The organism is Enterococcus sp. LJL128 (assembly GCF_056924295.1).
Window position 1 is genome coordinate 56,967 of the sequence record NZ_JBXPBP010000009.1, and the last position, 57,671, is coordinate 114,637.

Here is a 57,671-nt window from a genome sequence, read left to right on the forward strand (position 1 = left end):
TATTTGCCGCCAGCATCATGGAAAGACGTTAATGAAGTTTTTCTATATGAAGGAAAAGGAACGGAACCCGGATACACTGGAAGAAGATTTCCGTTATCCTGGTCCAAAGCCTCAGACGAGAGAGGCTGGTATTGTGAACATCGCTGATACTTGTGAAGCAGCAGTGCGGGCAATGAGCAATCCGACGAATGAAAAAATCAAAGAGTTTGTACATTCTGTTATTCAAGAACGTATTGCTGACGGGCAACTGGATGAATGCGGTCTGACAATGAAAGAAATTCGAATGGTTGAAAAATCTTTAGTAAATGGTCTGTGCAGTACCTTCCACTCAAGGATTAAATATCCAAAAATGAAGGACGAAGCAGAGAGAATGAAAGATGAACAAGAAAAGAGAGATGTTTAATGGACATTACGTTTATTGATGAAACTGAAAAAGTCTCTTCTGATCATTTGAGGGAAGTAGAAAATCTGCTGCAGTTTGCAGCAGATTTTCTGAATATTCCCGAGGATGCGGAGCTGTCTGTCACCTTCATGGATAACGAAGGTATTCGTGTAATCAATAGAGATTACCGGGGCAAAGATATGGCGACGGATGTTATTAGCTTTGCGATGGAAGAGGAAGGCGACGGAGAAATTCCAATCATTTTTGAAGATGAGGAAATGGAGCTGCCGCGCAATTTGGGCGATTTGATGATTTCGATTGAACGTACAGCTGAGCAGGCGGAAGAGTATGGACACACGTTTGAACGTGAGCTTGGTTTTCTAGCGGTTCATGGCTTTCTTCATTTAAATGGCTATGATCATATGACGGATGAAGATGAAAGAGAGATGTTCGGCTTACAGAAAGAGATATTGGATGCTTATGGCCTTAAAAGATAAACAAATCGAAAAAAATAAACATTTTATCAGTTCACTGGAATTTGCTGTTCAGGGAATTCGTACAGTGTTCAAAGAAGAACGGAATATGCGCACCCATGTAGTGATGGGAGGAGTAGCAGTGATTGCCGGCTTTGTTTTCCAGTTAAAAGCGATGGAATGGCTTTTTTTGCTATTAACAATTTTTCTGGTATTGCTTGTTGAAATTATCAATACTGCATTTGAAAATGTCGTTGATATGTGTACGGACTATCATTTTCATCCCATTGGAAAAAAAATCAAAGACATGGCGGCAGGTGCGGTTCTATTAACAGCGTGTTTCTCTTTACTTGTAGGAGCAATCATTTTTCTGCCAAAGCTATGGCAGCTGCTTATCCATTTTTTATAATCACTGACACTGAACAGATAGAAGGAGAGAACGAATGACTGAAACACACAAATCTGGCTTTGTAGCAATCGTAGGTCGCCCTAATGTTGGGAAATCTACCTTGCTTAATCGAATTGTCGGACAAAAAATTGCTATTATGAGTGATAAGGCTCAAACAACTAGAAATAAGATTCAGGGAGTATACACCACACCAGAGGCTCAATTGATTTTCATTGATACCCCGGGGATTCACAAACCGAAGCATCGATTAGGCGATTTCATGGTGGAAACTGCGTATAGCGCATTAAGAGAAGTAGATGCTGTTCTCTTTATGATTAGTGCCGATCAAAAGCGGGGAAAAGGCGACGATTTTATTATCGATCGTCTGAAGCAACAAAATACGCCTGTTTTTCTGGTGATTAATAAGATTGACAAGGTTCATCCTAATGATTTGTTGGCAATTATTGAAGATTATTCTAGCCAGATGGAATTTGCCGAGGTCGTTCCTATTTCTGCAACAGAAGGAAATAATACGGAACGTCTGATGGAAATTCTGGTTGAACGGATGCCGAAAGGACCGCAGTATTTCCCAGATGATCAAATCACGGATCACCCGGAATACTTCATTGTTTCTGAGCTGGTTCGTGAGAAGGTTCTTCTTCTTACAAGAGACGAGATTCCTCATTCCGTAGCTGTTGTTGTGGATTCAATGAAACGGGATGAAAATGATAAGGTTCATATTCAAGCAACAATCATCGTTGAACGGGATAGCCAAAAAGGGATCATCATCGGTAAAGGTGGAAAGATGCTGAAACAGATTGGGACAAAGGCGCGCCGTGACATAGAACATTTACTTGATGATAAGGTGTACTTAGAGCTTTGGGTAAAGGTTCAGAAAGACTGGCGGGATAAAAAAATCTATCTTCAGGACTTCGGTTATCGGGAAGAGGATTATTAAAGCCGGCTGTTGAGCTTCACTAGAGGATAGTAAGTATACAACAAAAGTATATGTAAAATAAAGCAGCAGCTGTAGGAGCCAAAAAGGCGTACGGCTGCTGCTTTATTCGCTGACTGATTCAGTTAGCTTGTTTAATTAGTTTACATTTAGACGGAACCAGTTTTTTAATGAAAAAATCATAGTTCCTATAAGAAGAAGCAATCCTACTACACTGAAAACAGGAGTAATCAGGCTGCCTAAAAAGACTGTTACAATAGAGATAAAGAAAAGCAGTAGTGCTGTGGGATTGGTAACAATTTCTACTGTCTGACCAGCTTGAACAGTGACGGGTGTACTGCCTAAATACCATTGATTTGCAGTTAACTGAACGGGCTCCTCGTTGTTTTCGATTTGATATTGTTGATTATTCTTTAAATGTGTAACTAATTTTCCGTTGGATTTCAAGGTAATCTTAGTTCCCATTCCAACAATCCCTGTATTTCTTTGTATATTTATTTTCATTTAAACAGCTCCTTAATGATTTATCGTCTATTCAGTTTGCTCTGTGTAGAGACATGATGGATAGAGCGACTAATAAAGTATACGGGGTTCTGAAATGAATGTAAATGCGTAACTGTTCTTTTATAGTAGTTTTTGCTAAAATGTATATGAATTTAGTTAGTGATAGAGGCTTAAAAAAAATAATTTTGTCTTCATCATGAAAAAAGGGCTATTTAGCATATAGGATTTCTAAATAAAATAGATAAAGTGAGGAGGCAGATGAGAAAATGGCTTTAGGTGAAAGCAAAGGACTGGTTTTATTTGCCAGAGATTATAAAGAAAAGGATAAGCTGGTAAAGATTTTTACAGAATCCTTTGGCAAGCAAATGTTTTTTATCAAAGGGGCTCATCGTAAAAATAATCCTTTAACTCCTGCAATTATGCCGTTTACTCAAGCTGTTTACATCGGTGATTTTAGAGAAGAAGGACTATCTTTTATCAACAGCAGTAAAGAAGTGACACCGTTTCTGGCGATTCAGCAGGATATTTTCCTCAATGCTTATGCAACCTATATTCTTAATCTTGCAGACACAGCAATTGAAGACCGCATCTATGATCCTAGCTTATACTCTTTTACGCTACAGGCACTACAGCTGATTAATGAAGGGAAAGATCCGGAAATCATTACAAATATATATGAAATTCAGCTGTTTCATCGATTTGGTATTTCCATTGACTGGATGAGCTGCCGGGTGTGCGGTCAGACAAAAGGCAAGTTTGACTATTCCTCTAAATACAATGGTGTACTATGTGAAGCTCATTGGCACATGGATGCCCATCGTTATCATGGGGATTCAAGAGCCATTCACTTTATTCGTCTCTTTTCAGCTGTTTCCTATGATAAATTGAATAAAATAGAGGTTAAGCCGGAAATAAAGCTAGAAATCAGAAAGATTATTGATGAGCTTTATGACGAGTATGTGGGAATCCATTTGAAAAGTAAAAAATTTATTGATCAGATGAAAAGCTGGGAGAACACCTTGAAGGAGCAGCGAAATGGAGACTAGCAATTATCTAAAAAAAGTTGTTTATAAAAAGCCAAAGCAACAAGACTTTCCCTTCAATCTATCAGCGCTCAACGATTTGAATGACCTTGTTTTTGACCAGCCGCTGACTTTTTTCGTAGGGGAAAATGGGACAGGGAAATCCACCGTGATTGAGATGATAGCCAGTTTGATGGGGATGAATATGGAGGGCGGATCACGGAATCAGCTCTTCTCCACTTATGAAGAAAACTACTCGCTGGCTGATGCTTGTCGTCCAGTACGGTATCCCAGCTACCCTAAGGATTTCTATTTCTACCGGGCAGAATCTTTTTATAATTTAATGACTGAAATAGAGGAAACGGATGCTTTTGGACCGTCTGTTTTTGAACGGGATCTTCATAGCTATTCGAGAGGAGAATCGTTTGTAGAGCTTTTAACAAACCGCTTTTTCGGCAAAGGCTTTTACCTGCTTGATGAACCTGAGACAGGTCTTTCGCTGAGTACCCAGCTGCAGGCTATGGTACTGCTGAAGGATTTGATTGATGCCGATTCTCAATTTATTATTGCCACGCATTCCCCTGTACTGCTGTTTTTTCCTAATGCTAAAATATATGAGTTTTCAGTCGACAGTATTCAGGAGAAGAAATTGAAGGAAACGAGAATTTATCAGGATTGGTCGATGATTTTTGAAAGAGAGCAGTATTTTTTCGAAAAACTTCTATCCGAATGAAAAATAATTTGACATCTGAAATTGAACGGCTTATTATGAATAGTAACGAATATGTACAATGAGAAAGAAGAGTAGAAAGATTTTCAGACAAGAAGCGATTTCGGGAGAGTGAAAGCCGGAAGCTGAACCTTTCGAAGGGCGCTTTTGAGTACAGTAAATGAAGCTGCTGATTTTTAATCAGAAGTAGGGTGGAACCGCGAATGACTTTTCGTCCCTATGTCTCTTTAGAGGCATAGGGACTTTTTTTATTTGTGCCACCTATACTCTGAAGGGGAGAAAGACAGTCAATAGGAGGAGAAAAAATGAAACAGAAATTAACTGTGCAAGACATGATTCTGACATTGCAGAAATTTTGGTCATCAAACGGTTGTATGCTGATGCAGGCATATGATACAGAGAAGGGTGCCGGAACAATGAGTCCGTATACATTTCTTCGTGCAATCGGTCCAGAGCCTTGGAACGCTGCCTATGTAGAACCTTCAAGACGGCCGGCTGACGGACGATATGGGGAGAACCCCAACCGCCTGTATCAGCATCATCAGTTCCAAGTGGTTATGAAGCCATCTCCGGAAAACATTCAGGAGCTGTACTTGGATAGTCTGCGTTTATTAGGAATTGAACCATTAGAGCATGATATCCGGTTTGTAGAGGATAACTGGGAAAATCCATCAATGGGCTGTGCTGGTCTGGGATGGGAAGTTTGGTTAAATGGTATGGAAATTACACAGTTCACGTATTTTCAACAGGTAGGCGGGCTGCCGTGTAAGCCAGTAACAGCGGAAATCACTTATGGTTTAGAACGATTGGCTTCTTATATTCAGGAGGTTGAAAGTGTTTATGATTTACAATGGACACAAGATGTAAAGTACGGTGAGATTTTTAAGCAGCCGGAATATGAGCATTCAAAATATTCTTTTGAAATTAGCGACCAGGAAATGCTTTTAGCTAATTTTGACAAATTTGAAAAAGAAGCGAAACGATGTATTGATGAGGATTTGGTTCACCCAGCTTATGATTATATCTTAAAATGCAGTCATACCTTCAATTTACTGGATGCCCGCGGTGCAGTATCAGTTACAGAACGCGCCGGCTATCTGGCACGGATTCGGAATATGGCCCGCTCAGTAGCCAAAATCTTTGTAGCAGAAAGAAAGAAACTGGGTTATCCTCTGCTTAATAAAACAGCTGCTGAGAAAGGAGCGGAATAATTATGGCGAATAATTTATTATTGGAAATTGGCTTAGAAGAAATGCCGGCTCATGTGGTGACACCAAGCCGGAAACAGCTGGAAGAGAAAGTAGTAAACTTTTTAGATGAACATAATTTAGGTTATGAATCTGTTCAGACTTTTTCTACGCCTAGACGTTTAGCCATCTATGTGACGGCGATTCCTGAAAGACAAGAAGACACGCAAGAAGAAGTCAAAGGACCTGCAAAGAAAATTGCTCAGGACGCTGAAGGCAACTGGTCCAAAGCGGCCGAGGGCTTTGTTCGAGGTCAAGGGCTGACAACAGATGCGATTACCTTTAGAGAATTAAATGGTGTTGAGTATGTCTACGTAACAAAATATGTTCATGGGCAAGCATCGAAAGAAGTCTTGAAAGGCCTAAAGGATGTTATTTTGAGCTTAACTTTCCCTGTGACAATGCACTGGGCGGATCATGAGTTTGAATACATTCGTCCAATTCATTGGATTGTCGCTCTTTTAGATGAAGAGGTCATTCCATTTACGATTCTTGATGTAGCAACAGATAGAAAATCAAGAGGGCATCGCTTCCTTGGGGATGAAGCAACATTTGCTCACGCAGATGAATATGAACAAAAGCTTTTAGAGCAATTTGTTATCGCTGATCCTGTTAAGAGAGAAGCGATGATTGTTGAGCAGGCAGAAGCTATTGCTGAAAAGAATCAGTGGACTGTAGCTTTGGCTGGTGATTTATTAGAAGAAGTGAATAATTTAGTGGAATATCCTACAGTATTTGTTGGCGGATTTGACGAAAAATATCTTTCTGTTCCTGATGAAGTTTTAGTCACATCGATGAAGGAACATCAGCGCTATTTTGATGTCCGCAATGAAAAAGGATTACTGCTGCCTCATTTTATCGCAGTTCGAAACGGCAACAATGTTCATCTGGAAAATGTTGTTAAGGGGAATGAGAAGGTTTTGATTGCCCGTCTGGAAGATGCAGAGTTCTTCTATAATGAAGATAAAAAATTATCGATTGATACATGTGTAAATAAACTAAAAAATGTAACCTTCCATGAAAAAATTGGCTCTATCTATGAAAAAATGCAGCGTACAGCAGCGATAGCCAAAATCATTGGAGAAAAAATTGGCTTAAACGATGAGGAGCTGACAGATTTAAATCGGGCAGCGCAAATCTATAAGTTTGATTTAGTTACAAATATGGTTGGAGAATTTCCTGAGCTACAGGGAATTATGGGTGAAAAATATGCCCTGCTGCAAGGTGAAAAAGCAGCAGTTGCACAGGCCATTCGCGAACATTATCTGCCGATTTCCAGTGAGGGTGAACTGCCAGAGTCGGCAATTGGTTCAGTTTTGGCGATTGCTGATAAACTGGACAGCGTCCTTACATTCTTTACAGTAGGAATGGTTCCTAGCGGTTCGAACGATCCGTATGCTCTGCGTCGTCAGACTTATGGCATTATTCGAATTATTGAGAACAAGGGCTGGCAGTTTCCGCTGGTTGAGCTTCAGGAAGAAATTGATCAGGAAATCAATGCAGATCAAGAACGTTTTGGAATTCAGCTAACAAGCGGTCAAAAGGAAGTTGTTGATTTTGTCAAAGCACGATTACGCCAGCTGCTTCTAACTAAAAATATTCGTCATGATATCATCGACGCGGTGATTTCAGCGAAACAAAAAGACATGATGAAGCTGTTTGCTTCAGCAATGATTATTCGTGAACATCTTAAGGATGAGGATTTCCGTCCTTCTATTGAAGCGTTGACTCGTGTATTGAATTTAGCTAAGAAGAGTCAGGAACTCGGTCAGAAAGATGTAAAAATCAATAAAGCGTTATTTGAAAATGAGACAGAGAAAGCTCTTCACCAAGCTGTCAATGAAGTAGAGGAAAACTTCAAAGGCAATACAATGGCGGAAAACTATCAAGCTTTGGTGAGCTTGAAACCGTTGATTGAAGCTTACTTTGATCAGACGATGGTCATGGTAGAGGATGAAGACATCAAAGCAAACCGAATTGCCGAATTAAACCGGATTGCTGAAATGGTGCTTTCCCTGGCAAGTCTTGATTTATTAAATGTTAAATAATCTATAAAACAGGGTAATAGGAATCTGGAAAAACGTTCTAAAGCAGTGGAAAAAACTGTTTTAGGGCGTTTTCTATTTTTTCACTAGTGTTGCAAAGAAAATAAGATAGTTTATCATGCTTCAGACAAATAGAATAGGCAGTGAAGCCGGAAGCAAGTCGGTAGAAAATTATGGCCATTCCTAAATGAAGTCAAGCAAGCGCCAGCCTGTTTCAGCTAAAGCGCTCCTTTCTGAGCCAAGAGAAAATTGGTTGGAGAGAAACAGGCCTGATGGCTAAACGTTTTAAGTGAAGAATATCGTACTTGGTTATTAGTTGAATAATTCGTACAAATTCTGGAAAAGAGTCATCCATTGCTGAAGCATTCGATTTTTTCACTTGTCAACTGATTAATATTTCCAGATTATTCTGACTATATCTTTGAAACACTAATATTATTTAAAAAAAGCAACAAAATAATCAGCTTAACGACTGATAATATGCTATGATAAACCTATCTTTTTTTTAGATTTTATCGGAAATTGAGGGGGAATAGCATGATACGTTTTGCAGGAGTAGAGGACGGTCCGGTATTATTAAAAATTTACGCCCAATATATTGAGACAGCAGTGACCTTTGAATGTGCTCTTCCCAAAGAGACGGAATTTTCACAGCGGATTGAGGAAATTAGTCAAGACTATCCCTATTTAGTTTGGGAAGAGGATGGCCGTATTATTGGGTACGCGTATGCACATCGTTATAAAGAAAGAGAAGCTTATCAATGGACTGCCGAGCTGTCAGTTTATGTTGACCAGAAATCTGCAGTAAAAGGAGTGGGACGTCGATTTTATCAAATGCTTCTGGCAATCTTGAAACGCCAAGGGGTTAGGACAGTCTATGGCATTGTTACAGTTCCTAATGAAAAAAGTGAAAAACTACATAAAGTATTTGGCTTTCAACGAATAGGTGTTTATCACAGTATCGGATACAAGTGCGGCCGCTGGCATGATGTTGCCTTGTTTGAAAAGAAGCTTTTGACTGGTGATTCTGAACCAGAACCTTTTTTACCTATTCATCTATTGTCACATGAAGAACTGTCAGCAGTATTACTAGAACAGATGTAGAGCAGAATTATTAATGAACAAATATTTTTTAGTTTATCAGAGAGAGTTGAGGTAGAGTAGATGCAATTTAGAAATTATATCGCTGAGAAGGATCGGGAGTGGCTTATTCAATTATGTGGCCGTTTTGCTGATTTTCCTCTTCCTCAGCGCATTGAGCATGCAGGATTTAGAAAGCAGCAGATGGATTGGATGGTTTTAGATTTAGAAAAAGCGGAACAGGTTCATCTTTTGATTGCTGTTTTAAATGGACAGCGTGCAGGCTTTATTGAGATGAAGGCAGAAGAAGACTGGCTAACTGGCGAGAAACAAGCTTATGTTTCAAGAATCTGCACAACGGAAGACATGGAGGGAAAAGGTGTCGGTAAGGCTTTGATGACTCAAGCGGAGCGCTGGGCAGCGGAGCAGGGATTTGAAGGAATCAGTTTAAATGTTTTTGCTGGAAATACTCATGCTGCCGCATTCTATGAATCGTTGGGCTATGAAAAAGAAACGATAAAAATGAGAAAAACTCTGAATTAGGATGGCTGTTTTCACATTCAGATTCCCTGTTAAAAATTCCTGTACAAAGTGGGGAATAGCTGCTCGTGTGTAGAGGCCTTTGCACCGTTACATTGGCTAATAATAAAGTGTAGGTTTTTTTATTACTAAAAAGCTGGTGAGTGAGAATTGGATTATTTCTCATACACCAGCTTTTATTTACTTATTTATTTTTTTGCTGTTTTCCGGCGTTGCGTCCGCCTTTAGAAGAATATTTAGGTTGATGCCCATTACTTTTAGTCAATGATACTTCTTTAGGAGTAACATCTTTTACGGTACTGACTACCTGTTTTGGCGGATTTTTCTTGAGTTCTTCTGCTACTTGAGCCTTAATTCTAGGTTTCAGCAGAATATTTGAAATAAAGGTTTGGATACAACTGAAAATACCACCGACAACCCAATATAATGCTACTCCGGCAGGAGAGCTAAAGGACATGAAGACAATCATCAATGGCGAGATAATCAGCATAGATTTCATAGTCTTTTTCTGTTCTTCAGGAATACCGATTGTTGAAATATATCCTTGAATTAAATAAGCGATTCCGGCTAAAATTACGAAAACAATACTCGGCGTACCTAAGTTAATGCCGAAGAAGTTCGCTTCGCTAATACCTTCTGTATATCTGGCAGCAAAGAACAAAGCAGAGAATATCGGCATTTGAATCAGCAGAGGTAAACAGCCAATTCCGCCCATCATGCTCATATTGTTGTCTTTGTATACCTGATTCAGTTCTGTTTGTGCCTGCATCTGTTCTTCACGTGTTACAGCCTGTTTCATCTTGGCTTGTGCCGCATCAATCTGTGGTTTGATTGCCTGCATTTTTTCAGTCTGAATCATACTTTTACGTGACTGATTCAAGCCTAAAGGCATAATGATGATTCGAACGATGACAGTAATAAATACAATCGCCCAGCCGTAATTCCAATTAAAGTTGTTTACAAGATAAGTAATAAGATTGCTCATCGGCTGAACAAGAAATTGATAAACAATTCCGTCGCCTGTAGGTTGACCATCGCTTCCGGTTTTTACACAACCTGAAAGAAAAAGCATTAAGGTGATTAAGCCTGAACTAAGTATCCATTTATTGTATTTCTTCATATAATTCTTCCTTTACTAAAATTTGCACAAACTTAACTATACTTTAAAATCATTCATTTTTCAATAATAATTCCGAAAAGCCGGGGAAACTTATTGAATAATTAAAAGCAGAATTACTTACTGGAGGTACATGATAAAAGCAGCGCAGCGTCTAGAAAAATGGCAGTTCAGTCCGCTGCCTGCTAAGTAAAGCTGGTTAATTTGTTACTTTAAAAGTAGAATAATCTTCAATCAAAGGATCGTCTTGAATATCAGTATAAGTAACTCTTCCGGAAGGTGTTGGAGAATCCTTAATCTTTTGAATAAAGGCTTCAATTTGTTCCAACGAGCCTACTGCTTCAATAGACACAGAACCATCGTTTTCATTTCTGACTGTTCCTGTAACACCTAACTGATCAGCAACCATTTTTGTTGTGTAGCGAAAGCCCACACCCTGTACTCGTCCTTGAACGTTCATACGAATTTTTCTCATGAATAGGCACCCCGTTCCTTTATTTTCTTATTTACTATGATAGCGATTTTTTTAGTTTCAATCAAGTTTTGAATAAGTGTTAAAAAAAATGATATAATGCTGTTGAGGTGGAAACATGAAAGAAATTATGTCTAACAAGAATGAGTTTATAAAGAAGCTGAAAAAGCTTCAAAGGAAAAAACATCGGGAGGAAAATGGTCAGTATCTGGTTGAGGGCTTCCATTTAATTGAAGAAGCAGCAAAATCTCTAGTTGACATCCAATGGGTGATTGTAGACCAGAGAGGATTAAAGGAATGGAAACAATGGCTGGAGGAACAAGATCAAACTAAGATGATTTTTGTCAGTGATGAAGTGATGAAAAGTCTCTCTGATTTACCTGCTCCTCAAGGAATTATCGGTGTACTGGCTATTCCAAAAGAAATCGAAACCTTGGAACAATCAGGGAATTGGCTGGCGCTGGATAACGTACAGGACCCTGGAAATGTTGGAACTATGGTTCGGACTGCCGATGCAGCTGGGTATGCTGGAGTGATTATTGGTGAAGGTTCGGCCGATATCTACAGTACAAAGGTTTTGCGTGCGATGCAGGGAAGTCATTTCCATCTGCCGATTGTTCGAGGCGAAATCAGTCATTATCTGCAGCAGTTTAAGGCGGCAGGGCTTCCAGTGTATGGAACAGAGCTGAATGAACAGGCAATAGACTATTCAATTCTTGAGCCATCTGAGAGCTCTTTGTTAATTATGGGAAATGAAGGGCAGGGCGTCGCAAAGGAATTGTTAATGGAAACGACGCAAAATGTTTATATTCCTATTAAGGGGCAGGCGGAGTCTTTAAATGTAGCCGTAGCCGCTGGAATATTAATGTATCAGCTGTCTATATAAAATTCTGGTCTCTGCTTTGTTCTGTATGGGGCAAAGCAGACTTCTTGTATTGTGATTTTTTTGACGTCCAAGTAAACAGAGGGATAAAAGTATACAAGAGTATGAAATCAAGATTCTGCAATGAATTTAGTTCATTTTGAAAGAGTTCTTCTAAATTAATAAGAAATTTTGAATCGATTCAAAAAAGCGGTTGCAAAAATGAGCTTTACCTGTTATTATCAAATTGAATCGATTCAAGTTAGTATATATTTTTTTAATCAATTAGTTAGGATGATGAACTAACTATAAAATTTGGAGGAGTTCTAATGAAATTTATTGATAAGTTATCTGAAAAATTATTGCCTATTGCGGCGAAAATCAATAATCAGCGACATTTAAGTGCTATTCGGGATGGATTTATTATTACCATGCCTTTAATCATGGCTGCTTCCTTCTTTATCTTACTGAATGCTGTTATTTTTTCAAATGCCTGGGTACAACAGTTTATTGATTTAAGCTTTCTAGCTGGACTGGCGGGAATTGTGAACAATGGCACGATGGGAATTTTGGCTATTTTGGTCTGCTACAACATTGGCTACAATTTAGCTACATGGTATGCCAACTCCGGCAAGATTGACAACAAAGGCTTTAGTCCCACTCATGCCGGCGGCTTGAGTGTAGCTTTGATGTGCATTATGATGCCGATGAACAGCACAGTTACACTAGCGGATGGAGCTACCGCAGAAGTGGGTGGTGTATACCTGCAGTCGTTAACATCTTCGTCAGGACTTTTTCTGGCAATGCTGGCAGCTTTGGCTGGGACAGAATTATTTGTTCGTTTTTCCAGATTTGAAAAACTGCGTATTAACATGCCGGAAAATGTCCCGCCTGCAGTTGGAACATCCTTTAACTCATTGATTCCGGAAGTTCTTGTAATAATTATTTTTGCAGTGGTCGTATTTACACTAGATAAAACAACTGGACTAACAATTCCTGATATCGTTGATACAATTATTCAAACACCGTTGAAAGGGTTTGTCCTTTCGGCCCCAGGTATGCTGTTCATTCAGTTCATCTCTGATACATTGTGGGTATTTGGAATGCATGGTTCAAGCATTTTATCACCGATTAAATCTGCGCCGATGTTAACGGCAATTCAGGAAAACATGACAGCTTTTGAAGCAGGAAACGTAATTCCTAACATCGTAACTGAACCCTTTGTCGGCAGCTTTGGTCTATTGGGAGGCGGCGGCTGTATACTGCCTTTAATTATCGCTATCTTTATTGTTTCTAAAAGAAAAGAGCAAAAAAATGTTGCCCGTTTAGGGTTAGCGCCGAGCTGTTTTAACATTGCAGAACCAATTATGTTTGGTTTACCAGTGGTTATGAATCCGATCTTTATGATTCCATGTGCCATAATCCCATCGATCAATCTTATTATTGCTTACTTTGCGACAAGTATTGGGTTGATTGGGAAGACTGTTGCGGCAGCCCCTTGGATTACACCGCCGGTATTTCAAGCGTGGATTGCAACAGGTGGAAATCTGCCAGCCGCTATTTTAGCATTTTTACTGTTTATTATGGATATTCTGCTATTCATTCCATTTATTATGGCGAGTAACAAAGTGAATAAATTGGAAACAATTTAGTAAGATAGAACAGATTGGAAAGGATAAGGAAATGATGGACTACAAAAATCCTGAATGTACAATTCATGAACGTGTAACAGACTTATTGTCACGCATGACAATTGAAGAGAAAGTTGGTCAGGTGAACCAGCATCTTTATGGCTGGAAAGCCTATGAAAAGAAAGGACAAACCTTTCAGCTGACTGATTACTTTAAGGAGCATGTTGCTTGGGGACATGGCATGGGGGCATTATATGGCGTGTTTCGGGCAGATCCCTGGTCTAAGGTAAATCAGGAAAATGGCGTGCCGGCTTGTGACAGCTGGCAGCTGGCAAACGAAATTCAGGACTATGTTATTCGTCATTCAAGGCTGGGCATTCCTGTTTTATTGGCGGAAGAGTGTCCTCATGGTCATCAAGGATTAGGAAGCATCTCATATCCCACTAATATTGGTAAAGGGAACTCTTTTAATCGCGACCTTATTGAGGCAACCTCCCGCAATATGGCAGCTGAGCTGGCACAAAAGGGGGTCCATCTAGCCTTGGTTTCCTCACTAGATATTAGCCGGGATCCGCGGTGGGGCAGAACCGAAGAATGTTATGGAGAAGATCCATATTTGGCGGCTGCTTTTAATCGTTCCATCATATCAGGGTTTCAGGGTACGCTGATTTCTGACAAGCAGCAATTTTTGCATCAGACAGTGAATGAAGTGAACCGTAAACCGGAACAAATGGGTGTTGTCTTGAAACACTGTATTGCGCAGGGAGATGCGTTAGGCGGGCATAATTCTGGAGCGGTAACGATTGGTGAGCGGGAATTCATGGAGGTTTATTATCCATTATTGAAAAGTGCTGGCAATGCTGTTGGAATCATGGCTGCCTACAATGACTTGGATGGCATCCCTTGTCATACAAATCAAGAACTTTTTCAAAAATATTTGCGAACCCAGTTAGGCTATCAGGGAATTGTTATGGCGGATGGTACAGCGCTGGACCGATTAACCGCTATTTATGGTACACAGGAAGAATCTGCAAAGCAGGCACTGGCTGCAGGCATTGATTTAAGCTTATGGGATACGACTTATCTGCAGATAGGCAGCGGTATTAGGCAGGGTGTTATTCCAGAAGAGTTACTGAATCAAGCTGTATATCGTGTACTCAGCATCAAATTTTTACTAGGACTTTTTGATCGTCCGTATGTTGAAGCACCGGAAGCAGGGTATGAGGACCGATTTTACAGCTACCAAAAGGAGAATCAACAGCTGACGGCTGAGAGCATCACCTTGTTAAAAAATGAAGGGATTCTGCCTCTAAAGGATAGCGGGGAAAAATTGGCTGTAATTGGTCCAAATGCCAATGAATTATATAATCAGTTAGGAGACTATACAGCTCCGCAAACAACTGAACAGCTGGAGCAAACAATTTTTAAAGGGATTCAAGATGGATTCCCTCTATCTAAAGTGACTTTCGCTCAAGGCTGTGATGTCCGTAAGCTGGAAAATCAAGAGCTGTTGTTGAGCGAAGCTGTTCAGATGGCCAAGGCAAGCGACAAGATTATTTTAGTGCTTGGCGGCTCCAGCGCCCGTAATTTTGACATGGAGTTTTTAAGTAACGGTGCTGTTTCTTCCAAAGGAATCAATATGGATTCAGGAGAAAATGTCGATCTTTCTTCATTAACGTTGGGAGGTAGGCAGCTTGACCTGCTGGAAAAACTCAACAAATTAGGAAAACCAATTATAACAATACTTGTTCAGGGACGGCCTCATGAACTGGAGCAGGTGTGTAGGAAATCAAATGCGGTTCTTATTGCCTGGTATCCTGGGCAAAAGGGCGGGGAAGCAGTTAGTGATATTTTATCTGGAAAGACGAATCCAAGTGGAAAACTCAGCTTAAGCTACCCTCGCTCAAGTGGTCAGCTGCCCGTCTATTATTACCAGCGGGCTATTGCAATGAATGAACATTACTATGATTCATCTGGAGCCCCTCTGTTTCCTTTTGGCTATGGACAAAGCTATACGAAATTTTCCTATGAAACGCTCACAATCAAGACGCCTCTTCCTACAAAGCAGGAAATGAAAGCCGGGAAGAAGTTGTTAGTTGAAGTTAGGGTAGTAAATCAAGGGAGCTATGACGGTCAGGAAGCTGTTTTGTTGTATTGTCAGCTGCATGGCGGCGATGTCATTCAACGGAAAAAGATGCTCCGAGGCTTTGAAAAAGTCGCTATTCCCAAAAATCAGACAGTAAAAATTTGCTTTGAGCTAGGATTTGAGGAGCTCTCCTATTTTAATAGACAAGGGCAGTTTGATTTAACAAATAGTGTTACAATCAGAGTAAATGATTTAACGCAGCAGATTCATTTTAAAGATGACTAAGTGCTGGTGAGGGGGAATTGTGTTTGGCCACTATACAAGAGGTTGCAAAGGCGGCGGGAGTTTCGGTAGGCAGTGTGTCCCGGTATCTAAACGGGCATAAGCTGCGGCCGGAAAACAGCGAACGTATTAGACAAGCAATCGAGAAAATGAACTACAGAGAAAATCCGTGGGCGAAGGGACTTAAAAGCAATCAGAGCTATTCAATTGGTGTTTTAATGAATAACATGCAAAGTCATTTCAGCTCCTCTGTTGTTGCAACGATTGAAGATGTGTTTGAGCAGGAAGGCTACAGCACGCTGCTTTCAGGATATCGGGATGATGCAGAGCAAATTGGACGAAAGCTGGAGTTTCTGGCGTCACGGACAGTGGATGGCTTAATTGTTTTTGGTGCGGAGCAAAGCTGGCCGGGAATGGAGCAGATTGCGGCTATGGATATTCCTGTTATCTCAGCAATTACGCCTTTGAGCTTTCCTAAAGTAGATTCTATTTTGCTGAATAACCGTAAAAGTACAGCTGATTTAATTAAGCGAATCATTCAACATGGGCATCAGAAAATTGGTTTCATCGCAGCACCGCAAATCGATTATGTTGCTCGTGAGCGTTTGGCTGGCATTTATGAAGCTTTTGCTGAACTGGGAGAAGAAATCGATGAACGTTGTATTCTATTTGGAGACTACTCAAGAAAAAGCGGCTTTCAGGCAATGGAGGAGCTGCTGGCATTGGGCGATATTACTGCAGTCTTCGTCTGCAATTACAATATGTCTTTAGGGGCATTGGAAAGTATTCACCAGCATGAACTGAAAATCGGGACGGACATTTCTTTCGCCAGCTATGATTACTTCGAAGCAAGCGATGTATTTTATCCAAAGCTGACGGTGATTAAACAGCCGGTAGCAGCCTTTGGCGCGTTAGCAGCAAAAAGAATTATTGAGCGGGTTAAAGACCCTACGATTCCCGGAGGCCAGCAGTTTATGCTTGAAAATGAAATTTTATGGCGGGATTCTATCTGCCAACGATAATTTTAACAGGGAAGAAAAGTGAATGACAATCAGACAAGATATAGAAGAAAATCTTTTGACAGAACAGGAAGGTTATAGTCAACTTCCGGAAAAAGTCATTTCAGAGCTGGAACAATTTCAGAATAACAAGTTGGGTGTGATTTTCCATTGGGGCTTATACGCTGTAGCAGGTATTGTTGAATCCTGGCAGCTTTCAGAAGAAGACAACTGGGCACGAAAACAGCCATGGCGGGAAGATTTAGCTGTACTGAGAAAAGACTACTGGGCGCTTAGCCAAACGTTTAATCCCCGTAGCTTTAATCCAACTGAGTGGGCTCTTCTCTGCCGAAACGCCGGGTTTCGTTATATGATATTCACTACAAAGCACCATGACGGTTTTTCAATGTATGATACGCAATATTCGAATTATAAAGTGACCAGTGAAATATGTCCTTTCCATACAAGTAAGCGAAAAGACATTTTTGGTGAAACCGCAGAGGCATTTAGAAATGCAGGATTATCTGTCGGCGTATACTATTCTAAAGCTGACTGGGCAAGCCCTTATTACTGGGAGCCCAACAGCCGGCCCAAAGGCCGCTACGCCAGTTATGACCCTGAAAAAAAGCCGAAGGTTTGGCAGAAGTACAAAGAGTTTGTTTCCAATCAGCTGCATGAGTTATGTACAAATTACGGAAAAATAGATATTCTTTGGCTAGACGGCGGCTGGGTGAATACGGAGAACCATGAGTTTTTAGATATGCAGCAAATTGCTGTCGATGTCAGAGAACAGCAGCCGCAGCTTTTAATCGTGGATCGTACGATTGGCGGAATGTATGAGAATTATGTAACTCCAGAGCGCAAGGTACCAGAGCAGCTGCCTAAAAAAGTTTGGGAGAGCAATATTCCTTTAGCGAAAAACTGGGGCTATGTTCCAAATGATACGTATAAATCCTTTGAGGAGATTTTGACACTGCTTTTGCAAATCGTTTCGAAGGGCGGAAATCTTTTGCTGGGAGTTGGGCCAAAACCTGATGGTACTCTACCTCACAAGGCACAAGAGCTGATGGGTCAGCTTGGAAAATGGCTGGCAGTTTATGGGACTGGGATTTATGGTACTCGAAAACATCATGTAGATCAATTAGACGGCTGGTATTTTACAGCTAAAAAGAAGCAAATTTACGGCTTTCATATAAATCAGGAACAGGAAAGCCTAAAGCTGGACTTAGCTAAACTCCAGTTGCCTGGAAAAGTAGCGGAGGTCAACAACTTGAAATCTGGCAAGAGCTATTCAATTAACAATAATATTCTGATTGTTCCGGCAGTTGATCAGCAAGAAGCTGTTACAGGAATTGAAATTACTATAGAAATAGAGGGATTAACGCAATGAGAGAATTCTCACAAGCATTTTTATGGGGAGCGGCAGCCTCAGCACCGCAAACTGAAGGACATAGCCTGGAAAACGGCAAGTCACCATCTACTTGGGATAAGTGGTACAAAATAGCACCGGAGAAGTTTAATGAGGGGCAGGGTCCGGAAAATACCTCTAACGTCTATGAGATGTATTCGGAAGACATTCAGCGTATGAAGGAGCTGGGAATGAATTCCTATCGGACGTCTATTGCTTGGACTCGGCTGCTTCCAGACGGCAAGCATGTGAATCCGGAAGGCGCAGCTTTCTATAGCGCATATTTTAAAGAGCTGAAGAAAAACGGAATAGAGCCGATTATCAATCTGTTTCATTTCGATATGCCCTGGTGGCTGATGGAAAAAGGCGGCTGGGAAACGAGAGAATCAGTTGATGCTTTTGCTTTTTATGCAAAAACAGCATTTGAACTATTTGGTGACACTGTAAGCTATTGGACTACGTTTAACGAGCCGCTGGTTCATATTGAATGCGGATACTTATATGGGTATCATTATCCAGCAGTTGTTGATTTCAAAAGAGCTGTTCAGGTCGGCTACCACACGCTGATGGCTCATACAAGAGCAGTAGAAGAGTTCAGAAATGCCAAAGTGAAGAACGGCAGGATAGGTATTATTCTGAATATTTCTCCAGCTTATGCTAGAAGCGACTCAAAAGAAGACCTGCAGGCGAAAGAACTGGCTGATTTGATTAATACCAAAAGTTTTCTTGATCCAGCTGTTCATGGAGTGATTCCTGAAAAGCTGACAGCTGTTTTTCGTACACATCATTTGCTTCCAAAAATTAAGGTAGGCGATAAAGAACTGATTCGTGAGAACACCGTCGATTTTATTGGTTTGAACTATTACCAGCCAAGGCGTGTACAGGCGCCGGAGCATGTCAGGGTTCCAGCGCAAACACCAGCGGATTTTTATCTACCTTACGATTTACCTAACAAACGGATTAATCCATATCGAGGGTGGGAAATTTATCCTGAAGCACTATATGATGTTGCAGTAATGATGAAAGAAGAATACAAGAATATTCCCTGGTATGTTTCTGAGAATGGCATGGGTGTAGCGGAGGAAGAGCGCTTTGCTGATGAGAACGGCATGATTCAGGATGACTATCGGATTTTATTCATACAGGAACATCTGACAGAGCTTCACAAAGGAATTACAGCAGGCAGCAACTGCTTTGGCTACCATGCCTGGACCTTTGTTGACTGCTGGTCATGGTTAAACGGCTATCGGAACCGTTACGGTTTTTATCGTGTTGACCTAGAGAATCATTATAAACGAACGCTAAAGAAAAGCGGGGTATGGTACAAAGAATTAATTAAAAGAAACGGGTTTGACAATTAAATCGTGTGCTTAAAATATTTTGTATAGTTTGGATAATGTTACAGAAGATGAGTGGAATCAGTATTGTTATTGACAAAATAAGTCAGTATCAATGCTGGTTTCTTTTTAAACTATATGCAATGTTTTATAAAATTATTTGTGTGATATTTTATAAAAAAATTATTTTTAAGATAAATAACAATTCTTTGTGTTATAATAATTATGTTAAAAACGAAAGGATTGATAAAAATGAAAAAAATTGATTGTTTGAAACGGGTATTGGTTGCTGGCGGCTTAGGATTATTGTTCGGATTTCCTTTAGCGGCTTCTGCAAATGAGCTGGACTATGTTCATTTTCCAGATGCGACGCTGAGAGATGAACTGGTTTATAAAAGCGAGTATTATTTGAGAGACAAGTACGATCAAAAGAGAGAAGAAATAGAGGCAGAAAACCAAGCAAAAAAAGAACAGCTGCAAACCGCCTATGAGGTGGAAGTAACGAGATTTGAAGAAATACAGGCAGGTTATGATGAACAGGCTTATCAGTTGGTTAACGATTTAAAAAACGGTCTTATTAGTCAAGAAGAATATGACCGTAAATATGCAGAGCTGGATAAAAAAGTAGAAGAATTAAATCAGCAAAGAGAAGTAGCTACGGAAAAATATGATAAGGATGTAGAGGAGCAGAATCATATTTATAACCAAGCACATACTGAGAATGATAAAAATATGGAAAATGAAGATGAATTTATTCGAAAATATGAACTGTTTGATAAAAAGTTCATAGCAAGCGTCGAAGGTATTTCACCAGACTGGGCAGATCCATACAGCAGCTTAAATGGCTTGGAATTTGCTATAAATCTAAAACGCTTAACTGGCGAACAATCAATACCTTTTGCAGATTTGCGACCGATTAATAAATTATCAAAGCTGGAGGAGATTAGCATTGTGGCAATGAATCAAGGCTCGCTGATTGATTTAAAAGGTTTAACCAATCTAAAAAAATTGACACTCTCTCTTGCAGGTTACGGTACAGAGGAAGAATTTGAAGAGTATTATAATAACAGAGATAAGATGTACACAAGAACACTATTGACTGATATCTCAGCATTATCTAATTTACCTCAATTAAATCAGTTATCTCTTTATGCAGAAGGAATTATGACGCCAGTCACATTGAAGCAAGGGACAGACAGCTATCAAATCTATGATCCAATCATTTTATCTTCTCAGTTTGATGGGCAAGCCATTACGTATACTTCAGGTCTGGATGAGAATACTGACAGCTCAGAAGAGCTAAAATGGGAAAATCTTACCGGAACAGAAAAATACCTGCCCTTTAGCTGGTCAGTCACAAAAGGAAATTATCATTTCTCAGGTCGTGGGCAGGTTCCGTTGCGTTGGAAATAGAAAAATTATAGGTAAAATGTGACTGAGACCTAAATAAGATTTAAACCTTTGATATGTCTAAATCTGAACGATGAGACAGAGTCAATTTTATAGCAATAAGTTGAAATTCAGCAAAAATTTGAGAAGTACTAAATAGGAATCAGGGAACAGCGATGGTTTATGTGCTTATTTCATCTCTTTTTGTAAATTTCTTCTTATTGCGTTTCATTCATGTACTTGAAGAAAGCTGTTTCTACCGCAATTACTTTCTCTGACAATATCTATAAATAAAAACGTAAGTAAAATATGTGTCACTGTCTTGCGTTTGCTTATTTTCTATTGTATACTATCAAAGGTGCTGCTTTTCAGCGCTAAATCCACATCCGTGTTTGATTTGTGAAGGGGTGCCGTTTTCGGTTCTTCATGAAGAAGAGAGCAGGAGAGGAAACAAAAAAACCAAATTGGAGGAAACACAACATGGCAGTAATTTCTATGAAACAATTACTTGAAGCCGGCGTACATTTTGGACACCAAACTCGTCGCTGGAATCCGAAGATGAAAAAATACATCTTCACAGAAAGAAACGGAATCTACATCATTGATTTGCAAAAAACAGTGAAATTGGTAGACGTTGCTTACGATTACATGAAAAATGTTGCTGAAGAAGGCGGCGTTGCATTGTTCGTAGGTACTAAAAAACAAGCACAAGAAGCAATTAAAGACGAAGCAATCCGTGCTGGTCAATACTATGTAAACCATCGCTGGTTAGGCGGAACGTTGACAAACTGGGATACTATCCAAAAACGTATCAAACGTTTGAAAGATATTAACCGCATGGAAGAAGACGGTACATTTGACGTTCTTCCTAAAAAAGAAGTAGTTGGTTTGAACAAACAACGTGAACGTCTTGAAAAATTCTTAGGCGGTATCGCTGATATGCCTAGAGTTCCAGATGTAATGTACATTGTTGACCCTCGCAAAGAGCGTATCGCAGTTCAGGAAGCTCAAAAACTGAACATTCCAATCGTTGCTATGGTTGATACTAACTGTGATCCAGATGAGATCGATGTTGTTATCCCATCAAATGATGATGCGATTCGTGCAGTTAAGCTGATTACAGCTAAAATGGCTGATGCGTTCATCGAAGGAAACCAAGGTGAAGATCAAGCTGTAGAAGAAATGTTCGTTGAAACAGCACCTGAAGAAGCAACATCAATCGAAGAAATCGTTGAAGTTGTTGAAGGTACTAACGAAGAAACTGCAGAATAATACGAGTATACGTATAAAAATAAAACGGAGCTGTCTCAAAGGCTGGCGCAATAGGCCTGTTTCTCCTTTGAGATGGCTTTTTTAAAACAATGATGTTAACTATTTGAGGAGGATATAGAGAAATGGCAGATATTTCAGCTAAAATGGTAAAAGAATTACGTGACATGACAGGTGTCGGTATGATGGATGCCAAAAGAGCATTGGTAGAAGTAGAAGGCGACATGGATAAAGCCGTTGACTTTTTACGTGAAAAAGGAATGGCTAAAGCAGGCAAGAAAAACGATCGTATCGCTGCTGAAGGCTTGGCAAATGTTGCAACTGACGGCAACTTTGCTGCAATCGTAGAAATCAACTCTGAAACAGACTTCGTTGCGAAAAACGAAATGTTCCAGGATTTAGTTAAAAACGTTGCTCAGGAAATGGCAACAAACCGTCCTGCAACAATGGAAGATGCACTAGCTATCAAAACTGAAAAAGGTACTATTGAAACAGATTTGATTGAAGCACAAACAGTTATTGGCGAAAAAATCAGCTTCCGTCGTTTTGAAGTAGTTGAAAAAGCTGATAACGCTGCATTCGGTGCTTACCTGCATATGGGCGGACGTATCGCTGTATTGACTGTTTTAGAAGGAACAACAGACGAAGAAGTAGCGAAAGATGTTGCTATGCACGTTGCAGCAATCAATCCTCGTTATATCAATGAATCACAAATCCCTCAAGAAGAGCTTGAACATGAAAAAACAGTTCTTACTGAGCAAGCATTAAACGAAGGCAAGCCTGCTAACATTGTAGATAAAATGGTTATTGGCCGTCTTAACAAATTTAAAGCTGAAATCTCATTAGTAGATCAGCCGTTTGTTAAAGATCCTGATATGACTGTTGAAAAATATGTTGCTGCAAAAGGCGCAACTGTTAAATCATTTGTTCGTTTTGCTGTTGGTGAAGGCATCGAAAAACGTGAAGATAACTTTGCTGATGAAGTAATGAGCCAAATGAAAAAATAATTCTGTTACTTGTAACAGTTGGGAACGCAGTTAAATGCGCTCCCTTTTTTTAGGCAAGTTCAAAGAACTATCTGAAAAAACAACTGTCTTATGATAAAATGACAGTAGAGAATTGCTGGAGGGAAAAGACAAGATGGTAAAACCTAAATATCAACGTGTAGTACTGAAATTAAGCGGTGAAGCTTTGGCTGGAAATGATGGATTCGGAATCAAACCTCCTGTCATCAAAGAAATCGTACAAGAGATTAAAGAAGTTCACGAATTAGGTATCGAAATGGCAATTGTCGTCGGCGGTGGCAATATCTGGCGCGGACAAATCGGTGCGCAAATGGGTATGGAAAGAGCACAAGCTGATTATATGGGTATGCTTGCTACAGTAATGAATGCTTTAGCGTTGCAGGACACATTGGAAAATCTAGGCGTGCCGACACGTGTACAGTCTTCGATTGAAATGCGTCAAATTGCTGAGCCGTATATCCGCAGACGAGCAGAACGCCATCTTGAAAAAGGCCGTGTTGTTATTTTTGCCGGCGGAACAGGAAACCCTTATTTCTCAACCGACACAACTGCAGCTTTGCGTGCAGCTGAGATTGAAGCAGATGTCATTCTAATGGCAAAAAATAATGTAGATGGTGTTTACTCTGCTGATCCGAAGCTTGATGCAAATGCAGTGAAGTATGAGGAACTGACACATTTGGATGTCATTTCAAAAGGTCTACAGGTCATGGATTCTACAGCAAGCTCTTTGAGTATGGATAACGATATTCCACTACTCGTTTTTAACCTAAACGAGCCAGGAAATATCCGCCGAGCATGTCTTGGTGAAAATATTGGAACAACAGTTAGGGGGAAATAATAATGTCTGGAAAAACAATGGAAACTGCAAAAGAAAAAATGAAAAAAGCAGAGCAAAGCCTACAGCGTGAATTAGGTCAAATCCGCGCAGGAAGAGCAAACGCAAGTCTGCTGGATCGTATCACTGTAGATTACTATGGTGCACCTACTCCGATAAATCAATTAGCATCAATCACTATTCCAGAAGCACGTGTTTTAATGATTACACCTTTCGATAAAAACTCAATTGATGATATCGATAAAGCCCTGCAGGCTAGTGATATCGGAATTAGTCCGACCAATGACGGAAACGTGATTCGTCTGGTTATTCCTCAGTTGACAGAGGAACGTCGTAAAGAATTGACGAAAGACGTGAAAAAAGAAGCTGAGAATGCAAAGGTAGCAGTGAGAAACGTCCGTCGTGATGCAATGGATGATTTAAAGAAACAGCAAAAAAATGGCGATATCACAGAAGATGAGCTTAGAAATCTTGAAAAAGATGTACAGAAGCTGACAGATGACAGTGTAAAAGCAATCGATGACATCACTGCTGATAAAGAAAAAGAACTTTTAGACGTTTAGAATCAAAGTTCTTGAAAAGAACAGGTTCTACGTCAAATTGTGTTGGTAGGACAAAAACTGAATAAAATTGAAGAACTTGGAACGAAAAAACAGAGATTCTCTGATTTTGTTCCAAGTTCTTTTTTGAAAAAGGGAGAATAAAGCGAATGATTTGAGCAGCTAAGCCTATAAATTTATTATGCTTTGCCTCGAGTAATCGCAGAGGCAGGCTCCACAAGGTATATTCGTAGCTGGACAGCTAGCTCTAATATAAGGTATGAATGTTACACATTCATCTATCATCGTACGCATACCATCCCACTAAATGTTCCTACACAAGTGGAACTGGTAATTCTCGATTTGCCTATAAAGCTGCGGAGATATTCGCTTATTTCTCTTTTTTATGTGGTGAAAAAATAAGACCTGGAATACTATAAATGCGTGAACGGAAATGATAAAAATTACGATAGCCATAGGCAACTCGCTTGAGGACTTTAATCTTTTTGGCTTTTCCATTGACACAAATGAAACTCATCGCTCCTTGACAGCATTTTGTTGCCTTGAATTCATCGATACATAGAATTTTCGGAAGAAACTGTCAATTAGAACGATAGGAAGCAGAGAGTTCTTCCATTAAGCGAAGAATGGTCACATCTGAAACAAAATGTTTTTGAGCAATCTGTTTTCTAAAGACATTCTTCTTTAAATCAAGCATAATTTGTAGACAGAGCTGCTTAGACAGATGATGATGTTTTTTAATCAACTCTGTATGAGCATGAAAGCTTTTTCCACACTCATGACAAAGAAATTAGGAGCGATCAGCTCTAAGAATATCAAACGCTCATTAAATACAGGAAGTTGGGCTTGGGTAAGGTGGTGGCCGTTCTTAATTATTTGTCCTTGATTACCTGAGCCTGAACACCTTTCATTGGTCTGTATTCAAGCCAATCCTCTCCAAAGGAGAGGTGTTTATCTGTTAGTCCGAGCAACTTTCTGGTATTTTTATCCGTAGGGAGCAACCTTTCTGATGATTTGTGGTTTTAGTCGATTTCATTTTATTAGTTTGTTGTTCCTTTTTGTGTTTGAACACTCAAAAAAGTGTTGGCAGATTTTCCACCAACACAAAATATTATAAAACCAAAGAACAACAGCTGCCGGCTGTTGTTTTTTTTATTTTTTTGAACTAAAACGTGTTCTTTTATGAGTGTTGTCAAGGTTTAGAATATTTTTAAAGCATATAATAAAAATAAAATTTATGTCTTATTTTTATGTTATTATTTTTTTATTTCATATAATATTTGTTTTTGAGAAAAAGGTTGTATGAACCAACGGGTTATGAAATAATGGAGAGAAAGTGATTAGTATTTCTTTAAGGAGTTGAAGGTATGAATTTTGTAAAAAGAGCACTTTTCAGTGTTTCACGTAGAAAAGGTAAATCTATTCTATTATTTGCTGTTATTTTTATTTTAGGAAATGTTATTGCAGGAGCAATTGCTATTCAGCAATCGACTGCCAATGTTGAGAAAAACGTTAAACGTCAGATGGGCGCTATGGCGACCATTGAGTTGGATTATGAGAACAATCAAGATGAGTTTATGAAAGAAGATTTGGTCATTGAAAATCTATCAGAGGATTTGATTAAACAGATTGGTGAATCTTCCTACGTAAAATACTATGATTACAATGCGACATCGTGGGTTCAGACTGAAAAGCTGAAAAGCGCTGTTATGGAAGAAGAGTCTGGCTATTCTGCAGATAATACCTTCACATTAAAAGGATCAAATTATAATAAAATACTGGATATTGAAGAGAAAAAGATTAATCTAATCGAGGGGCGCGTGCTCACTCAGGAAGAGATTGATAGCGGTAAAAATGTTGCACTAATTTCATCAAAAATTGCAGAAAGCAATGGACTTTCTGTAGGTGATCAGATGGTAATGGATCGTGTCGCTTATGACTACAACGAGAACGGGGAAAGCTCAACCCTATTCAAAGTTGATATTCCGTTGGAGATTATTGGTATTTTTGAGCCGGCTTCTGTAGAGATGAAAAAAGATAATGGGGAAGAAAATTCCGGCAGTATGATGGATCAGCAGTATTTATCTATGGAACAGCTAAATACGGTGTATACGACGAATAAAGTAGTAATTGAAAACGAAAAAGCTTTTTTTGAAAAATATAAAGCAGAAAGCCCTGCTGAAACGCAGGAAGATTTAAGTGAAGTAGATGAACAGGAGGAATACTATGTTCCTGTATATGTTCTGAAAAACGTCGATGATGTGGAAGCGTTCAAGGAAGAGGTTCAGCCGTTATTGCCAGATCTTTATGCAGTAAAGGCGTCAACAGATCAGTATGATCAAATTGGCGGCAGCATGAAGAGTTTGTCAAAGATTTCTGGTTATGTGGTAATGATTTCTATTATAGCCGCATTGCTGATTATTTCTTTGGTGGTTCTGCTATTCATGCGTGATCGTAAGCATGAGTTGGGAATCTATCTGTCGCTTGGAGATAAGCGCGGTCGGGTGATGAGTCAGATTGTTATAGAAATGCTGATAATTAGCGGGATTGCATTGCTTTTATCTTTAATTAGCGGAAATATTCTGGGTAAGGTAGTTTCAGATTCATTACTTAATAGTGATATTCTGACAAGTACCAATAATGGTGCAAATGATATGATGTATTACGGAATGTCCTCTTTAGGTGTTTCAGATTTAACAACTGAAGATATTATGAACTCCTACAAGGTTGAATTTTCACCAGCCTATATTATTACGTATCTGGTCGTAGGATTGGCAACAACATTACTGTCGGCGATAGTACCGCTGCTGTATATTCTTCGATTGAATCCGAAAAAAATCATGATGTAGGAGGGAAAGAAAATGGCGATTCTTGAAACAAAAAAATTAGATTATTACTATCAGGACGGAGATCGGCGTCGTTTTATTCTTAAGGATACAAGTGTTTCTTTTGAAAAAGGCAAATTCTATACGATCTTAGGACATTCTGGTTCGGGAAAAACGACATTTCTATCAATGATTAGCGCATTGGATACTCCCAAATCAGGACAGGTGCTTTTCAAAGGAAAAGATATTAAAACTATGGGTTATGACAAATATAGAAGAGATGCTATCAGCATTATTTTCCAGAGCTATAATCTGGTTCCGTATTTGACTGCTGTAGAAAATGTACTAGTAGCGATGTCGATTACAGATAACCAGTTACCGGATAATCAGCGTGAAGTTGCCTACAACCTTTTGGACTATATTGGTATCAACAAGGCAAAAGCTGATCGGCTAGTCAATCAGCTTTCCGGGGGAGAACAACAGCGTGTAGCAATTGCTCGAGCGCTGTCTACTAATGTGGATATCATCTTAGCCGATGAGCCCACAGGTAACCTTGACGAGGAAATGGAACAGGAAATTGTAGATATTTTTACAAAGCTGGCAAAAGAGCATGATAAGTGTGTGATTGTCGTGACCCACTCCAATGAAATTGCCAAACAGTCTGATACGACATATTATTTGAAAAAAGGTGTGTTGAAGGAATATGAGTGATTTTTTGTCTAACTTTAGCGGGGGAAACTACGAAAAGACCCGTCAAGATAAACTTTATGATAAGAGTAAAGGGAAGAAAAAAGAAGCGGTTAAGCCGGAGAAGACTGACGCGGAATCATTAGAGACAGCTCAAAATCAGGTGAAATCTGATCACCAGCAGCCTGTGAAGCAGCCAGAGACAGTAGCGCAAAAGCCTGTTGCAGAGTCCCATCGTCCAGATGAAGGGGATTTGTCTGTAGAGGATATGCTGAGAGCTAGAAAAAAAGAAAAAAAAGTGCGGAAGGTAAAAGAACCAACGGTCAAAAAAACACCAGCTCCCAGACCAGTTAGTAATGATGGCGAGTATGGTGATGAATTAATGGAAGTAGATACCGGTTACCGCAGAAAAAAAATAATTAAATATGTGATTTTTGCTTTACTGGCTGTTGGGGTTATAGCACTGGGATTTTTTGGCTATTATCAAATGAGTCATGTAAAGGTACCGGATTTCACTGGAAAAGAGCTTGCCGAAGTTCGAACATGGTCTACAGAAAATGATGTAAAGCTTAAAGTCGAACAGATTTATGATTTTGAAGCAGAAACAAATACAGTTATTTCTCAAAGCAAGAAAACCGGAAAAATCAAAAAGGGAACTGAACTGACTGTAGATGCAAGTTTAGGTCCTGATCCGGAGGAGGGGCTGCCGCTACCTGACTTTGGAACAATGAATCGGACAGAAGTTAGCGACTGGATACTACAGAATAAAGCGGATAATTTAAGTGTAATAGAAGAATATAGTGCGTCAAAAGCTTCAGGGGAATTCATTAAACTGGAAATGGTATCCAAAGATGTAACTGCGGAAACTTACAAGAGAAAAGATAAAGCAAAAGTCTATTATTCTAAAGGTCCTGAAGTCTACGAGAAAACTATAGAAGTTCCTGATTTTACTGGGAAAACCAAAGAAGAAGTGGAAGAGTGGACGAAGAAAAACGAACTGACGATTGAAGTATCGGAAAATGATTCGGATACAGTAGATGCTGGAAAAGTCATTTCTCAAAAAGAAGCAAAAGGAACCAAGCTTGCGAAAAAAGATAAATTTCCAGTTGTGATATCGGCAGGAAAAGCCTATGTTATTCCTGACTACTCACAAGTATCTATGAAGTCTGCTGAAGGAAATGCAGATATTCAAGTCGTACAGCTTTACAATGATACAGTACCTTATGGCGGTTTTGTCAGCCAGTCGATTGCTGCTGGAGAGACTTTCAAAGCTAGTCAAAAGCCTGGTGTTCAAGTAACCTATTCCATAGGAAAACCGTTTTTGAAAGATTTACGTAATGATACAATGGAAGGCGATGTTCAAAAAATATTTTATGATGAATATCAGCAAAAGGGTGCACCACTTACCTATCAAATTTACTATATCGATTCAGAAGTGACGAAGGGAACGGTCGTTGAAATGAGTAATTATAATGAATTCGTTCCAACAAATGCAGTGATTCGAATCGGCATTAGTAGAGGAAATGTTACCAAACAGGAGCAAAAAAATTCTGAGAATCCAACGGATTAAAGTTTTTTTAAATATCCAAGGAGCAGCGAGAATGGGACAGAAGTGTTTAATCCCGAGAACCAAGTAGGGACTGTTCAACATCAGCTCATCCCTCGCTGTGTTTCACAGCAATAAGACGGATTATCCGAAAATTGTCAAGAAACACTACGAGGGAACCAATCAGATGTTGACTGATTCTTACCTGGTGTTCTTCAAATTTTTGTGAATTTCGGCTTATTTCCGAAGGACTTGCTCCTGCGGTTACTCGTCGCAGTTTAATGCTAGCGAGTGCTCCTGCGGTTACCCGTCGCAGTTTAATGCTGGTATGTGCTCCTGCTCCCGCCGTTTATTCGGATTCCACGTGAGTAGGATATAACTCAATGAGTTATATCCTACTCACGTTTTTTTGTCTAGACTCATTATTTGCAGACAGCATTTCAGTTTCTTAACAATTAAGAAAATTTTACTGTTTGCATAGGTTTTTCTGAAACTTATTGCTATAATAGTCTAGATGTATAAATCCTGTTAAGTAATAGGGAGGCTGTACTAGATTTTATAGTGTATAAACCAGCTTATTTAACAGAATTTGTATAGATTTTTTAAAATGGAGGGAAAAGAAATGTTTCGTTTTTTTCCGCAAAAAGATAAGTATATTCAGGAAGAAGCTGAATATCTATTTGATAAAGATGGCATTATTCCAAAACACATTGCAGTAATCATGGATGGAAATGGCCGCTGGGCCCAAAACCGCAGACTGCCCAGAATTGCCGGGCATAAGGAAGGCATGAATACTGTAAAAAAAATAACGAAGCATGCTAGTAAATTAGGTGTCAGGGTATTGACGCTGTATGCCTTTTCAACAGAAAACTGGAAACGTCCTTCTGAAGAAGTCAATTTTCTGATGCAGCTTCCAGTAGATTTTTTTGATACATTTGTACCAGAGCTGATTAAAGAAAATGTACGGGTAGAGGTCATGGGCTATAAGGAATTTCTGCCGGAGCATACACAGGATGCTGTAAAACGAGCAATTGAGCAGACGAAGAATAATACAGGAATGGTATTGAATTTCGCATTAAATTACGGGTCTAGGGCTGAGATTGTGACTGCCGTACAACATATTGCGGAACAGGTAAAATCAGGAGAAGTTGCTCCGGAAGCAATCAGCGAAGCTGCAATTTCCGATGCTCTGATGACTGGCTTTTTATCCGAAGAGCTTCGTGATCCAGAGCTGTTGATTCGGACGAGTGGAGAAGAACGGATTAGCAATTTTCTGTTGTGGCAAATTGCCTATAGCGAGTTTTTCTTTACCGATGCTTTGTGGCCTGATTTCAATGATGAGCTTTTAGAAACAGCAATTGCATCATTCCAAAACAGGAACCGCCGCTTTGGCGGACTGAAGGAAACGGAGGAAGAAAAAATATGAGACAACGTGTGATTACAGCAGTTGTTGCCTTAGTATTATTTATCCCAATTATCGTTTATGGAGGGATTGCAGTTGAACTTACGGCTGCCGCTTTAGCAGCAGTTGGGGTCTATGAGTTATTTAAAATGAAGGGCTTGGAGCTATTAAGCTTTGAAGGAGTCCTTGCAGTACTGGCAGCAGTTGTGCTGGTTTTACCTAAAGAACGCTGGTTCTTCTTTCTACCGGAAAAAACAGATAACTTTATCCTGTTTTATTTAATGGTAATGATTTTATTGGGAGCGTTGGTAGCTTCTAAAAATACGTATAGTATTTCCCAGGCTGGCTTTCCTGTAATTGTAAGTTTATATGTCGGCGTTGGTTTTCAAAATTTCGTTGCTGCAAGAAGCAGCGGACTAGTTGTTCTGCTGTATGCTTTGTTTGTTGTCTGGGCGACAGACATAGGTGCTTATATGGTAGGGAGAAAATTTGGTAAGCGGAAGCTGCTGCCTTCTGTCTCCCCGAACAAAACAATTGAAGGATCGATTGGCGGAATCCTTTCCGCTGTGGTAGTTGCTGTGCCGTACCTATTGTTCGTACCCGGAAAGGAAGCATTTACTTATAGCCTGCCGGTTATGATTGTTATGACAGTCATTTTCTCAATGGTTGGTCAATTTGGCGACCTAGTGGAATCGTCTATTAAGCGCCATTATGAAGTCAAGGATTCAGGGAAAATATTACCGGGACATGGTGGAATATTAGATCGTTTTGACAGTTTGCTTTTTGTTTTTCCAATCATGCATTTGTTCGGCTTGTTCTAAAAAACTGAGAAGGGATGGTGAGAAAACTCTGATCCTTCAGAGTTTTTCTTTATGATTAAAAAAATTGCATTACTTGGTGCTACAGGCTCAATCGGTTCCAGTACGGTTGACGTTGTGACAGCCTATCCAGACCGGTTTCAAATTGTTTCATTGACATTTCATTCAAATATCAGTAAGGGCAGAGAGCTGATTGAACAGCTTCAGCCTGTCTATGTCGGTGTTGGCACAACAGAACTAAAAAAGGAGCTGGAAGTGTCTTATCCCGAAATTGAGTTCGGCGTAGGTGAAGCGGGAATGGTTCGCGCAGCAACGCTTGCTGAAATTGATGTTGTGCTTACGGCTGTTACCGGAAGTGTGGGTCTGCGGCCTACACTAGCTGCTATCGAAGCAGGAAAAGACATTGCTTTAGCGAACAAGGAAACATTGGTGATGGCAGGTCAGTGGGTAATGGCCGCTGCTGAGAAGCATCAGGTATCGATTTTACCCGTTGATAGCGAACATTCAGCCATTTTTCAATGTTTAGAAGGAGCACATGGAAAGACTAATTTGAAAGAAATTGTAATCACAGCTTCTGGCGGCAGCTTTCGAGATTTGAGCCGGGAGGAGCTTAAGGATGTAACACTTGAACAGGCATTAAAGCACCCGAATTGGTCAATGGGGGAAAAAATAACAATAGACTCTTCAACAATGGTCAATAAAGGCCTTGAAGTGATTGAAGCCCATTGGTTATTTAATATAAACTATGATAAAATAAAAGTTGTTTTACATAAGGAAAGTATTGTTCATTCAATGGTGGGCTTTAAGGATGGTGCATATTTGGCACAGCTGGGTCCAAGCGATATGAGAGAACCCATTCAGTATGCATTGACTTATCCGGAACGTATGCCGATAAAAAATGAAAAGCCATTTGATTTATCTGAATTAGGACAGCTGAATTTTGCTTCCATGGATTTGGTACGTTTTCCGATGCTGGCTTTAGCTTTTAGAGCGGGTGAAAAAGGCGGGGCGTACCCAACGGTTTTCAATGCAGCGAATGAAATAGCGGTAGCAGCTTTTATCAATGGAGAGATTTCTTATCTTCAGATTGAAGAGCTGATTACTAAAGCGGTATCTGAACATCAGGAAGTGCCGTCGCTTACATTGGATGATGTAATTGCTATTGATAAAGAAACACGGATACTCGTGAAACGATGGATAAAGGAAGAAGGAAATTTATGAAAACAATTATTACATTTATCATTGTCTTCGGAATTCTTGTGCTTGTGCACGAGTTCGGCCATTTCTTTTTTGCCAAAAGAGCGGGCATTTTGGTTCGTGAATTTGCGATTGGTATGGGCCCTAAGATTTTTTCTCATCAGGGGAAAGACGGTACTGCATATACGCTGCGGATTCTACCGGTAGGCGGTTATGTACGAATGGCAGGAGCTGAAGAAGACGAAGTAGAGCTAAAACCAGGTATGATGCTCTCCCTAATGGTCAATGAGGAGAATAAAGTCGTTAAGATTAATACCAGTAAAAAAGTTCAGCTTCCCAATAGTATTCCTATTGAGCTGCTGGAATACGATCTTGAAAAAGAGCTGTATATCAAAGGATATGAAAATGGCGATGAGTCAGAAGAAGTAACATATACGGTTGACCACGACGCGAATATTATTGAGCCAAATGGTGTAGAGGTACGGATTGCACCAGTTGATGTCCAATTTCAGTCAGCTAAATTGAGTCAGCGGATGCTGACAAACTTTGCCGGACCGATGAATAACTTCATACTGGCGGTAATTTTATTTACGGTTTCTGTATTTATGAGCGGTGGTGTCACTGTAACGAACACGAATCGAATTGGTGACGTACAGCCGAATAGTGTAGCTGAAAAAGCCGGTCTAAAAAAAGACGACCAGATTTTGTCAATTGACGGGAAAAAGGTGGACGACTGGCAAGGAATGATTACACTGATTCAGGAAAATCCTGAGAAGCCATTAGCCTTTGAAGTGAAAAGCGGAAATGAAACAAAGGAACTGACGGTTACTCCTGAAAAGGATGCAAACGTTGGTAAAATTGGTGTGAGTGTCCCCAGAAAGGACAGTTTGACAGATAAGCTGTTGGGCGGGGTCACTGAAACAATCAATAATTCTACAATGATATTTAAAACACTGGGTTCCCTTTTTACTAGCTTTAACTTAAATAAACTTGGTGGACCAGTAATGATGTTCCAAATGTCTTCAGAAGCATCAAAAGCCGGCATCGAAACAGTTATCTGGTTGATGGCAATGTTGTCTGTAAACTTAGGAATCGTTAACTTACTGCCTATTCCTGCGTTGGACGGCGGTAAGCTGGTATTGAATGTTTTAGAAGGCGTTCGTGGTAAGCCGCTGAGTCAGGAAAAGGAAATGATTATCACTTTAGTCGGTGTGGGTCTTGTTATGCTTTTAATGATTCTTGTCACCTGGAATGATATTCAGCGTTTCTTTTTCTAATTTACTGCTGATTGCTTACCAACCTTTTCTGTTGCCTGTCCAATGATGTTGGGACAAAGCAAGTGTCAGGGCTCTTAAAGAATACCTGAACTCTTTTAATCATAGAAAGCATAAAATTAGTGTTTAGTTGAATAGCTTACTGGGGGAACTGAGCAGGATTGTGAAGGGAAACGCGCGAACAGCGGTTTTGTATGCTTCCTGTCTACTCAAAAAGTATATTATTCAGCTTTTCTTACAAAGGAGAAATTTTAATGAAACAGTCAAAAATGTTAATACCAACCCTGCGCGAGGTGCCAAATGATGCAGAAGTATTGAGTCATCAGATATTGCTGAGAGCCGGCTATATCCGTCAGGTTTCTGCGGGAATCTACTCTTATTTGCCTTTAGCTAACCGTGTATTGGCAAAGCTGAAAAAAATCATGAGAGAAGAATTCGACAAAATCGGTGCAGTGGAAATGCTAATGCCTAGCCTGCTGCCGGCAGAGCTTTGGAAAGAATCAGGGCGGTATGAAACATATGGACCAAATCTTTATCGCTTAAAGGATCGAAATGAGCGGGACTATTTGTTAGGTCCTACCCATGAAGAAACATTCACTGAGTTAATAAGAGATGAAGTAAATTCTTACAAAAAATTACCGTTAAACCTTTACCAAATTCAAACAAAATACCGTGATGAAAAACGTCCTAGGTTTGGATTGCTGCGTGGTAGAGAATTCATCATGAAGGATGGCTATTCATTCCATGCTAACGATGAAAGTTTGGACGAAGCATATAAGGATTATGAAAAAGCTTATTCAGCCATTTTTGAGCGCTGTGGTTTAGAATTTCGTGCGATTATCGGCGATGGTGGTGCAATGGGTGGTAAGGATTCAAAAGAATTTATGGCAATTTCAGATATTGGTGAGGATACAATTTGCTACTCCACTGAAGGAGATTACGCAGCAAATCTGGAAATGGCAACAAGCCTTTATACACCTAAAAAATCTCATGAAAGTCAAGTAGACCTTGAAAAAGTGGCTACCCCAAATGTAGGCACGATTCAGGAGGTTGCTGAATTTTTTGAAATCGAACCACAAAAGATTATTAAATCTGTTTTGTTTATCGCTGATGAGGCGCCTGTAATGGTTCTGGTTCGAGGAGATCACGAAGTTAATGATGTTAAACTAAAAAACTTCCTTAATGCTGATTTTCTTGAAGAAGCAACAGAAGAAGATGTGAGAAAATATATTGGTGCTGACTTTGGTTCAATTGGACCAGTTGGTTTAGCTGAAGAAGTGAAGCTATATGCAGATTTGCATATTCAGGATTTGGCAAATGCTGTTGCTGGGGCTAATGAAACAGGCTTCCACTTAAAAAATGTTAATCTTGAAAGAGATATTCAGCCGCTAAGCTATGAAGATTTGCGTTTTGTTCAAGAAGGAGATCCTTCACCTGATGGTAATGGCGTTTTAGCCTTTACTAAAGGCATTGAAATCGGTCATATCTTTAAGCTGGGAACACGCTATAGTGAAGCGATGGGTGCGAACGTTCTAGATGAAAACGGCAGAGAGATTCCTGTGATTATGGGCTGCTACGGAATTGGAGTTAGCCGTCTGCTTTCAGCGATTGTTGAACAGAATGCGGATGAAAATGGTATTAACTGGCCGAAAGGAACAGCGCCTTTTGATTTGCATGTTGTACAGATGAATATTAAAGATGAGTATCAAATCCGTCTAGCTCAAGAAGTAGAGGAACTAATGAATGCTGCCGGCTACGAAGTGTTGGTAGACGACCGTAACGAGCGTGCCGGTGTTAAGTTTGCTGATGCAGATTTAATTGGCTGCCCAATTCGGATTACTGTAGGTAAGAAAGCTGTAGATGGCGTTGTTGAAGTAAAAATTAAAAAGACAGGTGAAATGCTTGAAGTCCGTAAAGAGGAACTGGAAAACACCTTGTCTATTTTACTAAATTCTGAAAATAATTAAGTGAAGAATAGCTTGTCCTGGAAACTTTTTCGGGACAAGTTTTTTTATTTTTTACAAGCTGGTGGAAAGATAGCTGCTTTTTTTAGATAGCTTACTATCAGTTAATGCATCTGCAATTCGTTGGGACCGTTTCAAATTTTGTAGGGATTTTTTTCTCTGTAAGTTGTTTTAAAGTAGAAAAAAGCAAGTTGTTTGTAAAAGAATAGCAGCAAGACTATCATGAAAAAGTACAAAAAATTGGAGAGGTGTGATTAGAATGGTGGAAAGAATTTCTTTGGAACAGTCAGCATTAGATTTCAGTGAAGCGAATGCAAAGGAACCATTTATTTATCAATTGCCGGTGGAAGAAGCACGTGCCTTATTGGAAAAGGTTCAGGATTCTCCCATTAATAAGTTTGACGCGGAAATTGAAGACCAGCTCTGGGATTTGGGTACGAATGGAACGATTAATGTCCGAACTGTAAAACCTAAAGCAGCATCAGAAAAATTACCTGTAATCCTCTACATCCATGGTGCAGGTTGGGTGCTTGGCAGTGCGCATACCCACGACAAATTAGTTCGTGAATTAGCAATAAGAACAAATTCGGTCGTTTTTGTACCAGAATGCGATCGAGCGCCGGAAGCAAAATATCCTACTGCTATTGAACAATGCTATGCAGTTCTTGAAAAAATAACTGAAAATGCAGAAGAACATTATGATACAAGCCGTTTAACAATAGCCGGTGATAGTGTCGGCGGAAATATGGCGACAGTTGTAGCTATTCTGGCAAAGGACAGGAAAGGCCCGAACATCAAGCAGCAGCTTCTCTACTATCCCGTGACGAATCACAGTTTTGACACCAAATCTTATCATCAGTTTGCCACTGACTATTTTTTAGCAAAAGACGGAATGAAATGGTTTTGGGATAATTATTTACCAGAAGGTCAGGATTCTACAATTAAAACAATCTCGCCGCTACAGGCAACAAAAGAAGAGCTCCAGGGACTTCCCGCTGCGATGATTTTAAACGGAGAAGCAGATGTTCTAAGAGATGAAGGAGAAGAATATGCCCGGCATTTACGAGACGCAGGTGTGGAGGTAACACAACTGCGTTTCCAAGGAATGATTCATGATTTTGTGATGGTGAATTCAATGGATCAAAGTAATGCAGCCAGAGCTGCAATGGATGTATCTGTTGATTGGATTAACAAAAAGAATATGAAAGCTTAGGCTAAATGTTTTCATACAATATGGAATTCCTCAGGCAAGCAGAACTATGAATCGGCATTATTTTTCTGAGTCTTCTTTTTTAAGTAAAGGAGTTGTGGTAGAAGTTCATGCCGGAGATAGATAGTCACTGTTTAAGTATTATCGAAATGAATTACGAGATGAACTGTGTAAAGAAGCTAAGGATAAAAAAGTCCTTGGCTTCTTTACGTGTACTGCCTGAATTTGTAGTTTTTTTAATGGTACAAGAGGTAAAAATACATGCGTAAAGCAATAAAACATGAAAGAAGGTCTGATTGTATTTCATAGAATTAAATAGTATACTTAACAATGTTCGGTTCTCTGATTTGGGACTGGAAGATGGCTGAGAAAAGCGGGGTAAAAGCTTATATATTCAACATTTTATCCCTAAAATGATTTTCTTGGAAAATCACTTTTACTTTGTATAATTGTGTAAATCAGCCTTTAAATGCAACGTGTATTTTTGAATGTAAAGAGGGTCAATGGAAATAGAGGAGGTTCGAATTTTGGAACAGGAAAGAGAACTATTTTTAAAGCTGCTGGATCAGATTCAGTTGGATCATTCTGAAAGAGAGCATCCCGTTTTAAAAGAGGGACGTATAAAAAAAGTAATGGTTCATCAAAAAAGCCGCTTGTGGGAGTTTCACCTTGAGCTACCTGAAATTATGCCGGTTATGTTGTACCAGTCGTTTATTCAGCATATGGAGCTTGCATTTCAGTCGATTGCAGATACATCTGTGACGATTTCCAGCGGCAACGGCGGAGCTTTTACAGAGCAGCAGCTTGTTGATTACTGGCAGCTGGCGTTATTGAATAATCAATGTGATTCCCCCTTAGTTCAACGAGTAGTAAAAAAACAGACACCTGTTATTCAAGATCAGAAAATCATTTTGCCTGTTGACAACGAAGCAGTCATTCCCTATCTAAAGCAGCAGTATCTGCCTATCATCGAGCAGCTATACAGCCAGTATGGCTTTAAAAAATTTCACATTGAACCGAAGATGGATCAGGAGCAAGCAGAGCGCGTCTTGAAGCTTTTCGAAGAACGTAAGCAAGAGCAGGCTGAAGCTTTTCAGCAGCAGGCAGCTGAGTCTCTTGTAAAGCATGAACAACGGAAAAAAGAAAAGCAGGAAAGCGGTGCAGGAGCATTGGATGGACCAGTCAGATTGGGGCGTAACATCCCTGCTGACGAGCCGATTATGCCGATGGGAAATATTCTCGAAGAAGAACGTAGAGTGACCATCGAAGGATACATTTTTGATAAAGAAATTAGAGAGCTGCGTTCTAAACGTAAAATCCTTATTCTAAAAATTACTGATTATACCTCGTCTTTTATTGTAAAGAAATTTTCAAACGGCGAAAAAGATGAACAGGTTTTCGAAGCAATTCAAAATAACAGCTGGATTCGTGTGAGAGGAAGTATTCAGGAAGATACTTTCATGCGGGATTTAGTGATGAATGCTCAGGATTTGATGGAAGTTGCCCATGAAGTGAGAAAAGATTATGCTCCTGAAGGAGAAAAACGGGTAGAACTTCATCTTCACAGCAACATGAGTACTATGGACGCGACAAATAAAATTGGCGATTTGGTGGCTCAGGCTGGAAAATGGGGACACAAAGCGATTGCAATAACAGATCATGGCGGTGCCCAGTCATTTCCTGATGCCCATGCGGCTGGTAAAAAAGCCGGCGTGAAAATTCTTTACGGCTTAGAGGCCAATGTAGTAGATGACGGTGTGCCAATCGCCTACAACGAAGCGCATATTGAGCTGCATGACGCAACTTATGTTGTTTTTGACGTGGAAACGACTGGACTTTCAGCGGTTTACGATACAATTATTGAGCTGGCGGCCGTAAAAATGCATAAAGGGAATATCATTGAAACCTTTGAGCAGTTTATTGACCCTGGACATCCTCTGTCTCAAACAACCATAAATTTAACGGGGATTACGGATGAAATGGTTCGCGGCTCCAAGTCTGAAAAAGAAGTACTGACAATGTTCAGAGAATTTTCAGAGGGAACGATTCTGGTTGCCCATAATGCATCATTCGATATGGGATTCTTGAATACCAGTTATGGAAAATACGACATACCGGAAGCTGAAAATCCAGTGATTGATACGCTGGAACTATCCAGATTTTTGCATCCGACATTTAAAAGTCACCGGTTGAACACCTTGTCTAAAAAATTCGGCGTCAATCTTGAACAGCATCACCGGGCGATTTATGACTCTGAGTCGACAGGTCACCTATGTTGGATTTTCTTAAAGGACGCTAAAGAAAATCATGATATGTTTTACCACGATGATTTAAATAGACATATTGGCGAAGGGGATTCATATAAGCGTGCCCGGCCGTTCCATGCAACGATTCTGGCAACGACTCAAGCTGGACTAAAGAATCTATTCAAGCTAATTTCAATGTCTAATGTCAACTATTTTTTCCGGATACCTAGAATTCCCCGTTCTCAGTTGAATAAGCTGCGGGAAGGTCTGATTATCGGTTCGGCCTGTTCAAATGGTGAAATTTTTGAAGCGATGATGCAAAAAGGGGTAGAAGAGGCAAAAAATAAAGCAAAATTTTATGATTATATTGAGGTCATGCCCAAAGCAGTTTATGCGCCGCTACTAGAGCAGGAGCTGGTAAAAAATGAAAAAGATTTGGAGGAAATCATCGGCAATCTGGTTAAAATCGGTAATGAGCTTGATAAGCCGGTAGTCGCAACGGGTAATGTTCACTATCTAAATGAAGAAGACAGCGTTTATCGGAAAATCCTTATTGGATCAATGGGAGGAGCGAATCCGCTCAATCGTCATAGCTTACCGGCTGTTCACTTCAGAACTACCGATGAAATGCTGACAGCCTTCCAGTTTTTAGGTGCAGATGTTGCTCAGAAGATTGTAGTAGAAAATACCAATGCAATCGCTGATATGTGTGAAGAAATCACACCGGTTAAGGACGATTTATACACGCCGAAAATTCCGGGATCTGAGGATGAAATCCGAAATCTCAGCTATAATCGTGCCAAAGAGCTTTACGGTGACCCATTGCCGGATATTGTTGAGAAACGCTTGAAGAAGGAACTGGATAGTATCATTGGTAACGGCTTCTCCGTTATCTATCTGATTTCTCAAAAGCTGGTGCATAAGAGTATGGAAGATGGTTATCTGGTTGGTTCACGGGGATCCGTTGGCTCTAGCTTTGTAGCAACGATGACTGGAATTACCGAGGTAAATCCGTTGGCGCCTCACTATCACTGTCCAAACTGCCAATATTCTGAGTTCTTTGAAGACGGTTCTTACGGTTCAGGATTTGATATGCCTGAGAAAAAGTGTCCTGAGTGCGGCGCTCGTTTATTTAAAGATGGTCATGATATTCCATTTGAAACCTTTTTAGGTTTCCACGGAGATAAAGTTCCCGATATCGATTTGAACTTTTCTGGTGATTATCAGGCGGAAGCCCATGGCTATACTAAGGTTCTCTTCGGTGAAGAATATGTGTATCGTGCAGGAACGATTGGTACGGTTGCCGATAAAACCGCGTATGGTTATGTAAAAGGATATGAACGGGACCATAATCTCCATTTTCGCAGTGCGGAGATTGATCGTCTGGCGAAAGGTTCGACAGGTGTGAAGCGGACAACTGGTCAGCATCCAGGGGGGATTATTGTTATTCCCGATTATATGGATGTGTATGATTTTACGCCAATTCAATATCCGGCAGATGATCAGGATGCTGAATGGAAAACAACGCACTTTGATTTCCACTCCATTCACGATAACGTATTGAAGCTGGATATACTGGGGCACGATGATCCTACTGTTATTAGAATGCTTCAGGATTTATCTGGTATTGATCCTAAAACAATTCCTACAGATGATCCGGAGGTTATGCGGATTTTTGAAGGAACAGAAGTATTAGGCGTGACACCGGAACAGATTTTTTCTAAAACGGGAACATTGGGCATCCCAGAATTCGGTACTCGTTTTGTACGTGGTATGTTGGAAGAAACCCATCCTTCAACATTTGCAGAGCTGCTGCAGATTTCCGGCCTTTCTCATGGAACAGATGTATGGCTGGGAAATGCTGAGGAGCTGATTCGAAGAGGAGAAGCAAATCTGGCAGAAGTGATTGGCTGTCGGGATGATATCATGGTTTATCTAATCCATGCCGGACTTGATGATGGTATGGCCTTCAAGATTATGGAAACGGTGCGTAAAGGATTGTGGAACAAGATTCCGGATGATCTTCGAGACACATATTTAAAGGCAATGAAAGAAAATAATGTACCAGAGTGGTATATTGATTCCTGTTCGAAAATCAAGTACATGTTTCCTAAGGCTCATGCGGCCGCTTATGTACTTATGGCACTGCGGGTTGCTTACTTTAAAGTGTATTTCCCAATACTGTACTATTGTGCATACTTTTCAGTTCGGGCAGATGACTTTGATCTTGTGGCAATGTCTCAAGGAAAAGAAGGCGTGAAAGCTCGTATGAAAGAGATTCAGGATAAGGGCTTGGAAGCATCTACCAAGGAAAAAAACCTGCTGACTGTTCTTGAGCTTGCGAATGAGATGATTGAACGAGGCTACAAGTTTAGCATGATTGATTTGTATAAATCTGATGCGGAAAATTTTGTGATTGACGGCGATACATTGATTGCGCCTTTCCGTGCAGTGCCGAGTTTGGGATTAAACGTGGCCCGGGCAATTGTTGAGGCAAGGAAGGATCAGGAGTTCCTGTCAAAAGAAGATTTGGCCAACCGAGGCAAGGTATCCAAAACGCTGATAGAATATATGACTGAAAACGGCGTTTTAAAAGACCTGCCGGACGAAAATCAGCTGTCATTGTTTGATATGCTGTAGAATTGATGAGCTTGAAAAGCAGTGTTGAAAATGACGTAGGCTGAGTGCCAGGCAAAGGCAAACATTGATTGAAGAAGCTAGAAGATTTAGGGGGTTGGAACATTAGTGGATGCTTCCAGCTCCCTAAAGCCGTTTCAAAGGCTCTATGCTTGGAGGCTTGAAGTGAAGCAAAGCTTTAGATAGCTTCGATTTCATCAAATTCTAAATGTTAAACTACAAGGTAGGCGACTAATTAAAATGCTTATTAGCTAAAATTCTTCTTTTCTTTTCATTTAAAGACAAGTACAATAGAGGAGTATTAAAATTTTAGGAGGAAAGAAATGAAAAAGACGTTAAGAGTTCTATTTGGGGTGTTTTTATTAGTTGTTTTAGTTGGTTGTGGTGCTAAAACTGAAACGGATACGTTCAGTCAGTCGCCAATGACCGGTACAAAAGTATCAATCATCGTTGAACATGAGGGCGATAAAGTAACGAAAGTATCTGGAAAAGCCGTTATGGACAATGAAGTACTGCAAATTACTGATGAAGATATGGCAAAAGAAGTAGCTAAATCTTTTGAAGAATCTAGCGGTTTAGGCGATGCTGAAATGAAATATACTGAAAAAGAAACAATCATCACTTTTGATGCCCCTGATGAGAGTGTTGGCGTAGGAGCCAGCTTCAAAGAAGGCGAAGAAGCGTTGACTGAAATAGGATTCGAAAAAGAATAATTACAGATGCGTTAAAATAGCAGGCAAGGTATTCGAAAGAATAGCTTGCCTGTTATTTTTTACTGGTAAAAGAGCTATAAGCTTTTTATGGCTGTAAACGGTTGTCTTCAACAATCAGCGTGAGTCTGATTAGATGATGCATTTCTAATTAAGTTGAACCAGATTTTCACTGGTACCTGTCTGGTACATATCGTAAAGACTACCTAATGAGCTTTCCATAAGGATTTGCGAAGCTTCAAGAGTGTAGAAAGCAATATGGGGCGTGACAAGCACATTATCCAATGCCAACAGCTGTTCAATATAAGGATGTCTTTCGATTTGTTCTTCCTTTGTTTTATTAATATACAACTGCTCATTTTCCAGAGTGTCCAGCCCGGCGCCGGCAATTTCTTTTTCTGTTAGCGCAGTCAGAAGTGCATGGGTGTCGACTAACGGACCTCTAGCTGTATTGATTAAGAGAGCAGTCGGTTTCATCAGCGAAAGAATGTCTTTATTAATCAAATGATGGTTTTCAGCTACATATGGGGCGTGAAGGCTAAGAATATCTGCCTGGCTAGCAACTGCTTCCAATGAATCCTCATAAGTAAGTAAATCCTCTAAACCATTTTTGGGATACTTATCAAAAGCCACAACATTAGCACCTAGCGCTTTGAATAGCTGAGCAGTGGTTAAGCCAATATGACCAGTACCGATGATTCCCACTGTTAAATCATGAATTTCCCGACCGATTAAGCCATCTAACACAAAGTTTTGGTTTTGTTCCCGCTGCAGCAGACGAGGAATGCGGCGAAGCAGCATCATCGACAATGTCAATGCGTGTTCGGCAATCGCACGAGGGCTATATACTGGAACATTTACTGCTTTAATGTTATATTTTTCTAGATATTTCTTGGAAAGTCCATCAATACCGGCGGAACGTGTGGAGAGCAGCTGGATGCCGTATTCCGCCATTTTTTGATACATCGCTTCTTCATGCACAGCACTCATTTGCTGGAATGAAATAGCGTCTGCTCCGTTAGCTAATTCGACCGTTTCAGAATTGAGCTCACTACTGCTTGTTTCGATGGAAATCTTATGCTCAGCCGCCCATTTTTCAGCAACTGGTTTTTCTTTGGCACCAATACCGAAGATGAAAATTTTCATGATAATCTTCCTTTCTATTTTTCATTTTACGGAATTTTTAAGTTAATTCCCAGTATATTGTTTTAAGTTATCTCTAAAACAGATGAGAATAATCTTTTAAAACCTTTAATTTTTTCAATAAGTAGCATATAATAATAAAGGATTGCTCACACAAAAAATACCATAAAAGATATTTTTCGTGATATAATGGGGCTTACGGGTTATTTACAGGAGGGAAAAGCATGGCACATGACAAGACACGATATAAAGCCGTGATAGCAAATCATACGTATACAATTATTGGACAGGAAACGAAAAAGCATATGGATTTAGTAACGAGAATCGTTAATGAGCAATTGGCTGAAATTAAACATATATCTCCTCAGACCAATAATGAGCAAGCTTCTGTTTTGTTGGCTGTTAATGCGGTTTCCGATCAGCTGAAGAAGCAGGAAGAAGTGCTGAAGCTGAAGCAGGAAGTAGAAGAGCTGAAACGCAGAACAATTCGGGTAGCAGAGCTTGAAAATAGGATTAAGCGAATCGAAGCCATTGAAGCGGAAGCGAAGGGTGTGCTGAAGAAGAACGGTAAAGAAGATGTTGAAATCCATAACCATATGGAGGCACAGCAGATTTTGAACGAAAACCGGAAGCAGCAGATTCAAAACAAAGGTACTCAGGATACCCAGGAAAACTAAGCTTGAGAGGGTGACAGGATGTTAACATTACTGATACTTTTTATTTTAGCAATCGGTTTTTATACCGGTGCTAAAAGAGGATTTGTTTTACAGATTTTATATAGTGTGGGCTATTTTATTGCTTATCTTGTGGCAAAGAGCAATTATAAATCATTGGCTTCACACCTTGAACTATATATCCCTTATCCTTCAGCGACAGAAGAAACAAAACTGGTATTCTTTAAGCAGGAAATCGTTCTTGATTTGGATCAGGCATTTTATGCCGCAACAGCCTTTCTGATGATTTTATTTATTGGCTGGCTGATTGTTCGATTTATCGCAATTTTTGCGCATGGCTTAACTTTTTTACCGGTTTTGAAGCAGGCTGACTGGGTTGCAGGCGGGATTTTAAGTATGGTAGTGTTATATATAGGTCTATTTTTGATTTTGAGTACGCTGTCAATGATTCCTGTTGATTTTATTCAAAATCAGTTTGAAAGCAGCGGACTTGTTCGATTTATGCTGAAAGACACGCCAATTTTTTCTAAACAGGTTTATAATCTTTGGATAGAACAAATGATTAACTAATGTTAGGTTAGAGGTTTGTAAGAGAAGTTGAGACAATGTCCGATGCAGGCTTTTTGTTTCAGCTTTTTTTGTATCTTTTTTATGGTTAAGACTAGAAAATAGAAGGTGAAAAAATGAATGAGAAGATTTTAGCGACGCTAAATTTTGATAAAGTAAAGCAGTTGCTGATGGAATATACTGTAACGGCACAGGGCAGTGAGGAAGTCAGCAGTCTTTTGCCTAGTGTTGATAGCGATATTATTCAGTCCTGGCTGGCGGAAACAGAAGACGGTTTTAAGCTGCAGCGTCTGCGCGGCGGTATTCCTGTGCCAAAGCTGGAAAACATCCGTCCACATATGAAACGTATCCAAATCGGGGCAAATTTAAACGGATTGGAGCTGGCTCAGATTAGCAGGGTTCTTTCCACTACAGGAGAAGTTATCCGCTTTTTTGATGATTTAAAAGATAGCGAAATTGATCTGCTGCGGTTGTATGACTGGTTAGACCAGCTAGTAACGATTCCAGAGCTAAGCAGAAGACTAAAAACAGCCATAGCAGAAGATGGTCATGTTAACGATGAAGCATCTGCTGAGTTAAAAACGATTCGAAATAATATCAGAAGAAGTGAACAGACAATTCGAGAGCAGCTAGACGGAATTGTTCGAGGAAAAAATGCCAAATATTTAAGTGATGCAATTGTTACTATGAGAAATGAACGCTATGTAATTCCTGTTAAGCATGAATATCGGGGCGTATTTGGCGGAGTAGTTCATGATCAAAGCTCCTCTGGACAGACACTGTTTATTGAACCAAAACAAATTGTTGAGTTGAACAATCGCCTTCGTCAGCATCAAATTGCCGAACGGAACGAAATAGAACGGATTCTTTCAGAACTCTCAGCGGAGCTGGTTCCTTATCAACAGGAAATCATTCACAATGCGTATGTCATTGGTAAGTTTGATTTTATCAACAGCAAAGCACGGCTTGGCAAAGAGCTGAAGGCGGTAGTTCCAACCGTTAGTCTGGAGAAACACGTATACCTAAAACAAGCACGGCATCCTCTATTGGATCAGGAGACTGCTGTAGCCAATGATATTATTTTAGGAGATGACTATCAGGCGATTGTTATCACTGGTCCAAATACTGGTGGTAAAACAATCACCTTAAAAACGTTAGGACTGCTTCAGCTGATGGGACAATCAGGGCTGCCAATCCCAGCAGGAGAGGAAAGCGTTATCGGCATTTTCCATGAAGTATTTGCAGATATTGGCGATGAACAATCGATTGAACAAAGCTTAAGTACCTTTTCTTCACATATGACAAATATTGTCGATGTCTTGGGCAAGGTGAACGAGCATAGTCTGGTTCTGTTTGATGAGCTAGGCGCTGGTACTGATCCTCAGGAAGGAGCGGCGCTGGCTATTTCAATTTTGGATGCGCTAGGCAGCAAAAGTGCTTATGTCGTAGCAACGACTCATTATCCGGAACTGAAGGTGTATGGATATAACCGGGCGAAAACAATTAACGCCAGTATGGAGTTTGATGTAGATACTCTTAGCCCAACATATCGTCTGCTGATTGGTGTTCCTGGGCGAAGCAACGCGTTTGAAATTTCCCGTCGTCTAGGTCTTGAGGAAGGGATTATTAATGAAGCGAAGCAAATTATGGATGGAGAAAGTCAGGATTTGAATGAAATGATTGCTGATCTTGAAAACCGTAGAAAGATGGCAGAAACAGAATATCTTGAAGTTCGCCATTATGTAGACGAAGCACAGGTTCTGCACAAAGAGCTGAAGGATGCTTATAACTATTTTCTTGATGAGCGTGACAAAGAAATGGAAAAGGCCCGCAAAAAAGCGAATGAGCTTGTCACAGAAGCACAGGAAAGTGCAGAAGGCATTATCTCGGATATTCGTAAAATGCAGCTGAGCAGCGGGAAACAAGGCGGTGTGAAGGAGCATCAGTTGATTGATGCGAAAACACAGCTATCTAACCTTCATCAGGATGAAACTCATTTGCAAAAAAATAAGGTTCTGAAAAAAGCGAAAGAGAGCAAAAAGCTGAAAGCCGGTGACGAAGTAATGGTTACTACCTACGGACAACGGGGAACACTACTGAAAAAAGCCGGTGAGAATAGCTGGCAGGTTCAGCTGGGGATTTTGAAAATGACGGTTGACGAGGATGATATGACTTTGGCCGGCAAAGAAAAAGAACCAACACAGCGTATTACAGCTATTCGTTCAGCTGAATCCAGCCATGTCTCAAATCAGCTTGACCTTCGAGGAAAACGGTACGAGGAGGCACTGGCTGAAGTAGACCAGTATTTGGACGCTGCAATTCTAGCAGGCTATCCCCAAGTGACCATTGTCCATGGAAAAGGAACGGGTGCTCTAAGAACGGGGATTACTGAGTATCTAAAAAATCACCGCAGCGTGAGCAGCTATGAATTTGCACCAGGTAATCAAGGTGGGAACGGCGCAACAGTGGTTAAATTTAAATAAGCCAGTTATGCGTTAGTGATAGTTCATTGAAGAATAAATAGGCATTATTTTACAGGTGTCAATTACTCTCTTACTATTGGTAAGCAAAAAAATAGAGTATCTATACCTGAAGTGCTATAATAACCTTGTACTTGAATATAGGAGGAATGAAAGATGGAAGCAGTTACTGATAAAACATTTGCAGCAGAAACAGACGAAGGCTTAGTGCTGATTGACTTTTGGGCAGCATGGTGCGGTCCTTGTCGCATGCAGGCACCTATTCTAGATCAGTTATCAGGCGAATATGAAGAGGATGAACTAAAAATTGTAAAAATGGATGTGGATGAAAATCCCGCAACTCCAGGTTCATTCGGAATTATGAGTATTCCGACATTACTTCTGAAAAAAGACGGCGAAGTAGTGGAACGTCTGGTTGGCGTTCATTCTAAAGAGCAATTGAATGATATTGTCAGCAAACATATATAAGCAACGCAAACATGGAAGCTATCCGCTGCGGATAGCTTCCATGTTTTTTCTTCAGCAATAATAACGCAATCAGAGCCATTGCCTCCAAGCTGCTTTAAGACGCTTTGCGCAATCCGGGATATCTGTTAATTCTATTTTACTAAAGCCTAAAAATAAAGTGTTTGGAGGGCAATCGGTTTTTTCCTGCCAGAAATTCATCGTAGAGTAGACTTTTACCTGTTGCTCTGCAGCAGCTTTTATCAGTTCTTCTTGAGAAACTGCTGCAGAAAAAGTAATTAGAAAATATTGGCCGCTGCCGTTTTTCGAAATCTTTATTTTATGAGCAACGTCCTGAAAGGCATGGGTAAAAAGCTCTAGTCTCTTTTTGAAAATCTGATTCAATCTACGCACATGCTGATCATACTTTCCGTCTTTGATTAATTGAGCAACAATGTATTGATTCAGCAGGGGGACAGAACAATTGTAGTCTGAGAATTTATTTTGATAACTGTTCATTAAGGATAAGGGCAAAATCACATAACTCATTCTTAGAGAAGGAGAGAGGACTTTCGAGAATGTTCCCAAATAGATGACTTGGTCATTTCTAGCAATTGACTGGAGTGCAGGAATTGGTTTGGCATAATAACGTAATTCACTGTCATAATCATCTTCAATAATATAGCTGTGGTTATGAGATGCCCAATTCAGCAGCTCATAACGTCGGCCAACCGGTAAGGTCACGCCAGTTGGAAACTGATGAGAAGGTGTTGTATATAAGAGACTGCCAGTTGGAACTGTGGGGAGTCGATCCACACAAATGCCATGATCATCGACTGGAACAGTCTGAACAGTGCGGCTATTATTTTTAAATACAGATACAGCTTTATTATAACCTGGTTCTTCCATCAGAATCTGTGTTTGATTTGGCAGCAGCTTACATAGATAGTCCAAGGATTGTTGTGTACCGCTTGTTAGAATCATCTGATTGGCAGAACAGCGAACCCCTCTCATTCTTTCAAGATAATGAAGAAGAGTTTCACGAAGAAACAACTCTCCTTGTTTATCAAGTAATGAAGATATTTTTTCCTCTTTATACAATAGCTCCAAAGAGCTCTCTGTATATTTCTGCCAAAGCTTTTTCGGAAAGAGATTACTGGTATGGCTGCTATTGGTTAAGTCGTAGAGAATATTTTCATTTTTCTCAAGGGACTGTTTTTCAAATGCCGGTTGAACGAGTCCTGCAACGTTAGTCAGCCTAGGGACTGGTGCAACAATAAAGCCAATGCCTCGTTTTGGATAGATGTATCCTTCAGCAGCTAATTGACTATAGGCTGTATCTACAGTATGCCGGCTGATAGTTAGTGTCTGTGCTAAAATACGGCTGCCGCTTAATAACTCTCCTTCTTTTCGGATACCACTTAAAATTTCATCCCTCAATTGTTCATAAAGCTGCTGATATAAGGGCGCTTTTTTTGTTCGATCTATTACTAACATAAATCCTCCTTTTCTTAAAACTAAACCATTCCTAACCAGTCAATCTTGTTTCAAGAGAAACATTAAGAACAGTATTTTTTATAGAATTTTCATATGAAATTAATAATCTTACTGAAAATTGTGTTGATTAATAAGGGCTGTTTCTAGGTGGACTGGTAAAAATGTATACCAGTGGCACTTTTTATAGGGCCATCAATAGTATACCATAGAGAAAATTTAATAAACTTGGCTGTCAGTAAAAATATAGATTATAGTCGAGCAAACGGGGGATAATGATGAAAGAAAAAATCAGAGAAAATCAAACAAAGGACATTTTATTGGAGCTTTTAGCTGTTAGTCTATTAGCGACTGGAGGAATTTTTGTTAAATTTAGCCAGCTCGGACCGATTAATACAGGTGCTTATCGTGTGCTCTTTTCATTACCGCTGCTTTTTCCGTTGGCTTATCCGCAGCTCAAAAAACTGACACTAAAGGATAGTGGCCTGCTTTTGGCAGCAGGTGTGTTTTTAGCTGGCGATATCGCTTTATGGAATGTCTCTTTTTCCTATACAACTGTTGCAAATGCTAATTTATTAACCAACTTAACGCCCTTTACAGTTATTCCGTTGTCTTATCTTTTTTTCAAAGAACGGATGCCTCGTTTTTTCATTGTTGGAGCTATTATTACTATAGTGGGGGTTGTTGCTTTATTAGGTGGAAAAATAAATCCGTCCTTTGAGAATTATTTTGGTGATGGGTTGGCCTTGGCTGCGTCTTTTTTCTATGCGGGATTTCTATTGATTTGCTATCATCTTAGAGACCGTTTCTCCAGCAGTGTTATTATGTTTATCAGCGGCTTTGGTTCTGTGGCAAGTTTGTTTTTTATAGGGGGAGCTACAGAAGGGATTCAGCATCCGGAAATATGGGCTGATTTTTGGCCGCTTATTGGCTTAGCTGTCCTTTTACAAGTCTTTGGCCATAATTTGTTGGCCTATTGTCAGGGGAAGGTTAATGTTAATCTGTCTTCGATTATATGTCTGGCTCAGCCTGCAATTGCTTCAATCTATTCGCTTTTTATTTTTTCTGAAAAATTGTCCTTTAGTGAGCTAGTAGGGATTGTTATTATCATTATCGGAGTCTATTTAGTTAAAGCACAATATACAGCAAAGAAAAAGACAGTAAATAATAAGGAGCAGCAGCTTCTGAAAAATGATTAGAACGCCAGTTCCTGTTTTATCGCACATTCCTGCTCTTCATGTTATAATGTTACAGGAAATAAAGAGAGGGAGAAAGCAATGAATGAACGGATAAAAAATAAGCTGGCATTACTTCCTGATCAGCCCGGCTGTTATCTGATGAAGGATAAAAACGGGACAATTATTTATGTAGGGAAAGCAAAAATTCTCAAAAATCGGGTTCGTTCCTACTTTACAGGGAGCCATGATACGAAAACAGAACGTCTTGTGAGTGAAATCGAAGACTTTGAATATATTGTAACAGAATCAAATATTGAAGCATTGCTGCTGGAAATTAATCTTATTCACAAAAATGATCCCAAATATAATATCATGTTGAAGGATGACAAGAGCTATCCTTTTATAAAGATTACTAGTGAGCCGTATCCAAGATTGTTGATTACCAGAAAGGTATTGAAAGATAAAGCTCTTTATTTTGGGCCTTATCCGGATGTTCGGGCCGCAAATGATACCAAGCGTCTGTTGGACCGTTTGTTTCCGCTAAGAAAATGCAAGGTCCTGCCCAAAGAAGTTTGTCTCTATTATCATATGGGGCAATGTTTAGCCCCATGTGTCTTCGATGTTCCTAAAAAGAAGTATAGCGAAATGGTTAGTGAAATTCGTCGTTTTTTAAATGGCGGCTATCCGGAAATACAGAAACAGTTGGAAGAGAAAATGGTACTTGCAGCTGGCGAGATGGAGTTTGAAAAAGCAGCGGAATATCGGGATCAAATTAAATCAATTGAAACAGTCATGACCAGACAAAAAATGACGAATGCTGATTTAGTTGATAGAGATGTCTTCGGCTATGCAGTAGATAAAGGCTGGATGTGTGTACAGGTCTTCTTTGTTCGTCAAGGGAAATTAATCGAACGTGACGTAAGTATTTTTCCGTTTTATGATGAACCAACAGAGGATTTTTTAACATTTATCGGGCAGTTTTATCAAGAAAATGAACATTTCATTCCTAAAGAAGTGCTAATCCCCGATGATATCGATAAAGAAAGTGTGGAAGCTTTGCTATCCACCAGAGTTATGCAGCCTCAGCGAGGTGAAAAGAAAAAGCTGGTCAAACTGGCAGGAAAAAATGCAACAGTCGCCTTACAAGAAAAATTCGATTTGATTGTCCGCAAGCAGGAACGGACGATTGGTGCTGTGGAACGTTTAGGAAACGCAATGAATATTCCCACTCCTATTAGAATTGAAGCTTTTGATAATTCCAATATTATGGGAACCGATCCTGTATCGGCAATGGTGGTCTTTATAGATGGGAAACCAGCTAAAAAAGAATATCGAAAATATAAAATAAAAACGGTTAAGGGACCGGATGATTATGCATCTATGCGAGAGGTCATTTACCGACGTTATTCACGGGTTTTAAAGGATGGCTTGCCGTTTCCTGATTTAATTGTGATCGATGGCGGGAAAGGTCAAGTAGATGTTGCAAAGGACGTATTGGCAAACCAGTTGGGGCTGGATATCCCTATTGCAGGGCTAGCCAAAAATGATAAGCATAAAACCAGTGAACTGCTATTTGGTGCTGATTTATCAGTGATACCTCTGGAACGTAATTCTCAGGAATTTTTTCTGCTTCAAAGAATTCAGGATGAGGTCCATCGTTTTGCGATTACCTTCCATAGACAGCTGCGCAGCAAAAACAGTTTTGCTTCCAAGCTGGATGATATTGAAGGATTAGGACCTAAGCGGAAGAAAGAACTGCTGCGGCAATTTAAATCATTGAAAAATATTACTGCGGCTTCAGTAGAGGAGCTTAGGGAGTCAGGGCTACCTAAGAATGTGGCGCAGAACGTGTATAATCATTTGCACGAATCTCTTGAAGAAAATGAACAGCAAGAGACAGAGATGCCCGAATAAAAGAGAATTTTTAATAAATCAGCTGAATGAAGAGGTTGTGACAGAAGTGTTCAGCTTCAAGCAATAAGGCGGAAATTCCGAAAATTGTTTTACAAATTTTTGCGAATTTCCGCCTTATTGTCGAAGAAGTTACTTCTGAAACACCGTTTATCCAGGTTTAAGGGACTGAGGCATACTAATGTCACAGCCCCTTCATTCTTTTTTCTCCTTGAAAGTTGATTTTTAAGCTTAAATTAAGGCTATGCAATAAAAATATAAAAAAAACTGTAAAGGGGGCTTTACTTTTTTTGTATAGTGAGCTATACTTTTTTTGTAAAGCTGACTATACTTTCTAGAGAGGAGAAGTCATGTGCAGAATAAAATACAACAGCTTCGAAAAAAGCAGAAAATTACTCAAAGTGAACTTGCCGACGCTGTAAGTGTTACTAGGCAAACTATTATTTCCTTGGAAAATGGCAAGTACAACGCATCGTTAGTCTTAGCACACAAAATTGCACAGTTTTTTAATCAGCCAATCGAAGATATTTTTATATTTGATTTAGAGGAGGAGAATATATGAAATTTTGGCCGAAAGCTCAAGCGCATAATTCGAAAGATTACCGAGCAATTCTTCAACGGCGGAGACTGTTGTTTATTGGAATGATTGCTGCGAGTTTACTAATAGGCAGCTTATCCTTTTTATTATTTAATGATGAGCATACTTCGAGCTACCTTAACGGAATGAGCGTGGGATTAGGAGCTGTTGGGATTTTGATGTTCATTCAAAATAATCGAATGCTGAAAAATGAAAAGAAGATGGAGAAAAACCGGCGGGAAGAATTTGATGAGCGAAATGTTGAGATTAATACAAGAGCAATGGTTCTGACAGCTAGAATTTTTATTTTCATTTTAGCAGTAACGGCAATAATCTGCGGATTTATCAACCCGGGTTATAGCGTTGCTCTTTCTGTCCTGATCTGTCTATTTTTAGTTCTCTATGTAATTGCCTCTTATTATTACCAGAAAAAAATGTAAATAGTAATTGACAAATGAAAATCATTCAGCTAATATATCGTTAAGCGATATATCGCTCGATGATATATCTAAAGATGATATAGTGAGGGAATCTTAATGGACGAGACACTGACAGACTCTAGTTATCTGATTTTGCTTACTTTGCTGCAGCCTCAGCATGGATATGCCATTATGAAACAGATTAGCGAGTTGACCGACGGTAAGGTTTCCATCGGTCCGGCAAGTATGTATACCATTTTGAAGAAGCTGCAAAAGAGCGGTTATATTACTCTGGAAGAAAATTCGGAACGTAAGAAGATTTATTTAATTACTGAGGAGGGACTTGATGTTTTGGAAAAAGACATCAGCCGCAGAAAACTTCTTTATCAGGCCGGAGAATTTTTAGTTGCTGAAAGAAGGAGAAAGTACGATGATCATTAAGGGAAAAAAATATGTGCTTTCAAAAGGTGTTGCTCTTTATCCGGAAAAGGAGATGGAGGTGCTGAGGGAACAAGCACAGCTAGGCTGGCAGTTCATAAAGCTAAATAACTTTGGTTTTCTGGAATTTCAAAAAAATGCACCTGAGATTAAAAAATTTTCTGTAGATTTTTTTTCAGGAGAACGAGATGAGCTGGACGACTATCTAACGATTTATCAGGAAGCTGGCTGGGAATGTATTTCCAATCATAAGAAAAAATATTTTTATTTTAAAGCAGATCCTTGTGTTTCCTCGATTTATTCTGACGAAGAAAGCTATTGGCTGCGGATGCGTAAAGAATGGCTTTGGATGTTTTGGCGTAATCTGTTGTTTGTTCCGTTTGGATTGCTGCTCTATTGGCTGGCCTTTCTTACAAGAGAACCCCACACATCAGTAACAGCTCTCTACCTTATATCACGCTTTATCTTGTTTTTATTAGGAACTGTTTTTACGGTCATGCCGCTTTCAATTGCAATTAACGTAGTATATTCTCTTGTGTTTTACAGAGATCGGCGGAAGTTCTTCTCTCGGCCAGAACAGTTCGCCAAAAGGCAAAAGGTGTTCAGAGACATTATTATTCTAACCATTATCGGTGGAATAATAGGAATTTTTTTAAGTATTTTACTTCAAGGAATTATTTAGAAAGGAGTGATTTTAATGGCTGATAAAAGATTTGAACTTTTACAAAGAGAAAGTCTTGGTATGTTGAAGGAACAAACATGCATTATTGTGGATAAGGAAACAGGAGTCAACTACCTGTTTGTTGGATCTGGCTACGCAGGAGGATTAACAGTGCTGCTGGACCAGGACGGAAAACCGGTGATTACAAAATAACTGACTACAGAAAAAATTGGAGGGTATGAAATGTTAGAAGTGAAAAATTTGGTTAAAACATTTGGCGACTATACTGCGGTCGATAATATTTCTTTTGAAATACCAGATGGTAAAATTTTAGGGCTAATTGGACAGAACGGGGCAGGTAAAACAACAACCTTCCGATTGATTTTGGACTTCCTTACACAAGATAGTGGAACGGTTCTATGGAATGGTCATGAACTAAGCGGTAAGGATTATAATGATATTGGCTACTTGCCGGAAGAACGCGGATTGTATCCAAAAGTGTCAATTGAAGAGCAGCTGATTTATTTTGCTGAATTAAGAGGGAAAAATAAAAAAGAAATCAAGCCGAAAATTGACGAATGGATGGAAAAATTTAAAGTTAAAGGTAAGAAAACCGATAAAGTGAAATCACTTTCCAAAGGGAATCAGCAAAAGGTTCAGCTGATTGCCACTCTAATTCATGAACCAAAGCTAGTCATTTTGGATGAGCCCTTCAGTGGTCTTGACCCAGTAAATGCAGAGTTGCTAAAAGACGGTATCATTGAATTAAAGAAAAAAGGGTCATGTGTCATTTTTTCAAGCCACAACATGGATAACGTTGAGAAAATTTGTGATCACCTGTTGATGTTGAGGAGCGGAAAGATGGTGTTGAACGGGAAAGTTCATGAGATTCGTGAAAGCTTTGGACGTACAAAAGTCTTTTTAGAATCTGCGCTGACAGCAGAAGACGTTTCCTCTATAAATGGAGTTGCCTCAGCAGTGAAACGAGGAGATGGTGTTGTTGAAGCAACATTAAACGATCCAAAGGCCGGAGAAGAAATATTCACCAGAGCAACACAATTCGGCTATATTCCAATGTTCAATCAACAACCGCCAACCTTAGAAGAAATATTCAAGATGAAAGCAGGTGAACCAAATGAGTAAGTTTTGGATAATTGCATCAGATGTCTATAAAAAGAATGTAAAATCAGCGTCATTTGTTATTATGATTTTAGCGCCCTTCCTTTTGATGGGAATTATGTATGCTGCTGTTTCTCTTTCGGGAGGATTTTCCGAAGCTGAAACGATTGGGATTGTTTCCGATGATGCCGTTTTGGCGGAGCAATTAACAAGTGCTGAAATCGAGGACTTTAAATTTAAAACAGTTGCTTCACAAAAAGAAGCAGAGAAACAGTTAAAAAATGAAAAAATTGAAGCATTTATGACCATTGATACATCTGGTGAAACAATCAAAGGGAGATTATATTCTGAGTCTTCCATGGGTTCAACTACAGATTTAATGCTTCAACAGATTTTGAATAACATTCAAGGCTCAGTAAATGCGGGTAAATTGAATTTGACACCGGAACAGGTTGCTAGTTTACAGCAGCCGGCGAGCTTTGCAAAAACAAAGGTTAGTTTCGATGAGAATGGCAAAATGAACGAGGGAGAAGACAATACAGCCTTCCAAACAGCGATTTCATTTGTAGTAACTATTATTCTCTGGATGATTATTATCACCTATGCTTCAATTATTGCACAGGAAATTGCTTCTGAAAAAGGAACAAGAATCATGGAAGTTATTCTTTCCAGCACCAAGGCTCAGACACATTTCTATGGGAAACTGACTGGTGTTATTCTAGTAGCTTTAACTCAAATTGCAATTTATGCAGCAGCAGTTGGGATTGGCTATAATCAATTCAAAGATCTAGATATTGTGAAGAGCTTCTTGTCAGGCATCTCAATGGAAAATATTTTAGGAAACTTTATTGGTTTTACTACTGTGTTCTTCCTGTTAGGCGTGTTTGTCTATTCTGTACTAGCTGCTTTGTGTGGCTCCCTAGTCTCTAAGCCAGAGGACACGCCGAAAGCGGTACAACCTATTATCTATCTTGCGATGATTGGCTATTTTATCGGTTTGACCTTAGGTACAACAGATCCGCAAAATATTATTATTCGGATTACATCCTATGTCCCATTGATTTCATCATTCATTATGCCAATCAGACTGGCAAGTGAAACAGTTTCGACATCAGGTGTAATGATTTCAATCGCTATTTTGTTAGCCTTCGGCATTCTACTGACGCTCTTCTCAGCGAAGCTGTATAAATCAAATGTACTGGTTTACAGTGAAGGCGGCGTTCTAAAATCATTGAAGCAATCACTTTCTATTCTGAAAAATGAACGTAAAAAAGCATAGTATTTTTTAAGTATATGAAGGAGAGTCGGGTTATTTATAGCCCACTCTCTATTTTTGCTGATGTGCAAATGAACGATGGGAAAGAAGCAAAGAAGGTATTAAGCAGTGGTGATTAACTGCTGGAATACTGTTAG

51 protein-coding genes (1 of these 51 only partly in view) are annotated in these 57,671 nt (G+C 39.7%); 45 read left to right on the forward strand and 6 right to left on the reverse strand.

The genetic code is table 11. From position 1 onward, the window contains the following. The 4 genes in view from AC1Z3K_RS11775 to era are tightly spaced (at most 34 nt apart) and all read left to right on the forward strand, a layout consistent with a single transcriptional unit that may run on beyond the window. Positions 1-403, forward strand: the final stretch of a protein-coding gene (locus AC1Z3K_RS11775; protein WP_426081549.1) for an HD family phosphohydrolase. It extends 1,796 nt beyond the left edge of the window; only the last 403 of its 2,199 coding nucleotides appear in the window; the start codon falls outside the window, past its left edge; it ends in the stop codon at positions 401-403. Continuing rightward, a complete protein-coding gene (gene ybeY, locus AC1Z3K_RS11780) occupies positions 403-879 on the forward strand; it encodes an rRNA maturation RNase YbeY (RefSeq protein ID WP_426081548.1) in 477 nt (158 codons plus the stop codon). Before AC1Z3K_RS11775 ends, ybeY begins: the two co-directional genes overlap by 1 nt. Further along, entirely contained in the window at positions 857-1,264 is a 408-nt protein-coding gene (locus tag AC1Z3K_RS11785) for a diacylglycerol kinase family protein (RefSeq protein ID WP_461732817.1), read from the forward strand. The genes ybeY and AC1Z3K_RS11785 overlap by 23 nt, the downstream gene beginning before the upstream one ends. A gap of 34 nt (positions 1,265-1,298) precedes the next feature. Further along, positions 1,299-2,201, forward strand: a complete 903-nt coding sequence (gene era, locus AC1Z3K_RS11790) for a GTPase Era (protein ID WP_426081545.1) — start codon at positions 1,299-1,301, stop codon at positions 2,199-2,201. A gap of 135 nt (positions 2,202-2,336) precedes the next feature. Here the strand turns inward: era and AC1Z3K_RS11795 are convergent, their stop codons facing one another. Further along, a complete protein-coding gene (locus AC1Z3K_RS11795) occupies positions 2,337-2,702 on the reverse strand; it encodes a hypothetical protein (RefSeq protein WP_426081544.1) in 366 nt (121 codons plus the stop codon). A gap of 266 nt (positions 2,703-2,968) precedes the next feature. Here AC1Z3K_RS11795 and recO point away from each other — a divergent pair, with 266 nt between their 5' ends. The 6 genes from recO (at position 2,969) to AC1Z3K_RS11825 (ending at position 9,369) form a co-directional block, all read left to right on the forward strand. Further along, positions 2,969-3,748: a DNA repair protein RecO gene (gene recO, locus AC1Z3K_RS11800; RefSeq protein WP_461732818.1), complete on the forward strand. Its 780-nt coding sequence runs from the start codon at positions 2,969-2,971 to the stop codon at positions 3,746-3,748. Continuing rightward, positions 3,738-4,457: an AAA family ATPase gene (locus AC1Z3K_RS11805; protein WP_461732819.1), complete on the forward strand. Its 720-nt coding sequence runs from the start codon at positions 3,738-3,740 to the stop codon at positions 4,455-4,457. Before recO ends, AC1Z3K_RS11805 begins: the two co-directional genes overlap by 11 nt. 302 nt (positions 4,458-4,759) lie before the next feature. Then, the gene (gene glyQ / locus AC1Z3K_RS11810; protein WP_426081541.1) at positions 4,760-5,665 is read left to right on the forward strand and encodes a glycine--tRNA ligase subunit alpha; all 906 of its coding nucleotides are present in this window, start codon (positions 4,760-4,762) and stop codon (positions 5,663-5,665) included. 2 nt (positions 5,666-5,667) lie between these two features. Beyond that, positions 5,668-7,749, forward strand: coding sequence for a glycine--tRNA ligase subunit beta (gene glyS, locus AC1Z3K_RS11815; protein WP_461732820.1), 2,082 nt, complete (start codon positions 5,668-5,670; stop codon positions 7,747-7,749). Between the two features lie 534 nt (positions 7,750-8,283). After that, entirely contained in the window at positions 8,284-8,850 is a 567-nt protein-coding gene (locus AC1Z3K_RS11820) for a GNAT family N-acetyltransferase (RefSeq protein WP_461732821.1), read from the forward strand. Positions 8,851-8,910: 60 nt separating this feature from the next. Then, the gene (locus AC1Z3K_RS11825; protein ID WP_461732822.1) at positions 8,911-9,369 is read left to right on the forward strand and encodes a GNAT family N-acetyltransferase; all 459 of its coding nucleotides are present in this window, start codon (positions 8,911-8,913) and stop codon (positions 9,367-9,369) included. Between the two features lie 181 nt (positions 9,370-9,550). On the opposite strand, the gene yidC is transcribed toward AC1Z3K_RS11825, so the two are convergent. Next, a complete protein-coding gene (gene yidC / locus AC1Z3K_RS11830) occupies positions 9,551-10,486 on the reverse strand; it encodes a membrane protein insertase YidC (protein WP_426081537.1) in 936 nt (311 codons plus the stop codon). Positions 10,487-10,682: 196 nt separating this feature from the next. Then, complete coding sequence (locus AC1Z3K_RS11835; RefSeq protein WP_426081536.1) at positions 10,683-10,958, reverse strand: acylphosphatase; 276 nt, start codon at positions 10,956-10,958, stop codon at positions 10,683-10,685. 115 nt (positions 10,959-11,073) lie between these two features. Between AC1Z3K_RS11835 and AC1Z3K_RS11840 the strand changes: the two genes are divergently transcribed. The 11 genes from AC1Z3K_RS11840 (at position 11,074) to frr (ending at position 24,640) form a co-directional block, all read left to right on the forward strand. Beyond that, positions 11,074-11,841 carry a TrmH family RNA methyltransferase gene (locus AC1Z3K_RS11840; protein WP_426081535.1) on the forward strand — a complete coding sequence of 256 codons (768 nt, stop codon included), beginning with the start codon at positions 11,074-11,076 and terminating at the stop codon, positions 11,839-11,841. A 305-nt stretch (positions 11,842-12,146) separates the two neighbouring features. After that, the gene (locus AC1Z3K_RS11845) at positions 12,147-13,469 is read left to right on the forward strand and encodes a PTS sugar transporter subunit IIC (protein ID WP_426081534.1); all 1,323 of its coding nucleotides are present in this window, start codon (positions 12,147-12,149) and stop codon (positions 13,467-13,469) included. Between the two features lie 31 nt (positions 13,470-13,500). Beyond that, the gene (locus AC1Z3K_RS11850) at positions 13,501-15,819 is read left to right on the forward strand and encodes a glycoside hydrolase family 3 N-terminal domain-containing protein (RefSeq protein ID WP_461732823.1); all 2,319 of its coding nucleotides are present in this window, start codon (positions 13,501-13,503) and stop codon (positions 15,817-15,819) included. A gap of 23 nt (positions 15,820-15,842) precedes the next feature. Continuing rightward, positions 15,843-16,838 carry a LacI family DNA-binding transcriptional regulator gene (locus tag AC1Z3K_RS11855; protein WP_461732824.1) on the forward strand — a complete coding sequence of 332 codons (996 nt, stop codon included), beginning with the start codon at positions 15,843-15,845 and terminating at the stop codon, positions 16,836-16,838. A 22-nt stretch (positions 16,839-16,860) separates the two neighbouring features. Next, complete coding sequence (locus tag AC1Z3K_RS11860; protein WP_426081531.1) at positions 16,861-18,204, forward strand: alpha-L-fucosidase; 1,344 nt, start codon at positions 16,861-16,863, stop codon at positions 18,202-18,204. Then, positions 18,201-19,583, forward strand: a complete 1,383-nt coding sequence (locus AC1Z3K_RS11865; RefSeq protein ID WP_461732825.1) for a glycoside hydrolase family 1 protein — start codon at positions 18,201-18,203, stop codon at positions 19,581-19,583. The genes AC1Z3K_RS11860 and AC1Z3K_RS11865 overlap by 4 nt, the downstream gene beginning before the upstream one ends. A gap of 228 nt (positions 19,584-19,811) precedes the next feature. Continuing rightward, on the forward strand, positions 19,812-20,972 hold the full coding sequence (locus AC1Z3K_RS11870) for an OmpH/Skp family outer membrane protein (protein WP_461732826.1): 1,161 nt from the start codon (positions 19,812-19,814) through the stop codon (positions 20,970-20,972). A gap of 456 nt (positions 20,973-21,428) precedes the next feature. After that, on the forward strand, positions 21,429-22,220 hold the full coding sequence (gene rpsB / locus AC1Z3K_RS11875) for a 30S ribosomal protein S2 (RefSeq protein ID WP_426081527.1): 792 nt from the start codon (positions 21,429-21,431) through the stop codon (positions 22,218-22,220). A gap of 122 nt (positions 22,221-22,342) precedes the next feature. Beyond that, positions 22,343-23,224 carry a translation elongation factor Ts gene (gene tsf, locus AC1Z3K_RS11880; RefSeq protein WP_426081526.1) on the forward strand — a complete coding sequence of 294 codons (882 nt, stop codon included), beginning with the start codon at positions 22,343-22,345 and terminating at the stop codon, positions 23,222-23,224. Between the two features lie 133 nt (positions 23,225-23,357). Next, on the forward strand, positions 23,358-24,080 hold the full coding sequence (gene pyrH, locus AC1Z3K_RS11885; protein WP_426081525.1) for a UMP kinase: 723 nt from the start codon (positions 23,358-23,360) through the stop codon (positions 24,078-24,080). Positions 24,081-24,082: 2 nt separating this feature from the next. Next, positions 24,083-24,640: a ribosome recycling factor gene (frr, locus tag AC1Z3K_RS11890; protein ID WP_426081524.1), complete on the forward strand. Its 558-nt coding sequence runs from the start codon at positions 24,083-24,085 to the stop codon at positions 24,638-24,640. Between the two features lie 367 nt (positions 24,641-25,007). Here frr and AC1Z3K_RS11895 read toward each other — a convergent pair whose 3' ends face one another. Then, on the reverse strand, positions 25,008-25,154 hold the full coding sequence (locus AC1Z3K_RS11895; protein WP_461732827.1) for a transposase: 147 nt from the start codon (positions 25,152-25,154) through the stop codon (positions 25,008-25,010). A gap of 850 nt (positions 25,155-26,004) precedes the next feature. Between AC1Z3K_RS11895 and AC1Z3K_RS11900 the strand changes: the two genes are divergently transcribed. The 11 genes from AC1Z3K_RS11900 to AC1Z3K_RS11950 all read left to right on the forward strand — a co-directional run bounded on the left by AC1Z3K_RS11900 (position 26,005) and on the right by AC1Z3K_RS11950 (position 43,156). Next, the gene (locus tag AC1Z3K_RS11900; protein ID WP_461732828.1) at positions 26,005-27,486 is read left to right on the forward strand and encodes an ABC transporter permease; all 1,482 of its coding nucleotides are present in this window, start codon (positions 26,005-26,007) and stop codon (positions 27,484-27,486) included. Between the two features lie 12 nt (positions 27,487-27,498). After that, on the forward strand, positions 27,499-28,173 hold the full coding sequence (locus AC1Z3K_RS11905) for an ABC transporter ATP-binding protein (RefSeq protein ID WP_426084453.1): 675 nt from the start codon (positions 27,499-27,501) through the stop codon (positions 28,171-28,173). Further along, positions 28,166-29,719: a PASTA domain-containing protein gene (locus tag AC1Z3K_RS11910; RefSeq protein ID WP_461732829.1), complete on the forward strand. Its 1,554-nt coding sequence runs from the start codon at positions 28,166-28,168 to the stop codon at positions 29,717-29,719. Before AC1Z3K_RS11905 ends, AC1Z3K_RS11910 begins: the two co-directional genes overlap by 8 nt. Before the next feature lie 598 nt (positions 29,720-30,317). Then, positions 30,318-31,121, forward strand: coding sequence for an isoprenyl transferase (locus AC1Z3K_RS11915; protein ID WP_426084451.1), 804 nt, complete (start codon positions 30,318-30,320; stop codon positions 31,119-31,121). After that, entirely contained in the window at positions 31,118-31,918 is an 801-nt protein-coding gene (locus AC1Z3K_RS11920; RefSeq protein ID WP_426084450.1) for a phosphatidate cytidylyltransferase, read from the forward strand. Before AC1Z3K_RS11915 ends, AC1Z3K_RS11920 begins: the two co-directional genes overlap by 4 nt. A 51-nt stretch (positions 31,919-31,969) precedes the next feature. Beyond that, positions 31,970-33,136, forward strand: coding sequence for a 1-deoxy-D-xylulose-5-phosphate reductoisomerase (locus AC1Z3K_RS11925; RefSeq protein WP_461732830.1), 1,167 nt, complete (start codon positions 31,970-31,972; stop codon positions 33,134-33,136). Then, positions 33,133-34,389: an RIP metalloprotease RseP gene (rseP, locus tag AC1Z3K_RS11930; protein ID WP_461732831.1), complete on the forward strand. Its 1,257-nt coding sequence runs from the start codon at positions 33,133-33,135 to the stop codon at positions 34,387-34,389. Before AC1Z3K_RS11925 ends, rseP begins: the two co-directional genes overlap by 4 nt. A 251-nt stretch (positions 34,390-34,640) precedes the next feature. Then, complete coding sequence (locus AC1Z3K_RS11935; RefSeq protein ID WP_461732832.1) at positions 34,641-36,353, forward strand: proline--tRNA ligase; 1,713 nt, start codon at positions 34,641-34,643, stop codon at positions 36,351-36,353. A 256-nt stretch (positions 36,354-36,609) separates the two neighbouring features. Further along, a complete protein-coding gene (locus tag AC1Z3K_RS11940; protein ID WP_461732833.1) occupies positions 36,610-37,563 on the forward strand; it encodes an alpha/beta hydrolase in 954 nt (317 codons plus the stop codon). A gap of 500 nt (positions 37,564-38,063) precedes the next feature. Continuing rightward, positions 38,064-42,446 carry a PolC-type DNA polymerase III gene (locus tag AC1Z3K_RS11945; protein WP_461732834.1) on the forward strand — a complete coding sequence of 1,461 codons (4,383 nt, stop codon included), beginning with the start codon at positions 38,064-38,066 and terminating at the stop codon, positions 42,444-42,446. Positions 42,447-42,766: 320 nt separating this feature from the next. Continuing rightward, complete coding sequence (locus AC1Z3K_RS11950; RefSeq protein ID WP_426084444.1) at positions 42,767-43,156, forward strand: DUF1307 domain-containing protein; 390 nt, start codon at positions 42,767-42,769, stop codon at positions 43,154-43,156. Positions 43,157-43,300: 144 nt separating this feature from the next. On the opposite strand, the gene AC1Z3K_RS11955 is transcribed toward AC1Z3K_RS11950, so the two are convergent. Further along, positions 43,301-44,299, reverse strand: coding sequence for an NAD(P)-dependent oxidoreductase (locus AC1Z3K_RS11955; RefSeq protein WP_461732835.1), 999 nt, complete (start codon positions 44,297-44,299; stop codon positions 43,301-43,303). Between the two features lie 221 nt (positions 44,300-44,520). On the opposite strand from AC1Z3K_RS11955, the gene zapA reads away from it, so the two are divergent. The 4 genes from zapA to trxA all read left to right on the forward strand — a co-directional run bounded on the left by zapA (position 44,521) and on the right by trxA (position 48,485). Further along, complete coding sequence (zapA, locus tag AC1Z3K_RS11960) at positions 44,521-44,973, forward strand: cell division protein ZapA (protein WP_426084442.1); 453 nt, start codon at positions 44,521-44,523, stop codon at positions 44,971-44,973. Positions 44,974-44,991: 18 nt separating this feature from the next. Continuing rightward, on the forward strand, positions 44,992-45,540 hold the full coding sequence (locus tag AC1Z3K_RS11965) for a CvpA family protein (RefSeq protein WP_461732836.1): 549 nt from the start codon (positions 44,992-44,994) through the stop codon (positions 45,538-45,540). 113 nt (positions 45,541-45,653) lie between these two features. Next, positions 45,654-48,020: an endonuclease MutS2 gene (locus AC1Z3K_RS11970; RefSeq protein WP_426084440.1), complete on the forward strand. Its 2,367-nt coding sequence runs from the start codon at positions 45,654-45,656 to the stop codon at positions 48,018-48,020. A gap of 153 nt (positions 48,021-48,173) precedes the next feature. Further along, complete coding sequence (trxA, locus tag AC1Z3K_RS11975) at positions 48,174-48,485, forward strand: thioredoxin (protein ID WP_426084439.1); 312 nt, start codon at positions 48,174-48,176, stop codon at positions 48,483-48,485. Positions 48,486-48,554: 69 nt separating this feature from the next. Here trxA and pdxR read toward each other — a convergent pair whose 3' ends face one another. Beyond that, positions 48,555-49,958 carry a MocR-like pyridoxine biosynthesis transcription factor PdxR gene (gene pdxR, locus AC1Z3K_RS11980; protein ID WP_461732837.1) on the reverse strand — a complete coding sequence of 468 codons (1,404 nt, stop codon included), beginning with the start codon at positions 49,956-49,958 and terminating at the stop codon, positions 48,555-48,557. Positions 49,959-50,233: 275 nt separating this feature from the next. On the opposite strand from pdxR, the gene AC1Z3K_RS11985 reads away from it, so the two are divergent. The 9 genes from AC1Z3K_RS11985 (at position 50,234) to AC1Z3K_RS12025 (ending at position 57,537) form a co-directional block, all read left to right on the forward strand. Continuing rightward, positions 50,234-51,154 carry a DMT family transporter gene (locus tag AC1Z3K_RS11985; RefSeq protein WP_461732838.1) on the forward strand — a complete coding sequence of 307 codons (921 nt, stop codon included), beginning with the start codon at positions 50,234-50,236 and terminating at the stop codon, positions 51,152-51,154. Positions 51,155-51,232: 78 nt separating this feature from the next. Beyond that, positions 51,233-53,047, forward strand: coding sequence for an excinuclease ABC subunit UvrC (uvrC, locus tag AC1Z3K_RS11990; RefSeq protein WP_426084436.1), 1,815 nt, complete (start codon positions 51,233-51,235; stop codon positions 53,045-53,047). A 349-nt stretch (positions 53,048-53,396) separates the two neighbouring features. Beyond that, positions 53,397-53,606, forward strand: a complete 210-nt coding sequence (locus tag AC1Z3K_RS11995) for a helix-turn-helix transcriptional regulator (RefSeq protein ID WP_426084435.1) — start codon at positions 53,397-53,399, stop codon at positions 53,604-53,606. Continuing rightward, positions 53,603-54,061: a DUF6442 family protein gene (locus AC1Z3K_RS12000; RefSeq protein WP_426084434.1), complete on the forward strand. Its 459-nt coding sequence runs from the start codon at positions 53,603-53,605 to the stop codon at positions 54,059-54,061. Before AC1Z3K_RS11995 ends, AC1Z3K_RS12000 begins: the two co-directional genes overlap by 4 nt. Before the next feature lie 96 nt (positions 54,062-54,157). Continuing rightward, positions 54,158-54,481: a PadR family transcriptional regulator gene (locus AC1Z3K_RS12005; protein ID WP_426084433.1), complete on the forward strand. Its 324-nt coding sequence runs from the start codon at positions 54,158-54,160 to the stop codon at positions 54,479-54,481. Further along, the gene (locus AC1Z3K_RS12010) at positions 54,471-55,160 is read left to right on the forward strand and encodes a DUF2812 domain-containing protein (RefSeq protein WP_426084432.1); all 690 of its coding nucleotides are present in this window, start codon (positions 54,471-54,473) and stop codon (positions 55,158-55,160) included. Before AC1Z3K_RS12005 ends, AC1Z3K_RS12010 begins: the two co-directional genes overlap by 11 nt. A 15-nt stretch (positions 55,161-55,175) precedes the next feature. Next, positions 55,176-55,352 (forward strand): DUF6440 family protein, encoded by a 177-nt coding sequence (locus tag AC1Z3K_RS12015; protein ID WP_426084431.1) that lies wholly within the window; start codon positions 55,176-55,178, stop codon positions 55,350-55,352. Positions 55,353-55,382: 30 nt separating this feature from the next. After that, entirely contained in the window at positions 55,383-56,282 is a 900-nt protein-coding gene (locus AC1Z3K_RS12020; RefSeq protein ID WP_426084430.1) for an ABC transporter ATP-binding protein, read from the forward strand. Beyond that, entirely contained in the window at positions 56,275-57,537 is a 1,263-nt protein-coding gene (locus AC1Z3K_RS12025) for an ABC transporter permease (protein ID WP_426084429.1), read from the forward strand. The genes AC1Z3K_RS12020 and AC1Z3K_RS12025 overlap by 8 nt, the downstream gene beginning before the upstream one ends. Positions 57,538-57,671: the final 134 nt, after the last annotated feature.

What these genes read in the sequence shown, in the direction of transcription:
- AC1Z3K_RS11865 (WP_461732825.1), top strand. Translation starts at nt 18,201, where the DNA reads ATGAGAGAATTCTCACAAGCATTTTTATGGGGAGCGGCAGCCTCAGCA.
- AC1Z3K_RS11820 (WP_461732821.1), top strand. Translation starts at nt 8,284, where the DNA reads ATGATACGTTTTGCAGGAGTAGAGGACGGTCCGGTATTATTAAAAATT.
- AC1Z3K_RS11895 (WP_461732827.1), bottom strand. Translation starts at nt 25,154, where the DNA reads ATGAGTTTCATTTGTGTCAATGGAAAAGCCAAAAAGATTAAAGTCCTC.
- glyQ (WP_426081541.1), top strand. Translation starts at nt 4,760, where the DNA reads ATGAAACAGAAATTAACTGTGCAAGACATGATTCTGACATTGCAGAAA.
- AC1Z3K_RS12005 (WP_426084433.1), top strand. Translation starts at nt 54,158, where the DNA reads ATGGACGAGACACTGACAGACTCTAGTTATCTGATTTTGCTTACTTTG.
- AC1Z3K_RS11860 (WP_426081531.1), top strand. Translation starts at nt 16,861, where the DNA reads ATGACAATCAGACAAGATATAGAAGAAAATCTTTTGACAGAACAGGAA.
- AC1Z3K_RS12020 (WP_426084430.1), top strand. Translation starts at nt 55,383, where the DNA reads ATGTTAGAAGTGAAAAATTTGGTTAAAACATTTGGCGACTATACTGCG.
- frr (WP_426081524.1), top strand. Translation starts at nt 24,083, where the DNA reads ATGTCTGGAAAAACAATGGAAACTGCAAAAGAAAAAATGAAAAAAGCA.
- AC1Z3K_RS11900 (WP_461732828.1), top strand. Translation starts at nt 26,005, where the DNA reads ATGAATTTTGTAAAAAGAGCACTTTTCAGTGTTTCACGTAGAAAAGGT.
- tsf (WP_426081526.1), top strand. Translation starts at nt 22,343, where the DNA reads ATGGCAGATATTTCAGCTAAAATGGTAAAAGAATTACGTGACATGACA.
- AC1Z3K_RS12025 (WP_426084429.1), top strand. Translation starts at nt 56,275, where the DNA reads ATGAGTAAGTTTTGGATAATTGCATCAGATGTCTATAAAAAGAATGTA.
- uvrC (WP_426084436.1), top strand. Translation starts at nt 51,233, where the DNA reads ATGAATGAACGGATAAAAAATAAGCTGGCATTACTTCCTGATCAGCCC.
- rpsB (WP_426081527.1), top strand. Translation starts at nt 21,429, where the DNA reads ATGGCAGTAATTTCTATGAAACAATTACTTGAAGCCGGCGTACATTTT.
- AC1Z3K_RS11905 (WP_426084453.1), top strand. Translation starts at nt 27,499, where the DNA reads ATGGCGATTCTTGAAACAAAAAAATTAGATTATTACTATCAGGACGGA.
- AC1Z3K_RS11840 (WP_426081535.1), top strand. Translation starts at nt 11,074, where the DNA reads ATGAAAGAAATTATGTCTAACAAGAATGAGTTTATAAAGAAGCTGAAA.
- AC1Z3K_RS12010 (WP_426084432.1), top strand. Translation starts at nt 54,471, where the DNA reads ATGATCATTAAGGGAAAAAAATATGTGCTTTCAAAAGGTGTTGCTCTT.
- AC1Z3K_RS11955 (WP_461732835.1), bottom strand. Translation starts at nt 44,299, where the DNA reads ATGAAAATTTTCATCTTCGGTATTGGTGCCAAAGAAAAACCAGTTGCT.
- AC1Z3K_RS11965 (WP_461732836.1), top strand. Translation starts at nt 44,992, where the DNA reads ATGTTAACATTACTGATACTTTTTATTTTAGCAATCGGTTTTTATACC.
- AC1Z3K_RS11970 (WP_426084440.1), top strand. Translation starts at nt 45,654, where the DNA reads ATGAATGAGAAGATTTTAGCGACGCTAAATTTTGATAAAGTAAAGCAG.
- AC1Z3K_RS11950 (WP_426084444.1), top strand. Translation starts at nt 42,767, where the DNA reads ATGAAAAAGACGTTAAGAGTTCTATTTGGGGTGTTTTTATTAGTTGTT.
- AC1Z3K_RS11785 (WP_461732817.1), top strand. Translation starts at nt 857, where the DNA reads ATGCTTATGGCCTTAAAAGATAAACAAATCGAAAAAAATAAACATTTT.
- recO (WP_461732818.1), top strand. Translation starts at nt 2,969, where the DNA reads ATGGCTTTAGGTGAAAGCAAAGGACTGGTTTTATTTGCCAGAGATTAT.
- AC1Z3K_RS11825 (WP_461732822.1), top strand. Translation starts at nt 8,911, where the DNA reads ATGCAATTTAGAAATTATATCGCTGAGAAGGATCGGGAGTGGCTTATT.
- AC1Z3K_RS11845 (WP_426081534.1), top strand. Translation starts at nt 12,147, where the DNA reads ATGAAATTTATTGATAAGTTATCTGAAAAATTATTGCCTATTGCGGCG.
- AC1Z3K_RS11945 (WP_461732834.1), top strand. Translation starts at nt 38,064, where the DNA reads ATGGAAATAGAGGAGGTTCGAATTTTGGAACAGGAAAGAGAACTATTT.
- AC1Z3K_RS11870 (WP_461732826.1), top strand. Translation starts at nt 19,812, where the DNA reads ATGAAAAAAATTGATTGTTTGAAACGGGTATTGGTTGCTGGCGGCTTA.
- AC1Z3K_RS11910 (WP_461732829.1), top strand. Translation starts at nt 28,166, where the DNA reads ATGAGTGATTTTTTGTCTAACTTTAGCGGGGGAAACTACGAAAAGACC.
- AC1Z3K_RS11835 (WP_426081536.1), bottom strand. Translation starts at nt 10,958, where the DNA reads ATGAGAAAAATTCGTATGAACGTTCAAGGACGAGTACAGGGTGTGGGC.
- AC1Z3K_RS11925 (WP_461732830.1), top strand. Translation starts at nt 31,970, where the DNA reads ATGATTAAAAAAATTGCATTACTTGGTGCTACAGGCTCAATCGGTTCC.
- AC1Z3K_RS11805 (WP_461732819.1), top strand. Translation starts at nt 3,738, where the DNA reads ATGGAGACTAGCAATTATCTAAAAAAAGTTGTTTATAAAAAGCCAAAG.
- AC1Z3K_RS11850 (WP_461732823.1), top strand. Translation starts at nt 13,501, where the DNA reads ATGATGGACTACAAAAATCCTGAATGTACAATTCATGAACGTGTAACA.
- AC1Z3K_RS12015 (WP_426084431.1), top strand. Translation starts at nt 55,176, where the DNA reads ATGGCTGATAAAAGATTTGAACTTTTACAAAGAGAAAGTCTTGGTATG.
- glyS (WP_461732820.1), top strand. Translation starts at nt 5,668, where the DNA reads ATGGCGAATAATTTATTATTGGAAATTGGCTTAGAAGAAATGCCGGCT.
- rseP (WP_461732831.1), top strand. Translation starts at nt 33,133, where the DNA reads ATGAAAACAATTATTACATTTATCATTGTCTTCGGAATTCTTGTGCTT.
- AC1Z3K_RS11795 (WP_426081544.1), bottom strand. Translation starts at nt 2,702, where the DNA reads ATGAAAATAAATATACAAAGAAATACAGGGATTGTTGGAATGGGAACT.
- yidC (WP_426081537.1), bottom strand. Translation starts at nt 10,486, where the DNA reads ATGAAGAAATACAATAAATGGATACTTAGTTCAGGCTTAATCACCTTA.
- AC1Z3K_RS11935 (WP_461732832.1), top strand. Translation starts at nt 34,641, where the DNA reads ATGAAACAGTCAAAAATGTTAATACCAACCCTGCGCGAGGTGCCAAAT.
- trxA (WP_426084439.1), top strand. Translation starts at nt 48,174, where the DNA reads ATGGAAGCAGTTACTGATAAAACATTTGCAGCAGAAACAGACGAAGGC.
- era (WP_426081545.1), top strand. Translation starts at nt 1,299, where the DNA reads ATGACTGAAACACACAAATCTGGCTTTGTAGCAATCGTAGGTCGCCCT.
- zapA (WP_426084442.1), top strand. Translation starts at nt 44,521, where the DNA reads ATGGCACATGACAAGACACGATATAAAGCCGTGATAGCAAATCATACG.
- pyrH (WP_426081525.1), top strand. Translation starts at nt 23,358, where the DNA reads ATGGTAAAACCTAAATATCAACGTGTAGTACTGAAATTAAGCGGTGAA.
- pdxR (WP_461732837.1), bottom strand. Translation starts at nt 49,958, where the DNA reads ATGTTAGTAATAGATCGAACAAAAAAAGCGCCCTTATATCAGCAGCTT.
- AC1Z3K_RS11940 (WP_461732833.1), top strand. Translation starts at nt 36,610, where the DNA reads ATGGTGGAAAGAATTTCTTTGGAACAGTCAGCATTAGATTTCAGTGAA.
- AC1Z3K_RS11985 (WP_461732838.1), top strand. Translation starts at nt 50,234, where the DNA reads ATGAAAGAAAAAATCAGAGAAAATCAAACAAAGGACATTTTATTGGAG.
- AC1Z3K_RS11920 (WP_426084450.1), top strand. Translation starts at nt 31,118, where the DNA reads ATGAGACAACGTGTGATTACAGCAGTTGTTGCCTTAGTATTATTTATC.
- ybeY (WP_426081548.1), top strand. Translation starts at nt 403, where the DNA reads ATGGACATTACGTTTATTGATGAAACTGAAAAAGTCTCTTCTGATCAT.
- AC1Z3K_RS12000 (WP_426084434.1), top strand. Translation starts at nt 53,603, where the DNA reads ATGAAATTTTGGCCGAAAGCTCAAGCGCATAATTCGAAAGATTACCGA.
- AC1Z3K_RS11915 (WP_426084451.1), top strand. Translation starts at nt 30,318, where the DNA reads ATGTTTCGTTTTTTTCCGCAAAAAGATAAGTATATTCAGGAAGAAGCT.